This is a genomic window from Flavobacterium eburneipallidum, from assembly GCF_027111355.2.
GTDB lineage: Bacteria > Bacteroidota > Bacteroidia > Flavobacteriales > Flavobacteriaceae > Flavobacterium > Flavobacterium eburneipallidum.
Genome location: NZ_CP114291.2, coordinates 3,747,750 through 3,805,420 on the forward strand (window position 1 = coordinate 3,747,750; position 57,671 = coordinate 3,805,420).

The 57,671-nt window shown below is 35.2% G+C and carries 50 protein-coding genes, 2 tRNA genes, 2 rRNA genes and 1 pseudogene (2 of these 55 cut by a window edge); 4 read left to right on the forward strand and 51 right to left on the reverse strand.

From position 1 onward, the window contains the following. The 6 genes from OZP15_RS15810 to OZP15_RS15835 all read right to left on the reverse strand — a co-directional run. Positions 1 to 788: ribosomal RNA gene (locus OZP15_RS15810) — 23S ribosomal RNA — on the reverse strand (it extends 2,097 nt beyond the left edge of the window). Positions 789 to 977: 189 nt separating this feature from the next. Next, positions 978 to 1,051, reverse strand: a tRNA-Ala gene (locus OZP15_RS15815). Between the two features lie 91 nt (positions 1,052 to 1,142). Beyond that, positions 1,143 to 1,216: transfer RNA gene (locus OZP15_RS15820), tRNA-Ile, on the reverse strand. 123 nt (positions 1,217 to 1,339) lie between these two features. After that, positions 1,340 to 2,853, reverse strand: a 16S ribosomal RNA gene (locus tag OZP15_RS15825). The 16S and 23S rRNA genes sit together here with 2 tRNA genes alongside, the layout of an rRNA operon. A 1,031-nt stretch (positions 2,854 to 3,884) precedes the next feature. Continuing rightward, positions 3,885 to 5,120, reverse strand: coding sequence for an ABC transporter permease (locus tag OZP15_RS15830; protein ID WP_269226399.1), 1,236 nt, complete (start codon positions 5,118 to 5,120; stop codon positions 3,885 to 3,887). 100 nt (positions 5,121 to 5,220) lie between these two features. Continuing rightward, a complete protein-coding gene (locus OZP15_RS15835; RefSeq protein WP_281336607.1) occupies positions 5,221 to 5,715 on the reverse strand; it encodes a YkgJ family cysteine cluster protein in 495 nt (164 codons plus the stop codon). 83 nt (positions 5,716 to 5,798) lie between these two features. Between OZP15_RS15835 and OZP15_RS15840 the strand changes: the two genes are divergently transcribed. After that, positions 5,799 to 6,503, forward strand: coding sequence for a class I SAM-dependent methyltransferase (locus tag OZP15_RS15840; protein ID WP_269226400.1), 705 nt, complete (start codon positions 5,799 to 5,801; stop codon positions 6,501 to 6,503). Between the two features lie 29 nt (positions 6,504 to 6,532). Here OZP15_RS15840 and OZP15_RS15845 read toward each other — a convergent pair whose 3' ends face one another. From OZP15_RS15845 to OZP15_RS15895, 11 genes and pseudogenes are all read right to left on the reverse strand, one after another. Further along, positions 6,533 to 7,690 (reverse strand): aminotransferase class V-fold PLP-dependent enzyme, encoded by a 1,158-nt coding sequence (locus tag OZP15_RS15845; RefSeq protein ID WP_281336608.1) that lies wholly within the window; start codon positions 7,688 to 7,690, stop codon positions 6,533 to 6,535. Positions 7,691 to 7,742: 52 nt separating this feature from the next. Continuing rightward, positions 7,743 to 8,138 carry an energy transducer TonB gene (locus OZP15_RS15850; protein ID WP_269226403.1) on the reverse strand — a complete coding sequence of 132 codons (396 nt, stop codon included), beginning with the start codon at positions 8,136 to 8,138 and terminating at the stop codon, positions 7,743 to 7,745. 19 nt (positions 8,139 to 8,157) lie between these two features. Continuing rightward, positions 8,158 to 8,556 (reverse strand): energy transducer TonB, encoded by a 399-nt coding sequence (locus OZP15_RS15855; protein ID WP_281336609.1) that lies wholly within the window; start codon positions 8,554 to 8,556, stop codon positions 8,158 to 8,160. Positions 8,557 to 8,558: 2 nt separating this feature from the next. Beyond that, entirely contained in the window at positions 8,559 to 9,191 is a 633-nt protein-coding gene (locus tag OZP15_RS15860; protein WP_269226406.1) for a 7-carboxy-7-deazaguanine synthase QueE, read from the reverse strand. A 109-nt stretch (positions 9,192 to 9,300) separates the two neighbouring features. Next, complete coding sequence (locus tag OZP15_RS15865) at positions 9,301 to 11,004, reverse strand: tetratricopeptide repeat protein (protein ID WP_349293274.1); 1,704 nt, start codon at positions 11,002 to 11,004, stop codon at positions 9,301 to 9,303. Between the two features lie 7 nt (positions 11,005 to 11,011). Next, positions 11,012 to 11,911, reverse strand: a complete 900-nt coding sequence (locus tag OZP15_RS15870) for a PstS family phosphate ABC transporter substrate-binding protein (RefSeq protein WP_281336610.1) — start codon at positions 11,909 to 11,911, stop codon at positions 11,012 to 11,014. A 246-nt stretch (positions 11,912 to 12,157) separates the two neighbouring features. Next, entirely contained in the window at positions 12,158 to 12,784 is a 627-nt protein-coding gene (locus tag OZP15_RS15880; protein WP_349293275.1) for an energy transducer TonB, read from the reverse strand. 15 nt (positions 12,785 to 12,799) lie between these two features. After that, a pseudogene (locus OZP15_RS16320) lies at positions 12,800 to 12,955 on the reverse strand (energy transducer TonB); the annotation flags it as partial. A 47-nt stretch (positions 12,956 to 13,002) separates the two neighbouring features. Continuing rightward, positions 13,003 to 13,548 carry an ExbD/TolR family protein gene (locus OZP15_RS15885; protein ID WP_281336611.1) on the reverse strand — a complete coding sequence of 182 codons (546 nt, stop codon included), beginning with the start codon at positions 13,546 to 13,548 and terminating at the stop codon, positions 13,003 to 13,005. Between the two features lie 19 nt (positions 13,549 to 13,567). Beyond that, the gene (locus OZP15_RS15890; RefSeq protein WP_269226409.1) at positions 13,568 to 14,179 is read right to left on the reverse strand and encodes an ExbD/TolR family protein; all 612 of its coding nucleotides are present in this window, start codon (positions 14,177 to 14,179) and stop codon (positions 13,568 to 13,570) included. Positions 14,180 to 14,257: 78 nt separating this feature from the next. After that, on the reverse strand, positions 14,258 to 15,076 hold the full coding sequence (locus tag OZP15_RS15895) for a MotA/TolQ/ExbB proton channel family protein (RefSeq protein ID WP_269226410.1): 819 nt from the start codon (positions 15,074 to 15,076) through the stop codon (positions 14,258 to 14,260). A 373-nt stretch (positions 15,077 to 15,449) separates the two neighbouring features. Between OZP15_RS15895 and OZP15_RS15900 the strand changes: the two genes are divergently transcribed. After that, positions 15,450 to 16,970, forward strand: a complete 1,521-nt coding sequence (locus tag OZP15_RS15900) for a helicase HerA-like domain-containing protein (protein WP_281336612.1) — start codon at positions 15,450 to 15,452, stop codon at positions 16,968 to 16,970. A 60-nt stretch (positions 16,971 to 17,030) separates the two neighbouring features. On the opposite strand, the gene OZP15_RS15905 is transcribed toward OZP15_RS15900, so the two are convergent. The 14 genes from OZP15_RS15905 to OZP15_RS15970 form a co-directional block, all read right to left on the reverse strand. Next, complete coding sequence (locus tag OZP15_RS15905; RefSeq protein WP_281336613.1) at positions 17,031 to 17,441, reverse strand: YMGG-like glycine zipper-containing protein; 411 nt, start codon at positions 17,439 to 17,441, stop codon at positions 17,031 to 17,033. Positions 17,442 to 17,603: 162 nt separating this feature from the next. After that, entirely contained in the window at positions 17,604 to 18,653 is a 1,050-nt protein-coding gene (gene queA, locus OZP15_RS15910; protein ID WP_281336614.1) for a tRNA preQ1(34) S-adenosylmethionine ribosyltransferase-isomerase QueA, read from the reverse strand. 157 nt (positions 18,654 to 18,810) lie between these two features. Further along, on the reverse strand, positions 18,811 to 20,034 hold the full coding sequence (gene aroA, locus OZP15_RS15915; RefSeq protein ID WP_269226412.1) for a 3-phosphoshikimate 1-carboxyvinyltransferase: 1,224 nt from the start codon (positions 20,032 to 20,034) through the stop codon (positions 18,811 to 18,813). Between the two features lie 95 nt (positions 20,035 to 20,129). Next, on the reverse strand, positions 20,130 to 20,456 hold the full coding sequence (locus OZP15_RS15920) for a nucleotide pyrophosphohydrolase (RefSeq protein WP_035661076.1): 327 nt from the start codon (positions 20,454 to 20,456) through the stop codon (positions 20,130 to 20,132). Between the two features lies 1 nt (position 20,457). Further along, positions 20,458 to 22,449 (reverse strand): DUF3858 domain-containing protein, encoded by a 1,992-nt coding sequence (locus OZP15_RS15925; RefSeq protein WP_281336615.1) that lies wholly within the window; start codon positions 22,447 to 22,449, stop codon positions 20,458 to 20,460. Between the two features lie 4 nt (positions 22,450 to 22,453). Beyond that, positions 22,454 to 24,469, reverse strand: coding sequence for a DUF3858 domain-containing protein (locus OZP15_RS15930; RefSeq protein ID WP_281336616.1), 2,016 nt, complete (start codon positions 24,467 to 24,469; stop codon positions 22,454 to 22,456). 5 nt (positions 24,470 to 24,474) lie between these two features. Continuing rightward, positions 24,475 to 26,385, reverse strand: a complete 1,911-nt coding sequence (locus OZP15_RS15935) for a DUF3858 domain-containing protein (RefSeq protein WP_281336617.1) — start codon at positions 26,383 to 26,385, stop codon at positions 24,475 to 24,477. Positions 26,386 to 26,434: 49 nt separating this feature from the next. Continuing rightward, on the reverse strand, positions 26,435 to 26,887 hold the full coding sequence (dtd, locus tag OZP15_RS15940) for a D-aminoacyl-tRNA deacylase (RefSeq protein WP_269226417.1): 453 nt from the start codon (positions 26,885 to 26,887) through the stop codon (positions 26,435 to 26,437). A gap of 77 nt (positions 26,888 to 26,964) precedes the next feature. After that, positions 26,965 to 27,942: a ribosome small subunit-dependent GTPase A gene (gene rsgA, locus OZP15_RS15945; RefSeq protein ID WP_269226418.1), complete on the reverse strand. Its 978-nt coding sequence runs from the start codon at positions 27,940 to 27,942 to the stop codon at positions 26,965 to 26,967. Positions 27,943 to 28,104: 162 nt separating this feature from the next. After that, entirely contained in the window at positions 28,105 to 28,749 is a 645-nt protein-coding gene (locus OZP15_RS15950; RefSeq protein ID WP_269226419.1) for a hypothetical protein, read from the reverse strand. A gap of 94 nt (positions 28,750 to 28,843) precedes the next feature. Continuing rightward, positions 28,844 to 29,923, reverse strand: a complete 1,080-nt coding sequence (locus tag OZP15_RS15955) for a bifunctional 3-deoxy-7-phosphoheptulonate synthase/chorismate mutase type II (RefSeq protein WP_281336618.1) — start codon at positions 29,921 to 29,923, stop codon at positions 28,844 to 28,846. Positions 29,924 to 29,996: 73 nt separating this feature from the next. Beyond that, on the reverse strand, positions 29,997 to 30,854 hold the full coding sequence (locus OZP15_RS15960; protein ID WP_281336619.1) for a prephenate dehydrogenase: 858 nt from the start codon (positions 30,852 to 30,854) through the stop codon (positions 29,997 to 29,999). Positions 30,855 to 30,857: 3 nt separating this feature from the next. After that, on the reverse strand, positions 30,858 to 32,003 hold the full coding sequence (locus tag OZP15_RS15965) for a pyridoxal phosphate-dependent aminotransferase (protein WP_269226421.1): 1,146 nt from the start codon (positions 32,001 to 32,003) through the stop codon (positions 30,858 to 30,860). After that, positions 32,000 to 32,827: a prephenate dehydratase gene (locus OZP15_RS15970; RefSeq protein WP_269226422.1), complete on the reverse strand. Its 828-nt coding sequence runs from the start codon at positions 32,825 to 32,827 to the stop codon at positions 32,000 to 32,002. Before OZP15_RS15970 ends, OZP15_RS15965 begins: the two co-directional genes overlap by 4 nt. Before the next feature lie 301 nt (positions 32,828 to 33,128). Between OZP15_RS15970 and gldA the strand changes: the two genes are divergently transcribed. After that, positions 33,129 to 34,028, forward strand: a complete 900-nt coding sequence (gene gldA, locus OZP15_RS15975; protein ID WP_269226423.1) for a gliding motility-associated ABC transporter ATP-binding subunit GldA — start codon at positions 33,129 to 33,131, stop codon at positions 34,026 to 34,028. A 97-nt stretch (positions 34,029 to 34,125) separates the two neighbouring features. On the opposite strand, the gene metF is transcribed toward gldA, so the two are convergent. From metF to OZP15_RS16050, 15 genes are all read right to left on the reverse strand, one after another. After that, entirely contained in the window at positions 34,126 to 35,079 is a 954-nt protein-coding gene (metF, locus tag OZP15_RS15980; RefSeq protein ID WP_269226424.1) for a methylenetetrahydrofolate reductase [NAD(P)H], read from the reverse strand. 85 nt (positions 35,080 to 35,164) lie between these two features. Beyond that, entirely contained in the window at positions 35,165 to 37,846 is a 2,682-nt protein-coding gene (metH, locus tag OZP15_RS15985) for a methionine synthase (protein ID WP_281336620.1), read from the reverse strand. A 77-nt stretch (positions 37,847 to 37,923) separates the two neighbouring features. Continuing rightward, on the reverse strand, positions 37,924 to 38,148 hold the full coding sequence (locus OZP15_RS15990) for a PDDEXK nuclease domain-containing protein (RefSeq protein ID WP_269226425.1): 225 nt from the start codon (positions 38,146 to 38,148) through the stop codon (positions 37,924 to 37,926). Beyond that, positions 38,120 to 39,151, reverse strand: a complete 1,032-nt coding sequence (locus tag OZP15_RS15995) for a PDDEXK nuclease domain-containing protein (RefSeq protein ID WP_269226426.1) — start codon at positions 39,149 to 39,151, stop codon at positions 38,120 to 38,122. Before OZP15_RS15995 ends, OZP15_RS15990 begins: the two co-directional genes overlap by 29 nt. Before the next feature lie 185 nt (positions 39,152 to 39,336). Next, positions 39,337 to 40,149, reverse strand: a complete 813-nt coding sequence (locus OZP15_RS16000; protein WP_269226427.1) for a BRO family protein — start codon at positions 40,147 to 40,149, stop codon at positions 39,337 to 39,339. A 245-nt stretch (positions 40,150 to 40,394) separates the two neighbouring features. Beyond that, entirely contained in the window at positions 40,395 to 40,835 is a 441-nt protein-coding gene (locus tag OZP15_RS16005) for a hypothetical protein (RefSeq protein WP_281336621.1), read from the reverse strand. A gap of 61 nt (positions 40,836 to 40,896) precedes the next feature. Beyond that, positions 40,897 to 41,898, reverse strand: coding sequence for a homocysteine S-methyltransferase family protein (locus tag OZP15_RS16010; protein ID WP_269226429.1), 1,002 nt, complete (start codon positions 41,896 to 41,898; stop codon positions 40,897 to 40,899). 404 nt (positions 41,899 to 42,302) lie between these two features. Continuing rightward, positions 42,303 to 43,355: an NAD(P)/FAD-dependent oxidoreductase gene (locus OZP15_RS16015; RefSeq protein WP_281336622.1), complete on the reverse strand. Its 1,053-nt coding sequence runs from the start codon at positions 43,353 to 43,355 to the stop codon at positions 42,303 to 42,305. Between the two features lie 156 nt (positions 43,356 to 43,511). Continuing rightward, positions 43,512 to 44,093, reverse strand: a complete 582-nt coding sequence (locus OZP15_RS16020; RefSeq protein ID WP_281336623.1) for a precorrin-2 dehydrogenase/sirohydrochlorin ferrochelatase family protein — start codon at positions 44,091 to 44,093, stop codon at positions 43,512 to 43,514. Next, a complete protein-coding gene (cobA, locus tag OZP15_RS16025; RefSeq protein WP_281336624.1) occupies positions 44,093 to 44,869 on the reverse strand; it encodes a uroporphyrinogen-III C-methyltransferase in 777 nt (258 codons plus the stop codon). Before cobA ends, OZP15_RS16020 begins: the two co-directional genes overlap by 1 nt. Next, positions 44,862 to 46,952, reverse strand: a complete 2,091-nt coding sequence (locus OZP15_RS16030; RefSeq protein ID WP_281336625.1) for a HEPN domain-containing protein — start codon at positions 46,950 to 46,952, stop codon at positions 44,862 to 44,864. Before OZP15_RS16030 ends, cobA begins: the two co-directional genes overlap by 8 nt. Positions 46,953 to 47,083: 131 nt before the next feature. Beyond that, the gene (locus OZP15_RS16035; RefSeq protein WP_281336626.1) at positions 47,084 to 48,328 is read right to left on the reverse strand and encodes a sulfate adenylyltransferase subunit 1; all 1,245 of its coding nucleotides are present in this window, start codon (positions 48,326 to 48,328) and stop codon (positions 47,084 to 47,086) included. A gap of 103 nt (positions 48,329 to 48,431) precedes the next feature. After that, entirely contained in the window at positions 48,432 to 49,331 is a 900-nt protein-coding gene (gene cysD / locus OZP15_RS16040; RefSeq protein WP_269226430.1) for a sulfate adenylyltransferase subunit CysD, read from the reverse strand. A 128-nt stretch (positions 49,332 to 49,459) separates the two neighbouring features. After that, entirely contained in the window at positions 49,460 to 50,161 is a 702-nt protein-coding gene (locus tag OZP15_RS16045; protein WP_269226431.1) for a phosphoadenylyl-sulfate reductase, read from the reverse strand. A gap of 60 nt (positions 50,162 to 50,221) precedes the next feature. Continuing rightward, entirely contained in the window at positions 50,222 to 51,124 is a 903-nt protein-coding gene (locus OZP15_RS16050) for a sulfite exporter TauE/SafE family protein (RefSeq protein ID WP_281336627.1), read from the reverse strand. A 340-nt stretch (positions 51,125 to 51,464) separates the two neighbouring features. Here OZP15_RS16050 and OZP15_RS16055 point away from each other — a divergent pair, with 340 nt between their 5' ends. Next, on the forward strand, positions 51,465 to 52,253 hold the full coding sequence (locus OZP15_RS16055; RefSeq protein ID WP_281336628.1) for a sulfite exporter TauE/SafE family protein: 789 nt from the start codon (positions 51,465 to 51,467) through the stop codon (positions 52,251 to 52,253). A 2-nt stretch (positions 52,254 to 52,255) separates the two neighbouring features. On the opposite strand, the gene OZP15_RS16060 is transcribed toward OZP15_RS16055, so the two are convergent. The 5 genes from OZP15_RS16060 to OZP15_RS16080 form a co-directional block, all read right to left on the reverse strand. Further along, on the reverse strand, positions 52,256 to 52,666 hold the full coding sequence (locus tag OZP15_RS16060) for an RrF2 family transcriptional regulator (RefSeq protein ID WP_281336629.1): 411 nt from the start codon (positions 52,664 to 52,666) through the stop codon (positions 52,256 to 52,258). Between the two features lie 70 nt (positions 52,667 to 52,736). After that, positions 52,737 to 53,909, reverse strand: coding sequence for a trans-sulfuration enzyme family protein (locus OZP15_RS16065; RefSeq protein WP_281336630.1), 1,173 nt, complete (start codon positions 53,907 to 53,909; stop codon positions 52,737 to 52,739). Between the two features lie 113 nt (positions 53,910 to 54,022). Next, positions 54,023 to 54,457 carry an OsmC family protein gene (locus OZP15_RS16070; protein WP_281336631.1) on the reverse strand — a complete coding sequence of 145 codons (435 nt, stop codon included), beginning with the start codon at positions 54,455 to 54,457 and terminating at the stop codon, positions 54,023 to 54,025. Between the two features lie 56 nt (positions 54,458 to 54,513). Continuing rightward, complete coding sequence (thrA, locus tag OZP15_RS16075; protein ID WP_269226434.1) at positions 54,514 to 56,925, reverse strand: bifunctional aspartate kinase/homoserine dehydrogenase I; 2,412 nt, start codon at positions 56,923 to 56,925, stop codon at positions 54,514 to 54,516. A gap of 20 nt (positions 56,926 to 56,945) precedes the next feature. After that, positions 56,946 to 57,671: the 3' portion of an alpha/beta fold hydrolase gene (locus OZP15_RS16080; RefSeq protein WP_281336632.1), read on the reverse strand. It continues 237 nt past the right edge of the window; 726 of the gene's 963 nt are visible here — the last part of the coding sequence; its start codon lies off the right edge, out of view — the gene reads right to left on this strand; the stop codon is at positions 56,946 to 56,948.

Here is a 57,671-nt window from a genome sequence, read left to right on the forward strand (position 1 = left end):
CGAAGACTTTTCAACGTCAACCGGTTCGGACCTCCACTGTGTGTTACCACAGCTTCATCCTGCCCATGGGTAGATCACACGGTTTCGCGTCTAACACTACTGACTAAAGCGCCCTATTCAGACTCGCTTTCGCTACGGATCCGTGGCTTAACCACTTATCCTTGCCAGCAACGTTAACTCGTAGGCTCATTATGCAAAAGGCACGCCGTCACCCCACGAAAGGGCTCCGACCGCTTGTAAGCGTATGGTTTCAGGATCTATTTCACTCCGTTATTCACGGTTCTTTTCACCTTTCCCTCACGGTACTGGTTCACTATCGGTCTCTCAGGAGTATTTAGCCTTAGCGGATGGTCCCGCCAAATTCAGACAGGGTTTCACGTGCCCCGCCCTACTCAGGATACCACTATCTATTATACTTGTTACCCATACGAGGCTATCACTCTCTTTGGCGCTACTTTCCAGTAGCTTCTGGTTCCTTGTACATAAAATGTCGTGGTCCTACAACCCCAACATTGCCGTAACAACATTGGTTTGGGCTAATCCGCGTTCGCTCGCCACTACTTACGGAATCACTTTTGTTTTCTTCTCCTCCGCCTACTTAGATGTTTCAGTTCAGCGGGTTCGCCCACCTATCGGTGTACTATGTCTTCAACATAGTGGGTTGCCCCATTCAGGTATTTACGGATCATACGATGTGTGCTCGTCCCCGTAACTTTTCGCAGCTTATCACGCCTTTCATCGCCTCTGAGAGCCAAGGCATCCCCCATACGCCCTTATTTTGCTTATTGTACCAATCGTAAAATCAATTACGACCGTTTTTTTTGTCTTTTACTATTTGCATAGCAAAAAACGCTTTCTACTTTTTATTATTTCTTATCTCAATATGTCAATGAACTTTAAAATAAGTGTTCAGTGTTCAATTTTGAGTATCCAGTTAAACTGAATACTAATCACTGCAATCTGATCACTCTTTTTTGTGGAGAATAACGGAGTCGAACCGTTGACCTCCTGCGTGCAAGGCAGGCGCTCTAGCCAGCTGAGCTAATCCCCCATTTTTTAGTTGTCAGTTAACAGTTTTCAGTTAACACTACTTAAAACGGCTTCACTCAACCTCTAAAATTTCCTTTCTTAAGTTAAAATAGTAGTCCCGGGCAGACTCGAACTGCCGACCCCTACATTATCAGTGTAGTACTCTAACCAGCTGAGCTACGAGACTCTGTTTTACTTAAAATTGTATTATTTGAACTAACAGCGAGAGTAATTAAATCTTGCGATTCAACCTTTTTGAATTTTTCGTCTTCTTTCTTTAGCGTGCATATAGCTAACACTAAAGCTCTAGAAAGGAGGTGTTCCAGCCGCACCTTCCGGTACGGCTACCTTGTTACGACTTAGCCCTAGTTACCAGTTTTACCCTAGGCAGCTCCTTGCGGTCACCGACTTCAGGCACCCCCAGCTTCCATGGCTTGACGGGCGGTGTGTACAAGGCCCGGGAACGTATTCACCGGATCATGGCTGATATCCGATTACTAGCGATTCCAGCTTCACGGAGTCGAGTTGCAGACTCCGATCCGAACTGTGACCGGTTTTATAGATTCGCTCCTGGTCGCCCAGTGGCTGCTCTCTGTACCGGCCATTGTAGCACGTGTGTAGCCCAAGGCGTAAGGGCCGTGATGATTTGACGTCATCCCCACCTTCCTCACAGTTTACACTGGCAGTCTTGTTAGAGTTCCCGACTTGACTCGCTGGCAACTAACAACAGGGGTTGCGCTCGTTATAGGACTTAACCTGACACCTCACGGCACGAGCTGACGACAACCATGCAGCACCTTGTAAATTGTCTTGCGAAAGTTCTGTTTCCAAAACGGTCAATCTACATTTAAGCCTTGGTAAGGTTCCTCGCGTATCATCGAATTAAACCACATGCTCCACCGCTTGTGCGGGCCCCCGTCAATTCCTTTGAGTTTCATTCTTGCGAACGTACTCCCCAGGTGGGATACTTATCACTTTCGCTTAGCCACTGAAATTGCTTCCAACAGCTAGTATCCATCGTTTACGGCGTGGACTACCAGGGTATCTAATCCTGTTCGCTACCCACGCTTTCGTCCATCAGCGTCAATCCATAAGTAGTAACCTGCCTTCGCAATTGGTATTCCATGTAATCTCTAAGCATTTCACCGCTACACTACATATTCTAGTTACTTCCTTATAATTCAAGTCTAGCAGTATCAATGGCCGTTCCACCGTTGAGCGATGGGCTTTCACCACTGACTTACTAAACCGCCTACGGACCCTTTAAACCCAATGATTCCGGATAACGCTTGGATCCTCCGTATTACCGCGGCTGCTGGCACGGAGTTAGCCGATCCTTATTCTCACAGTACCGTCAAGACGCTACACGTAGCGTTGTTTCTTCCTGTGCAAAAGCAGTTTACAATCCATAGGACCGTCATCCTGCACGCGGCATGGCTGGTTCAGACTTGCGTCCATTGACCAATATTCCTCACTGCTGCCTCCCGTAGGAGTCTGGTCCGTGTCTCAGTACCAGTGTGGGGGATCTCCCTCTCAGGACCCCTACCCATCGTAGCCTTGGTAAGCCGTTACCTTACCAACTAGCTAATGGGACGCATGCTCATCTTTCACCGTTGTGACTTTAATAACATCTCGATGCCGAGTCGTTATACTATGAGGTATTAATCCAAATTTCTCTGGGCTATCCCTCTGTGAAAGGTAGATTGCATACGCGTTACGCACCCGTGCGCCGGTCTCTAGCTCCGAAGAACTATACCCCTCGACTTGCATGTGTTAAGCCTGCCGCTAGCGTTCATCCTGAGCCAGGATCAAACTCTTCATCGTATATTGTTTAGTCTTGCGACTTATTTATTATTCGACTCAAATTCTAGTGGTTTTTTAAATCTTCCGATTCTCTTACTCTCTTTATATTTGTTCCGATTTGCATCGGAACGGCTGTCAATTCAATATGTCTAGGAACGTGTCTTTTTATATCTCGCTATTCTTTCGTTTAGCGGGTGCAAAAGTAGTAACTCTTTTTCAATCTGGCAAACTTTTTTGAAGTTTTTTTTAAGAAAATTTCTTCTCCCTTTCTTCTCCCTTTCTTCTCAATTCTTTACCAGTATATCAATGATCGTTGCTATTTTAGCGGGGTGCAAATGTAACACCTCTTTTTAAATCTCACAAACTTTTTTCGAATTTTTTGAAAATAAATTTTCTTATCCTTTTAATCCGTTTGCCAGTATTTTAAATGAACTTCTGCGTCTTTGCGGGTGCAAAAGTAGGCACTCTTTTCAATTAAACAATGCCTTTCTCAATCTTTTTTTTATTCTTTTTTTTAAAGCACTGACTTTACGAGTTTTACAGTAGGAGATTTTTTGTAAATTATGATTTTAAGATAGACCTTTTTGAGAATTGTGGCGGTTTTGGTGGGATTCAAACACAATGAAACCTAGATCAACACAGATTAGCTAACACAAAAAAAACGCATTTAAAAGGATTCTCTTCTTGAATTGCCTAAAAAAACCTCACCCCGACCCTCTCCAAAGAAGAGGAAGACGTGACACTTATGAGTATTTACAGATCAATATTCTCGTTTATTGCTCAAAACGGGATATCCCTTTTAATAAACTTACCTATATATAAAGAGAAACTTTCTCATTAACAACCAACCCTAGCCCTGATAGTAGTAGAAATCCTTGTGAAAAGACAGACTAATTTTTATTGTCCTAAAAGAGCAACCAAAGGAAGCTCCTTTTTGAGCGTAGAAAAATAGACTGGATTGAGCAAGATTACTTCACTTCACTTTTATTTTCATCGGAGTTCAGTGAACTCCGTTTGTAACAGAGAGAAGGATTTAGCTCCTAAAGAAAAATCTAATCGAAACGAATGGCCTTTACCGGAGATATTTTGGTTATTATATAGGAAGGAATCAACAATACCAGGGAACAAACTGTAACAGTGAGCATATTTAACAATAGAACATATCCCCAGTTCAGGTAAACTGGCGCTTGGTTGACGTAATAATTCTCGGGGTTGAGCTTGATGATTCCGAAATATTGCTGGATCAGCAATAATGAAATACCTATTAAGTTGCCCCAAAACAGTCCTCTTACTATAAGGTAGAAGGCATTGTACAGGAATATTTTTCGTACTGACCAATTGTTTGCACCCAAGGCTTTTAGTATTCCAATCATTTGGGTGCGTTCAAGAATAAGCACCAATAGCGCCACGACCATATTGATGGTGGCCACAAGAATCATTACCCCCAATATGATTACGATGTTGAAATCGAAGAGTTTTAACCACTCGAAGATGTAACTGTATTTTTCCACGATAGTCTGGGTATCTTGCGTGGAGGTAGTTTGTTCATAGACTTTTTGTCCAATTGGCTCTATATTATTGAAATCATTGACAAAAACTTCGAATGCGCCGACTTGATCTGACTTCCATTTGTTCATTCGTTGAATGTGTCGAATGTCTCCTATAATATAAGTAGCGTCGAATTCCTGGAATCCCGAGTCGAAAAGACCAGTAATTTTGAATCTTCGACTATTGGGTAATTGATTTTGATCTTCCTTGATAAAAAAGGTATTGAAGGAGTCACCTACTTTTAAGTTTAATCGATTTGCCAAAAACTGGGAAATCACGACTTCGTTATTAAGTCCTTTTGAAAAATCGGGTAATCTGCCGGAAACAACGTACTCCTTTATATCATTCCATTGGTAATCCGTTCCCACTCCTTTGAGAATTATCCCTTCGAAAGCGGTTTCCGTCCTGATGATTCCGGCTTTACTGGCAATGGCCTGGATGTGGGTAACCTCGGGAACGGAATTAAACTTTGGATAAAAATTCTGTTTCTTGGAAATGGGAACCAAGGTCACTTCGGATTGATTGTTGTCGTAGTTGGAAATAATGACCTGTCCGTTGAAGGCAGAAACTTTGTCCCTGATTTTTTGTTGCAAACCAATTCCGGTCGCCACCGACACAATCATCATAATCATTCCGATGGCAATGGCAGAAATTGCAATTTTTATTATGGGTGCAGATATGCTGCTCTTGAAATGTTTGGCAGTGATGAGTCGTTTGGCTATGAAATATTCTAAATTCAATTTGATGTGTATTTGCTTCGCTTATGTAAAAGTACTGTTTAAAGACTAATTGGTAATTCTTAAACTGTAGAATTTTATAAAATCAGGACAGTTTTTAATTTTACAATGGCATTTTCTTTTTCATTTCTTCCACAATATTGAAGGCCGCTGGACAAATTGCCACGTTTTTTAAGGTCAAATCAGATATTTGTTGAAACTTCTTTCTGTCGGTATGTGGAAATTCACGGCAGGCTTTTGGACGAACTTCGTAAATAAAACAGGTATTGTCACTGTCCAAAAAAGTACAAGGCACACTTTGCAGTACATAATCTTTATCTTCGTCTATGCGCAAATATTGGTCTATAAATTGCTGTGGTTTTTGACGCAGGTGTTTCGAAATTCGTTCAATATCGGCTGAAGTAAACAAAGGTCCCGTGGTTTTGCAACAATTGGCACATTGCAAACAATTGGTTTTCTTGAATTCGGCATCGTGCAACTCCTGCATTATGTAATCCAAATTCTTGGGCTGCTTTTTTTTCAGCTTGTCGAAATACTTTTTGTTTTCGATATGCTTATCTTTGGCAAGTTTGTTTAATTGTTTGAGTTGGTTTAACATTGTTTAATTCGTTTAATCCTCTTGTAAAGAACAAAATTAAACTTTTAAACGCTTAAACTATTTCAAACATTTATTTTATTTTTATGAAAGACCTTTTCGGAAAAGCCATACTCGATTTTCAAACCAATAATTCTCCCGAGGATTTAATTACCGAAACTTCCATTTCCGAAGCCGATGAAATGAGAGTTGCTTATCTTTTTCGAACTTATGCCGAAATGCCGAAATTGGAACAAAAAGCGCTTCAACTGGCCAAAGGAAAGATTTTGGATGTAGGTTGTGGAGCCGGAAGTCATAGCCTGACTTTACAAAACGACCGCAATCTTGAAGTAACTTCGATAGACATTTCGACAAATGCCATTCAAGCTTGTGGACTTCGTGGTTTGAAAAACGCCAAAGTGCAAGATATAATGATATTGGAAAATGAAAAATTCGACACCATTTTATTGTTGATGAACGGCACGGGTATTTTTGGAACATTGAAAGAAACTCCAAACTTTTTACAAAAACTAAAAAGTTTATTAAACCCAAACGGACAGATTCTTATTGATTCCTCGGACATCATTTATATGTTTGACCAAGATGAAGACGGCGCATACGAAATTCCTGCCAATGGTTATTACGGCGAATTAACCTTTACAGTTTCTTATAAAAACGAAATCGAAGACAGTTTCCCTTGGCTTTATCTTGATTACAACACTTTGCAAAATGCGGCTTTCGCCAATGGATTGCAATGCGAATTGATTTTGGAAGGGGAACATTTTGATTATTTGGCGAGACTTTTTATTTAGAAAATAGAATAGAGAGAATAGAATATAGACTAAACTTCTATTAAATTAGTTGTTGCAATTATATCTTGCAAGGCTTTGTACAAAATATCTAAATCTTCCTGCGAATTATAGGCATTTATTGAATAACGTATAAAATAATTCCCGTTCAAGGGCATCACAGGAATTTCGATTTTGTATTTATTAAAAAGCAATTCTTTTAATGCCACAGGATTTGAAGTCTTTACAGGAATACTCGCCATTTGCACCAAAAATTCTTCCGTGATTGGGCAAATAGGTTTCGTGTTCAACAAATCGCAAAAACGTTGGTAATTGTTTCGAACGATAGTTCTACATTCCTTTGCTTTGGTTTTCCAATCGTTTTCTTCGAGAAAGTCAATCACTTTTGGCGTGCACAAGAATGCCGAAATTTCTCTTGTACCCTGAAATTCCTGATAATCTAAAAACTGACTTTCTCCTGGTGTAGCACTTTCGTAACCCCAACCCACTACAAGCGGATCTAGCATTTCCTGAAAATCTTTCTTTACATACAAAAAAGAACTTCCTTTTGGAGCCAGCATCCATTTATGAAGTGTTCCGGTATAAAAATCTGGATTCAAATCGGTAATATTCAAATCCATTTGACCAATAACGTGAGCACCGTCAATAATAATAATCAATCCCAATTCACGGGCTTTGTCGCAAATTTCCTTTACGGGAAAAATCAATGCCGTGGCACTTGAAATTTGGTTCAGGAAAATAATTTTGGTTTTTGAAGTGTAGCCACTCCAGAATTCTTCCAAAATTTGTGCTTTGGAAACTACAGGAAGTGAAATGTTTTGACGAATGTATTTGGCTCCCGATTTTTTGCAATAGAAATTCCAGGTCCTGTCCATTGCACCATATTCGTGATTGGTCGAGAGAATTTCATCACCTTCTTTCAAATCCAAACTTCGCATAATTGTGTTGACTGCAAAAGTGGGATTGGGTGTAAAAAAGAAATCATTGGCATTACAGCCTATGTATTTAGCCAATCTTTCTTTGGCAATTTTCAAATATTCGGCCTGTTTTTTTAGAATGAAATAAACGGGTTCGTTTTCGAGTTCCAATTGTAATCGTTGGTATTCTTCAAAAATGGGTTTCGGACAAGCGCCAAAAGAACCGTGATTCAGGAATGTGATATTGGGATCGAGAAGGAATTGGGATTTCATCTTTGGTTTTTTTGTAAATATAAAAAATCCCAAACAATGTTTAGAAATACATTCAGGATTTTATTTCAATTGGCAATGTATAAGAACATCTTACTTTTTTACCGTTTAGTTCCGCAGGTATCCACTTTGGAGATAGTAATAACACACGAACGGCTTCTTTTCCTGTATCAAATCCCAGATCTCGTAATACTTTAATATTAGTGAGTTTTCCATCCTTTTCAATTACAAAATTCACGAAAATTTTACGCGCTAGAAGCTCTTTTGAATTCGATATTTTATAATTTTCCCGAATAAATTGGTAAAACTTTTCAATTCCTCCAGGAAATTTGGGTTTAACATCAACACTGGAAGGGCTATAAGAATTATCATTGACAAATCTTTCGCTAGTTTGAGCCGAAACGATTTGAATTACAAAAAACAAAACCAATAAAAAAAACACGTTCTTCATAAAGCTATTCTATTTGGGATTAATGATTTATTAATTTCATTTGGAAATTCACCGGCAATTTAATTTCTACACTAAAAGGTCTTCCCGCTCGTTTTGCTGGTTCCCATTTTGGAGATTTATTTAAGACTCTTATGATTTCAGTAGCTGCTTCGATGTTGGGAAACTTCAAAACTTTAATTTTTTTTACTTCACCCAATTCATTGACAGTAAAGGCAACAACAATATCTCCTTCTTTCGTTACAGTAGAATAATTAAAGTTTTGATTTATAAACTCGTAAAATTTATTAAATTCTCCTCCATTGAATTTTGGATTGGTAACGTCTGGACTTGAAACGAGTTCAGTTTCCATCAATAATTCTTGCGCATCAACAAATTGGAAAGAAAAAAAAGCAATTACCAGAAAAAAGAAGTGCTTCATATTTAAGGAATATTCAAGTATTTATGTGTTTGTAAAGATACTCGCCATTTTGGATTATTCATTACGTAATCGACAATAAGCGGTGTCATTTCTTCTTTTTTACTCCATTCGGGCTGAAGGAACAAGATAGCACCTTTGTTTACTTTTTCGGCTTGTTCTTCGGCAAAAATAAAATCGTGTTTGTTGTGAATAATCACTTTTAGTTCGTGGGCTTTGTCATAAACGGTTTGTGTCGGCAATTTGTTTTTCTTTGGCGAAAGACAAATCCAGTCCCAAGTTCCCGAAAGCGGATAGGCTCCGGAAGTTTCGATATGCACTTTAAGATTTTTATCTTTTAACATCTGGGTCAACAAGGTCATATCCCAAGTCAGGGGTTCCCCACCAGTGATTACAACGGTGTCTGCATATTTGCTGGCATTGGCCACAATCAAGTCGATACTGGTTGGCGGATGCAATTCGGCATTCCAACTTTCCTTGACATCGCACCAATGGCAACCCACGTCGCAACCGCCAATTCGTATAAAATAAGCCGCCGTTCCGGTATGAAATCCTTCGCCTTGGATGGTGTAAAATTCTTCCATCAAGGGAAGCATTGTGCCTTTGTTAACTTCTAATTGAATTTCTTTTGATAGCATTTCTAATGATTAAGAGTGCAAAGATAGTGAATTTAAAACGTTGACTTGATTCCACAAAAAAACCGACAGCTTTTTTGAAACTGTCGGTTTTTAATTTATTCTTATTTTATTATTTCAACAACTTTAATGATTCTGTTGCATAACTATTAGTTGCGTCTAATGCTAGTGTTTTATTAAAATATTCAATAGCTTTAGCTTTATCTGTATTAGCATAACTGGCTGCTATAGAATTATAAGATTCAACTACTTTTTTTACAACAGCTGGTTTTGCTAGTTCTTCAGGTCCTTTTTCAGTTACTTTTGCTACGTATTCTTCATAGTATTTGATAGTCATTGGATCGTTCCCCATCAAACTATTTGTTCTTCCTCTGTAAATATAGGCATCCAAATAAGTTGGAGAAGCTACAGATACTCTCTCAAAAGCAAGATCCGCTTTTTGCAAAGAAGCAATATCTAAAGGAGCTCCATCTGGTTTTTTTCCACTTCCGTAATAGATTGATAAACCGTAGTAAATGTTGTCCTCTAAATAATTTTTAAAATCAGGACTTGTCGTTCCAATTTCGAAAATTGAAGCTGCTTCTTTATACAATTTTTTACCGAACATAGTTCTTCCAAGATCATTTAAGTCCTCTACTATCATTGGCTCACCTTCAACTGCTTTTTTAATATCTGCTAAACCTGATTCAAATACAACAGGATCGATAGATAATCCGTCAGCAGCTAATCCTTTTTTGAATTTTGCCATTCCCAAATACAAATAATCTTTTGCAATCACCTTGTTTGTTGGGCTACTCATAAAGCTTTCTAAAGATTTAATAGCTACATCTACATTCCCATTTTCATAAGCTGAATAACCTAAATAACGGAAAATTCTAGGATTTACTTTATCCATTTCGATCATTTTGTTAGCTTCAATTTCAAGTGCTTTATAATCTTTTACTAATATAAGAAAGTCAGCGTGACGCATTCTTGAGTGGATAGACTTATCTGTTAAACTCAAGTATTTTTCATAATGTCCAATAGCTGTTTGATAATATTCAGCTGATTTAGACGGTTTGTTTTTTCCCCATTTGTAATAAGTTTCAGCTAACTCTCTATAAACTGGTCCGTAATTTGGATTGATAACAATAACTTCATTATAGGCTTTAATTGCTTCGTCAAAAGATTTAGCTCCTTTTAACAAAACACCAAGTTGCATTTTTGCTCTAATCAAAGTTGGATCAAATTGGAACGCATTTCTGTAGGCAAGATAAGCATCGTTTTGATTTTTGTCCCCATTATAAGCGTCTCCTAATGCCAATTGTACTTCGGCATCATTTGGATTAATTTCTCTAGCTTTTACCAAAACATCTATTGCTTTCTTATAATTTGGTTTTTCAGAATTGGTGTAAGCTCTTCCTAAAGCGATTAATGGCTCAAGATCTTTCTTTTTAGCATCTTTTGTTCCCAATAAAAAATTAGCTTCAGCTGCTGTTTCATTACCATTATCCAAATCAATTGAACCTAAACCAATGTAATTTAATTTAGCACCATCCGAACCTGTTAATCCTTTTTCAAAAGAAATTTTAGCGGAATCATTAACAGATTGAATTAAATAAACATTACCTAAAATAAAATTAGCTCTTCCATTGGAAGGATTAGCTTTGATAATAGATTTCAACATTGATTTTGCACTCTCAAATTGTTCTGCATCAATTGCTTTTTTGGCTTGTGCTATATCTTGTGCATTACTAAACGAAACGGTTGCTAAAAAAGCAACACTAAATAGTTTAAACTTGTTCATCGATTCTGTATTAATTTTATTATTTTTCATTACAATATTATTTTACTACATTAATTTTTCGACCAGGAACTCTAATAGGTAATAATCCTGACTTTAGAATGATTCTCTGCCCTATATCTCCAGCAACGAAGGAGGCAAAACCCATCCCTAAACCCGAATATCCTTGACCATTGATTATGTACAAATCACGTGCCAAAGGATATTTACCTTCGGCAATATTATTTTGAGTTGGCGCAAAAAACTCTTTTCCTTTAAGACTTTTTACACTTACCACATTTACTTTCTCGATATACTTTTTCATTGCAGGCATTGGCTCTGTCAACCAATTGAGTCCTACTATACCGATCATACCTTTGTTTTCTGATACAAATTTGATAACTTCATCATTAGTCTTAAATGAATAAACGCCTTTTTCTGGAATTGATTGTACTCCAGCCAACGAATTCATATAACGAACTGTACTCGAGTTGGGATTATCAAACACTAATCCTTTTATTTTAGAATTTTGCTTTCCTTGTATAAAGTCAGTAACTTCTTTTAAATCTACTAAAGTGTCATTATCACTTTTGTTAGAAATAAAAGCAATAGCATCTGTTGCAAATTTGGTTATTTTAGGAGTTATTTTCTTTTGTTCAAAAATTTTATACTCTTTAGGAGTTAAATCCCTACTCAAAATTGCGATACCTGATTGATCCTTAAATAAGGATACAACTACTTCTTTCTCTGATTTAGGAATCAATTTAATTTTAGCATCATAAGTACTTTCAAAAACCAAGACTTGCTCTTCAATTATTGGCATCAAGGTTTCGTCAACTAAAATTGATACTGTTCCCTTCAAAATAGACTCTTTGGTCGTTTCTTTATCCCCTTTGAGATTGCACATCAAAAACAAAGAACATATCAAAAACAAAACTATACATTTATATATTTTACGCATCTTAATCGTTATCTGAATTAAAAAATCTAAAAAACCTAAAAAAGGAATAGACAATCAAAAGTACCCCTAATGCAATTCGGTAATGAAATGCCATTATCAAAGGAAATGCAGAAGTAAAAACTGATTCCCAAAAGATAATAATAAGACCTAAAAACAAATATATAGAAAAAAACAAAATTCCTATAACGAGAAGAAATCGCTCTTTAGGCGATTTCTCCTGAAATTTATCTAATAAATTCTTTATCATTATTCTTGTGATATGAGACTAAAAGGTATGCTGTAAGTACATCTTACTTTTTTACCATTTTGCTCACCAGGACTCCACTTTTTTGCAGATTTCAAAACTCTAATAGCTTCTTTTCCTGTACCGTAACCAATATCTCTTAACACTTTGATATCTGTCAATGAACCGTCTTTCTCAACTACAAAAGTAACATATACTTTACCACTAGGAGCATCATCAGGCATTCTATAATTTTCTGATACAAATTTATAAAACTTATCAATACCACCTGGGTATTCTGGTTTTACTTCAATACCAGCTGAATTATAAACCGTATTATCTACTTCTTCAGTAACAGCGTCCATACTTGTACCTGGAGCTTCAATAGTTAATTCAGCATCTGGATTACCTTTTAAATCTACTCTACTGATAACTTTATCTTTCAAGTCTTTTACTTCAGCAATTTCCTCTACAACCTCTTCTGCTTTAGCTACAACAGGCTTGATAAACTTTACCTGATCTACTTTAGGAGCTGGTGGTGGAGGTGGTGGAAGATTTTCTTTAATTTCCTCTTGTTTTTTTGGAGGTAATTTTACAGTCTTGATCACTTCATCAAGAACTTCTTCATCATTACTAATATCTGGAAGCATACTCAATAACTTTGGAACACTTACCAAAAAAGCAAATAATATAGCTCCAAGGATGAAAGCTCTTGTCGTGTTTTTTGTTATGGACTTTCTTAAGTCATAAGCACCGTACTTTTTATTACGCCCATCGAAAACAATGTCAAGCCATTGATATTTTAATAAATCTAATTTCATAATTTCTTATAGTATTAAGTTATAATGATTAATAAAAACAAAAGTTTTTACTTTTCATTAATCAACTTTTTTTCTTCGGGTGAAAAATCATTTACAATAGCATAAGTTGGAACATCAACTATAGCCATTTCATCAAGTACATCAATCAAATTGCGATAAGTTGATTTTTTTCCAGGTTTGATAATTACAATCATTCCTTTTTTAGGATCTCCAGTATATTGCAAGATAGATTTTTTTCTTGAAATCAATTCTTTACGAATTCCTTCTTTACCGTAAACAAAATCTTTAGGTGCTGCTTTAGGCGTTGCCAACAAACCTACATATCTTACTAATTTACCGTTTTCGCCCATAATAATGGTAACGGTACGGTTTTCATCTACTTTAATATTTTCATCTGGTTTGTCCTTATCTTCTTTATCTGGCAAACCCAAATTCATGGATTGCGGTTTAGACAAACTAGTTGTAAGCATGAAGAAAGTAATCAATAGGAAAGCCAAATCCACCATAGCAGTTAAATCTACCTTTGAATTGGATTTTTTACTCCTTACCTTTTTATCTTTTCCGCCACCGTCGCCTGTATTTAATTCAGCCATTTTAGTGTGTGTATTTTAATTAAAATTCTTTTCCTCTCAAACCAGTAACTAAACTGAAAGTATTGAGTTTTTTGTCTTGCAAAATATCCATTACTCTACGAATAGAAGGATATTCTTCATTAGCATCTCCTTTGATAGCTATTTCTAAATCCTTTTCGTTCAGCTCCATATTTGCTGCACGAGAATTTTGTATCCATTCTGACAATTGATTATCAAGTGAATCTTTAGGAATGCCTGGTTGATTCGCTTTAGTTCTTTCAGAAGCTTTCATTGCAAGAATTTGTTTTAGATTTTGAACTGGAACTCCAAAACCTTCCATCAACGCAAATTTTTCTTTATCATCTTCAGTGAATGCTACACCATATTTTTGACCCATCAACTCTAAAGTTCTTTTACGAACTTCTCTCCCTTTTAGATCAAAAAACACCTTTCCTTTACCACCAATAGTTAGTGTCATCAAGTCAGTTTCAGGCAATTTAGTCTGAACAGTCGATGCTGGTGTATCTACAGGCAATGCTTCTGGTATTTTAGCCGTAGCGGTCAAAATAAAAAAAGTAAGCAAAAGAAAAGCCACATCACACATAGCCGTCATATCAATAGACGCTGCTTTTTTGGACATTTTTACAGCCATTACTTTATATTTTAAATTGATAAAAAAGCGTTATTAGAATTATACTTATAACGCTATTTTTTATCGAATTAGTATTAATTATTTTTGAGTCCCTCTAAATTTTCTGTAAGTGTTTACAATAGTATTACCTGCCTCATCAATAGAATAAGTCAAAGTATCAATTTTAGAAGTAAAGAAATTGTAAGCTATAATTGCCAAAGCAGATGTAGCAATACCTGTAGCAGTATTAATAAGTGCTTCAGAGATACCATTTGCAAGAGCAGCTTGATCTGGAGTTCCAGAAGATGCTAATGCACCAAACGCTTTAATCATCCCTGTTACTGTTCCTAACAAACCTGCAAGAGTTCCTAAAGATACTAATGTAGAAAGAATAGTCATGTGTTTTTCTAACATTGGCATTTCAAGAGAAGTAGCCTCTTCAATTTCTTTGTGAATTGTTTCTGCAGCAGCTTCGCTATCTAATCCTTCTTTTTTAACATCTTGGTATTTCACTAACGCTGATCTAATTGCGTTTGCAACAGAACCTTGTTGTTTATCACAAGCAGCAATTGCAGTGTCAATATCTCCTTTAGTGATGCTTGATTGAACATTTTTCATAAAAGCATCAAGATTACCTTTACCGGCTGCTTTAGAAATCACAGCAAAACGCTCGAAAGAGAAAACAATTACCATTAAAAAACAACCTAACAATACAGGTACAATTTGCCCTCCTTTATAAACCATTGCTAAATAATTACCTGGTAGTGGATGACCCGTATTCACTCCTCCTTCAAAATTTGCTCCATCACCCATTATAAATTGCCAAATCAATACTCCAACTAAAATACATCCAACAATAATAATTCCTGAGATTACTCCGCCTAATCCTGAACCACTTTCTTTTTTAACGTTTGCCATTTTTTTAATTTTTAATAATTTTAATAATTTATTTTTTTGTTATAATAAACTTTTGTTGAGGAGCAAATTTATATTTTTAGTTCAAATAAAAAAATTTTTTTCGCTAATATTCCAATTAATTTAACTTTGATTTAATTTTGAATTTTTTACGTTTTTGAATAAAAATCAAAAACTTTATCTAAATCACAGGTTTTACAGAAAAAACCGCATCAATACCACATAAATAAGGGTTCTTTTAACTATTTTTTTAAAGTAACCACAATTAAATGTTTTATTTTTTTCATTATGAAAAATTATTTTTTTAACACTTGAACTTCTTTAAAAAGTGAGAAAAAATTCAATATCTTGCCATTAATTTTAATCCAATTTAAAGATGAACACTAAAGAAAACTTTGCAAAACACATAAACGACGGCTATATTTCAAAAGGAGAAAGCATAGTTCTGGGCAGTGCGTTGCTCGACGGAGATGTTATAGGTGATGCTCATATAAAAATTCCTCTAAAAACTTTAAACCGTCACGGACTAATTGCTGGAGCTACTGGAGCAGGTAAAACTAAAACTATTCAAGTACTTTCTGAACAATTGTCCTCATTTGGAATTCCCGTTCTAATGATGGACATCAAAGGAGATTTTAGTGGTATTGCCAAAGAAGGAGAAGAGAAGTCTTTTATCACAGAAAGACATACCAAAATTAATATACCTTATAATGTATCGGCTTTTCCAGTAGAACTAATGAGTTTGTCCGAACAAAATGGCGTTCGATTGCGATCTACTATTTCGGAATTTGGTCCTGTATTATTTTCGAGAATTCTTGACTTGAATGATACGCAAGCAGGAGTTATCTCGATAATTTTTAAATACTGTGACGATAACAAGATGGCTCTTTTGGATTTAAAAGACATCAAAAAAGTAATCAACTATATTACCGAAGAAGGGAAGGCTGAAATTGAAGAAAGCTATGGCAAGATTTCAACATCTACAACTGGAACAATTTTGCGTAAAATAATTGAACTCGAGCAACAAGGAGCCGATTTGTTTTTTGGCGAAATGTCATTCGATATTGATGACTTAATGCGTATTGACGAAAACGGAAAAGGATACATTAATATCATTCGTTTGAACGATATTCAAGACAAGCCCAAACTATTTTCAACTTTCATGTTGAGTTTACTAGCTGAAATATACCAACAAATGCCTGAAAAAGGAGATGCTGACCAACCCGAATTAGTGATTTTTATTGATGAAGCGCATTTAATTTTTAAAGAAGCTAGTAAAACTTTGCTAGAACAAATTGAAACCATCGTAAAATTGATTCGTTCCAAAGGTGTTGGTATTTATTTTATTACCCAAAATCCAATGGATGTTCCGAGTGGAGTTTTGGCACAATTAGGCTTAAAAATCCAACACGCTTTAAGAGCATTTACTGCCAACGATCGTCAAGCCATCAAGCAAACGGCAGATAATTATCCGTCTTCTGATTATTATAAAACAGACGAATTATTGACTAGTCTAGGAATTGGCGAAGCATTAGTTACAGCCTTGAGTGAAAAAGGAACTCCTACTCCACTAGCCGCAACCATGTTACGAGCACCAATGAGTAGAATGGATATTTTGACAGAAAGCGAAATTCAGGAAATCAATAACAAATCGAAATTGGTCAAAAAATACAGCGAACTTATTGACCGTGAAAGTGCTTATGAAATGTTGAATAAAAAAATTGCAGCTGTAGAAGAAGAAGTTGCTCAACAGGAAGACGAAAAAGCGACCGAAAAAGAGGAAAAACAAACTAGCAAAACTACTGAAACAGTAACAAAATCAGTACTGAAAGTATTGACGAGTGCTACTTTTATTCGTGGAGCCTTTAGCGTTTTGAACAAACTGCTACGTAAATAATTTTTAAAGATACAACGCATCTTGTCTTGATTTATAAATCAAGACAAGATGCGTTGTTTTTTATTTTTTACTATCATCGATAATTGCTCCTGTCCCTGCGCCAACTCCAGCACCAACAAGACCACCAATTATGGCTCCCTGTCCTTTTTTCTTACTAACAATTGCTCCAGTTGCCGCACCCACACCTGCTCCGATTACAGCTCCTTTTGCCGTGCCGCTCCAACCTTTCTTTTTAGCAGGAGTTGCCGCAGTTGTTGCTGGCTGATTGACTACCGTTACATTTTGCGGAAGTTCTTTTTCTTCTTGGATTTTTGTTATTTCCAATTGCATTGAATCAATAGTTTTCTGTTTTGCAATTTCTATTTTCATAGAATCTATGGTGGCTTTTTTTACTTTCTCTACATCAACCTTTTGTTGGTTTTGACAAGAAATAAATAGCAATATCATAAATGTAAGGGATAGCGTTTTCATGATTTAGAAAATTTAAGTTAATAATTCAAAGTAAAACCATGTTTCCTTGATTCTTATTATACAATTCTGGATATAAGTTACAAAATTAACAGAAGACGTATTATACAAAAAAATCTCGCCATTGCTGACGAGATTTAGTGAATTAATTCCTTTTATAGTTAATTAGATGATTAACATCGCATCGCCATAAGAGTAAAATTTATATTCTTCTTTGATTGCTTCTTCATACGCTTTCTTCATCAAATCGTGTCCACAAAAAGCAGAAATCATCATTAATAAAGTTGATTTTGGTGTGTGAAAGTTAGTAATCATACAAGTCGCTACACTAAAATCGTGTGGAGGAAAAATAAATTTATTAGTCCAACCATCAAACGGATTTAAGGTTCTTTGTGAAGAAACCGAACTTTCAATCGCACGCATAGAAGTTGTTCCTACAGCACAAATGCGTTTTCTTTTCCCTTTAGCTTCGTTCACAACATCACAGGCTTCTTGAGTAATTTTCAACTCTTCTGAATCCATTTTGTGTTTAGATAAATCTTCCACCTCAACTGGATTAAAAGTTCCTAAACCTACGTGAAGTGTTACTTCTGCAAATTTCACCCCTTTAATTTCCAGTCTTTTCAACAAATGTTTAGAAAAGTGCAAACCAGCAGTTGGTGCTGCAACAGCTCCTTCTTCTTTGGCATAAATGGTTTGGTAACGATCCGCATCTTCTGGAGTTACGTCTCTATTGATATATTTTGGAATTGGAGTTTCTCCTAATTCTGTCAATTTATTTCTGAATTCTTCATACGAACCGTCATACAAGAAACGTAATGTTCTTCCACGAGAGGTAGTATTGTCAATTACTTCGGCCACTAATGAATCGTCATCACCAAAGTATAATTTGTTTCCAATTCTGATTTTACGTGCTGGATCTACCAATACATCCCAAAGTCTTTGTTCTGCATTTAATTCTCTCAACAAGAAAACTTCGATTCTAGCACCCGTTTTTTCTTTATTTCCGTATAAACGTGCTGGAAAAACTTTGGTGTTATTAAGAATCATAACATCGCCTTCATCAAAATATTCGATAACGTCTTTGAACATTTTGTGTTCTATAGTTCCTTTTTTGCGATCAATTACCATCAAACGAGATTCGTCTCTGTTTTCGGCTGGGTATTCTGCAAGAAGTTCTTTTGGTAAATTGAATTGAAAATGTGATAATTTCATTTAAAGAGGTTTAAAAGTTTAAAAGTTTAAAAGTTCAAGGTTGTTTTCCTCAAACATTTAAAATTCAGTTTGCAAATATACGATTGTGAGATAGGCGTTGTCAAGTGTTTTGGAGTTTATTTTCCATTTCGCCCTAATGACGCCAAGTCACAAAGTTTTATATTTCAGAAATTTTGAAACCTAATTTTTTCAAATCCGTCCAAAAATCAGGATAGGATTTTGAAACTACCTCGGCGTTTTCGATAATAATTGGCACTTTTAAAGCTAATGGTGCGAATGCCATTGCCATTCTATGGTCGTTATAAGTAGCAATTTTCACATTATGATTTATATCTTTTGAAGCTACAAGCGTTAAACTCTCATTTGTTACTGAAATGTTAGCTCCTAATTTTGTCAATTCAATTCGAAGTGCTTCTAATCTGTCGGTTTCTTTTATTTTCAAGGTATGAAGTCCTGTCAAATGACAACCAATTCCTAATCCAAGACAAGTTACTACAATAGTTTGGGCTATATCTGGCGTATTATTCAAATCGAAAGTCACATCTTTCAGCGTGAAATTTGATTGTTTAGTTAATGTCAATTGATTGTTTTCGAACTTCGATTCTATTCCCATTTCCGAATACAATTGTACCAAAGCTGAATCTCCTTGCAAACTCGTTTCTTTATAACTGCTGATACTTATAGATGCTTCATCTGACAAAGACGCCAAACTAAAAAAGTAAGATGCTGAACTCCAGTCGGATTCTACTGTCATTACTTTTGTTTCAACTTCTTGTTTTGGATATACATTGATGACATTGCCTTCAAAACTGGTTTCAATGTTCAAGTCATTCAACAAAGCCAAAGTCATTTTGATATATGGAATAGAAGTGATTTCGCCCACCAAAGTCAATTCAATTCCATTTTCTAACTTTGGAGCTACTAGCAACAAGGCCGAAATGTATTGACTACTTACATTAGCTGGAATACTTACTTTATTTGCCGTGATTTTTTGTCCTTTGATTCGAATTGGCGGATAACCTTCTTCTTTCTCATAAGAAATTTGCGCTCCTAATTGTTGCAAAGCTTCTACCAAAACTTTTATTGGTCTTTCAGTCATTCTTTGTGAACCTGTCAAAACTACTTCACGACTTTCATTTACAGCAAAATAAGCGGTAAGAAAACGCATTGCCGTTCCTGCATGATGAATATCTACAATTTCTTGATTCCCTTTTAATGCTTTTTGCATTACTTCGCTGTCATCAGAATTGGAAGTATTGGCTAAACTAATATTCGGAAACAAAGCCTGTAATAATAATAGTCTGTTGGTTTCACTTTTAGAACCCGTTATTGAGATTGCAGATTGCAGATTGCAGATTGCAGATTGTAGTTGTAAATTCATTTTCTAATTATAGTTTTACCGCCAAGACGCAATGGCGCAAAGTTTTGTTGCTTTTTTGGAGGCGCAATTTACAACTCACAATTTACAATTCATAATTATTTGAGTTTTTCGTTGTTCTTGTGACGGTCTTTGTCTCTAACGGATTTCAAATCCATTTTTTTGTCAAAAGCGGCTTGCAAATCGATTCCAGTTTGGTTTGCCAAGCATAAAACCACGAAAACCACGTCGGCTAGTTCTTCGCCAAGGTCTTTGTTTTTATCGCTTTCTTTTTCGGATTGTTCGCCATAACGACGGGCGATGATTCGAGCTACTTCGCCTACTTCTTCCGTAAGTTGAGCCATATTGGTCAGTTCGTTGAAGTAGCGAACACCGTGTTCTTTTATCCAAGTATCTACGTCTAGTTGGGCGTTTTTTAAATTCATATTATATTTTCTTTAAAACTATTTTTTCGGTTTGCTTATCAATCATTTGCTTGTAAAATGACTTCAAGACATCATAAAAATCAGAAGACACTAGTTGTTGGTTAATCTCTTTTACAATCACAATTTGAATTTTATTATCTGAAGCGGCGCAATTAAAGACAAATGATCCTATATTATCTCCTGTTTGAATTTTTATTGGTTTGGGTAAAGACTCAACTGTGTAGCCCGTGGGAATATCTATATTGATATTAAATCTATCTTGATCAGGATAACCAAAATAAATGGGGAATTCTCTTTTTTCCTGAACTAAAGGATTCTTGGATTGTGAGAAAAAAAGCCTTGGATTAATATACATCTTATCGCCAATAATCTCACATTGATTATCGGTGGTAAAGATAAAATTTTCTACAATTGGCTCTGATAAATTATTAAGATTATTGATTGTGTAGTCTGTGATTTCAAGTCCTGATATATTTTCTTCTACTTTTTCGAGATAATTTTCTTTGTTTATTCCCGAATATTCTTGTCTAAAAGAAAAAGCATCATAATCTGTTCTTATTATTTTATAATTCCCAGATAATTTTCCCTTTGCATCAATATTTACCATCATGTTTATGGCTTTTTTGGACACTGAATTAGGTTCTAGTTTAATTTCCGTAGAGCTACCATCTTCTCTTATTAATCGTCCTCTCCAATTTAAGGCATATAGGGGCAAAATATTTTGAGTCGTATATTTATTTGTTGCATCGAGTAAAATTGTTTTCCCATCTATTTCCACAGCAGCTATAACATAATTAAAAACGGTTCTGTTTGGATAAACAGGAATTCCGTGCTCTAGTGTACTGGTTAATACTGGTTCGGCTTTAATCCCTGATCGATTGAGCATTGCCATTAAAATAAAATTGATTTCGGCCGCATTTCCAATTCCATCCAGATATGCTTGCTTTACACCCTTGTCTGTATAATAGCCTTTTTGACCGTTCCAATTCATTTTATTTTGTACAAATTTAAAAACGACTTCCATCTTCTCTATTTCTGTCTCCTCATTTTTTAGAATCTTCGCTAAATCTAGATCAATATATTTTCTCTCTTTTAGTTCCGTTCCAAAATCTTTATCTTCATAAATCCTTTTGGCAACACCTTCCCAAGTGACGGAATAATCTTTTAACGGTTCGTCATTAAACTTTTCTTTCTCTAATTCATGAAAAATAGACAACCGATAATTTTCGATATTATCTACAAAAGGTTCTTCTTTTAGAGCAGGAATATCCTTTGCGACATACTTATTGTTAGCTTGTTCAAAATTGACTGATTCGGATCTTGATTGATCGTATTTATTATTAAAAATTAGATTGCCTCTAACAATTTTTGAATCTAAAGCCAACTCTAAAAAACCCTTTTTAATGGCTTTGTAAGTGAAGAATCCTGGTATTTCAGTTTGATATTCTGCATAATTAACCGGTATGTCTTGCTGAAAATTAAAATCAGGAAACTTCAGTATGTTCTCTGACTTTAAAACGTATTTGAATTCTATAACTGAACCTACTTTTACATTTGGCATTGTTATAGAAGCTTCTTTCCAATATTGATTTACGTTGGTTTTGAAACTTCCTTCGCTATTCAATTTCGTTTTAATAATTTTTCCATTTTCAAGATTGTAAGTCACACAATCGTCAAATTCTACCATATCGTTATTCCCTTTTTCATAACCGATACGATAAGCCACTTTGCGATTGGCCCAATTAAGCCCTTCTTTTTTATAAATTTTTATTCTAAAAGTGTTTTCTGTATGAATACTAAAACCATTTTTAGCATCATAACTAAAATAGGTTCTGGCTTTGTTGAACAATATTGCAGCGGCAGCAGTTGTATCTTTTGGATGTTTTTTTTCTTCTAACTCTACAACAGAAACCTTTCCTAACTCTAATTTTTGAGCATTCGCATTCGAAAAAAAGATGACAAACAATAGAATCGATATTAATCTTACTTTCATGTTATTATATTTTCTTTAAAACTATTTTTTCGTTTTGTTTATCAATTATTTGCTTATAAAAATCTTTGAGAACGGGATAAAAATCAGCTTGAACAATTGCGGTATTAATGTCTTTATTAATTACAATTTGAATACTATTTGCTGAATTTGCAATCATATATTTAAAACTTCCAACATTTTCACCTGTTCCGATATTAATCCCAACAGGCATTGACTCTACAACATATCCTTCGGGAATATTAATGTTGATATTATACTTTTCTTGTTTTGGATAGCCAAAATCAACAGGATATTCTCTGACTTCTTGCTTGAACGGATTCTCTTTAGTAACTAAAAACAAGAGTGGTGAAACATAAATTTTACCATCAATAATTTCGATATCTTTCGTGTCTTTGAATGCAAAGGTTTCTACCATAGGTTGAGACAAATCCAAGTCATTTTCTCGAGCATAATCACTAACTTCAATATCGTTATTGTTGGTCTCTAGTTTTTCTAAATAACTTTCGGTTGTTAAGCCTAAATTTGCTTTTCTAAATTTCAAAGCTTCGTGATTGGTAAACTGGTTTCTTATTTTTCCTGTTGCAGTTCCATCAGTTTTTAATTCTAAACTCATATTGGTCACTTCTCTAGAGAGTGCTTTAGGCATTAAATCTACTTCGGTCGATGTACCATCTTTACGAATCAAACGTCCTACCCAGTTTAAATCTCTAAAAGGCAAAACATTAGGCTCTGAATATTTTTCGGTAGCATCTAGCAATATCATTCCTTCTGGCGTTTCTACAGCGGCAATCACACCATTAAAAGCGGTTCGACTTGGAAAAAATGTAATTCCGTTATCGCGTGTACTTACTAGAACTGGATTGGCATTGAACCCCGCAAAACGCAACATAGCAGTTAACATCAAATTGATTTCGGCGGTGTTACCTGTTTTATTTTTATAGGCCGTTTTTACACCTTCATCACAAGAATATCCTCTTAAATTATTCCATTTAACATTGTTTTTTACATAATTAAAAACAGTAGAAACTCTTTCGTTTTGGGTATTAAGTCCATTTAATAATTTAGTAATATCTTCTTCGAAATAACCTGTTTTATTGAGTTCATTACCAAAGTCGCTATACTCATAAATGGTTTTCACAACCGAAGCCCAATCTGTAGAATAATACTTTATTGGTGTGCCTGGAAAATTACTCAAAGACAATTCGTGAGAAATACTCGAAGTATAATTATCAATATTATTCACAAAAGCTTCATCTTTCATCGCTGGCAAATCTTTGACTAGATAATTTGTTTTAGTTTCTGAAAATTCAATCTTGTCTTGTGAAAATTCTGTTTTGACTGGTCCCCCAAATCCTCCTGTTCTTTCTTTACTATTGATAATAATAGAACCTCTACTTTTTTCTACAGTTCTAGCAATGGTAACAAACCCTTTTTGATTGCTTTTGTATTCATAGTACTCTGGAATATAAGTTGTAAACTCTGAATAATTTACAGGAATGCTAGTTTGAAAATCCCAATCTCTCAAGAAACTAACAATACCTGTTTTTATGGTATAAGCAAATTCAATAACCGCTCCCTCTTTGATATTAGGCAAGGTAATTTTCTTGAGTCCCCAAAATTTATTTATTTTTTCGATAAATTCACCATCGCTTTTTAGTTTTGTCTTTTCAATTTTTCCGTTAACTAAATTGTAGGTTGCTGCATCCGAAAAAAAGACATTCTCATTGATATTGTTGTCTAAATAATAACGAACCTCTTGATTTGCCCAATCATAACCTTCTTTTTTGTATATCTTGATTCGAGTTTTTACTTCGGTAACAACCTGAAAACCGTCACTTTCTGTATAAACAAACTTAACTTCCCCTTTTTTGAATAGTATTGCAGCAGTAGCGGTTGGGTCTTTTGGATGTTCTTTTTCTTCTAATTCTGCCATAGAAACTTTTCCGATTCTGAAATCTTGAGCATTAGAATTAGAAAAAAAAGAAAACAATAAAACAATAGTGAGTAGATTAATTTTCATTGGGTTTATTGGTTTTTGGTTAGGATTATTTTAGCATTATCGTTTCTAGCAATTTGTTCCATAAAAAGGCGGTATTCGTCGTATTCTAGATTTTTGTAGAGTCCTTTTTTGATAAGAATAGAACGCTTGTAAACTAAATTGTTATTGTCTTTTTTTACAATCTCTGTTTTATATTCGCCGAATTTGCTATCCAATTCAACATTTTGTGGCAAAGATTCCATCGCAAAACCTGAAGGCAAATTAATTTCGATTTCATCCGTATCGTAATAACCTCTTTGAATTTCAAATGGTGTTTTTCGGTTTCGAATTCGTTTTATATTTTCTGTAAATTGATTGTAAGCATTCACTACAAAAATCATTTTACCATTGGATAGTTTACCATAATTTTCGGCAGCAATTTCCATATTTTCAGTAAAACTTACTTTTTCTTTATCAATAGAAAACACGCTTTTATCAATCCTTAAATTACTGATATTCCCCCAAAACTCTTTGTAATACGCCTCTTTTTCGGTAGGTTGCATTTTCTCAACACGAACTTTCATACCATATTGTGAACCTTCGGAAACCATTGTGATTTTCCCAGATAAATTACCATTTTCGTCTAACGAATAGCTGCCTTTATCCATTTGAGAATTGTCTTTGTTCTCATAATTTTTGGTTCTAATGATTTCTCCACCCTCTGGTTTTATAACCAAAACATCTCTATCATCGGTAAAATTAGCTTGGTATCCAAATGGATCATCTTGACTGGTACATTCTAAAAAGACATAATTTTCGCCGTTAGGAATCGTCAAAATAATATGGTTTCCTTGTTGTGATACAAAATCAGCTTCAATGTTCTGTTTATCTCTACTCCCATATAATTTGGTGTAATAAGATGGTACACCAACTGCATTTAGTAGGGCTTTTGTGTAATTAGTCAAAGCCTTGCAATCGCCATAACCCAATCGATCAACATCTTTCACAAGCATTGGTCTCCAACCACCAATTCCCTCTGAAATAGCCACATATCGTGATTTTTCTTGAACATATTTATAAATTATTTTAGCCTTCTTGATTGGATCATTTTCATTGCCAACTAAAGCTTTCATTTTTATTTTAGTTTCTTCTGGCAATTCTTCTGTACCAACTAAAACTTTGTCAGACCACCATTTTCCAAATTCTTTCCAAGTCTTTGCACTTCCATCAACACCCTCAAGATTAAAAAACTCCAATCCCATTAATACTTTTGGGAAAATATTGGTAAAATCAGGACTGTAATCCTCATATTTCTGGGCTAGAATATTGTTGGCTTCATAAGATAATTGAGTCGATGTATCTACCGTTTTCTTTATTTTGAAATTAGAAAAATTGCATTCCTTTTTCTTGAAACCCAAATTTTCTGGATAAGTTACATTTATGATGCTTCTTTCAATACTTAAAAGATAACCATCAAGCGGAAACCATGGTGGAACGAAAGCCGTTGTAGAAGTTTCGATTTCACTTTCATAAACAATCGTAAAAGGATATTGGGTTGGGGTATAATCTAAAAAAACAACTCTTCCATCAGAAAAAAGTATTCCCCCATCAACGGCACTTTGATCTCTAAAATCTTTTCTTTTTATTTTTTTGATTTCATTCCCAAAAGCATCCAAAATGATCGCTTGGATGTTTTTAATGCTTCTTCTTTTGTCATAATGTTCGTAAGCATCAATCGAATTTTGTCCCTTTTCATTAAGAACAGTAACCACTCTTTTTTCTTTGACATTCATACTGCGTTGCGAAGAAATAAGAACATCTATTTGGTTCAAACGCACCACTGCATTGGCGTTTTGCTTTAAACTATCGGGAAGGAGTAATGTAGAATATGCTGCTTTTTGAGCAGAAAGTACTGTGGTAAAAAATAGAAAAACAAGAAGATTTTTTTTAAATGGCATAGATTTTTTTTTAGTTCAGAAATATAGGAATTATTCTGAATAAAAAAAGTTAATTTTTAATTTTACTATCCATAATTATAGTAACAGGTCCATCGTTTAAAAGTTGTACTTTCATGTCGGCTCCAAAAATTCCAGTTTGCACTTTTTTACCTAATTCAGTTTCTAATTTTTTAACGAAATTCTCGTAAAGAGGAATAGCAATTTCAGGTTTTGAAGCTTTGATATAAGAAGGACGATTTCCTTTTTTGGTCGAGGCCTGAAGGGTAAATTGAGAAACCACAATCACATCGCCAGCTATATCTTTTACCGAAAGGTTCATTACATCATTTTCATCCCCAAAAATGCGGAGATTTATAATTTTTTGGCAAAGCCAATCAATATCTTCTTGGCTATCGGCGTCTTCAATTCCAACTAAAACCAATAATCCTTTTTGGATATCGGCAACCATTTTAGCATCGATAGTTACGGAGGCAGAGGAAACTCTTTGGATTACGGTTTTCATAATTCTCTAAATTTTATGAGATTCCTACGGAATGACAAACGTAAAAAAAATGAGCACTAAATACTGAATACTGATCGCTACTTCCTCGTTTCATCACTGGCTTTTCGGTCTTCCTCAAATGAATCCACACGATAATTTTCATCGTCGCCTTCGAGAATTTTAAGGTAACTATTGTAGCGTGACCATGCGATTTCGTCTTTTTCTAAAGCTTTTTTTATAGCGCAATGTGGTTCTTCTTTGTGCAGGCAGTTATTGAATTTGCATTGATCCTTCAACTTGAAAAATTCTGGAAAATAACCACTAATTTCGTCTTTTTCCATATCCACAATTCCGAAACCTTTGATTCCTGGTGTGTCTATTATTCGAGCATCAAAACTCAAATCATACATTTCGGCAAAAGTCGTCGTGTGTTGTCCTTGCTTGCTAGCTTCGGAAATGGTTTTGGTTTTAAGATGCAAAGAAGGTTCTAAAGCATTGACCAAAGTTGATTTCCCAACCCCAGAATGTCCTGAAAACATCGTGACTTTTCCAATCATCAATTGTTTTAATTCTTCTACGCCTTTACCAGTTGTTGCTGAAACTCGCAAACATTGGTATCCAATTTCCTGATACACGTGCTGCATATACAATTGCTCGTCTAATGTAGCATCATCAAAAGTGTCTATTTTATTGAAAACTAATATTGTTTCGATTCCGTAGGCTTCAGCAGTTACTAGAAATCGATCTATGAAGTTGAAAGTCGTTGGTGGATTATTGATGGTTACCAAGAGAAAAACACGATCAATATTTGAAGCAATAATATGCATTTGATGAGACAAATTCACCGATTTTCGAACGATATAATTCTTCCTGTCGTGAATATTATGAATGGTTCCTGTAACTGTATCCGAAGTTTCTTCGAGTTCATAATCTACTACATCGCCCACCGCAATTGGATTGGTGCTTTTAATTCCTTTGATTCGGAATTTTCCTTTCATACGGCATTCGATAAAATCGCCTTGATTGGATTTTACGGTGTACCAACTTCCTGTAGATTTATAAACGGTTCCTGTCATTTTCAGAATTTAGATATCAGATTGCAGATTATAGATTTGTTTGCAAAGATAAATGATTGTTTTTCGTTTAATGTTTAAAAGTGAGAGGTTTTTGTTATTCTAAAAAAATAAAAATCCCTTTGACTTTTGATCAAAGGGATTGGTATTATAAAAGCTGTCTATCTATTTCTGATAAGGGAAATTTCTTCCTACTTTTCGCATCATTCTTTCCATCATCGCACTTGGAGAACTCATTACGTCTTCTGCCATTTGTTTGTAAAAACGCCAAACCAAATCACCGCTTTTACCATCATTAATTTGCATAGTCAATGCACCAGTTGCCACGCTACCTGTGCCAAAACCAACTAGCAAAGTTAAAGCTATTGCTCCACCTTCGCTTTTTGTTTTTTGATAAGCATAGGAACATTTTATTACAGCATCGACACCTAAAATTTTAGCCAATTCTTCTGGTGAAGTTTCCGCCAACTTATCTAACAAGTCATTCTTTTTTAACAAAGCATTTGTTTTTTCAACATCCTGAACTGTTGTTGAATAATCAGATGTTTTACGCAGGAGATATGTGTACATTCCTGACTGCATTTCATATCCCATTTTTAATTCTGCTTCCTTATTTGCTGCCGCATCGAAGTCTTTGGGCAATTTTCGATAACCAATTGTTGCATTAAAAGGTAAGATGGCAACTGTTTTATGAGTACCAATAATTTCTTTCATATTAGATATTTCATAAATCTGCTTTTCTTGTGCAAAACTTAATACACTAACGAGTAACAGACAAGTACTAAAGATAATTTGTAATCTACTTTTCATTTTTTATTTGTTGGTTAATTTTCTGCAATGATACAAAAAAACCTACACTCCTTGTGAGAAATGTAGGTTTTTTTAAAACAATTATTTTATCAAATTACGAGTTCAATACTTTTTCTTGGTGACCAATGCTTTCTTGGTGAATTTCTTTGAATAATTTAACGATAAATTCTTCTGTCAATCCTTTTTTACCACCTTCAGCAATCATTTTTGCTTGGATTTCGTTCCAACGGTTGTTTTGAAGAACAGCTACATTATTGTCTTTTTTTACTTGACCAATTTCGTCAGCTACTTTCATTCTTTTTCCTAACAAATCCAATAAGTTAGCATCCAAAACATCGATGTTTGCTCTTAATTTTGTCATTTTGCTTTCAAAATCACTATCACCGTTTACATTTCTGATTTTCAAATCTTTTAAGATTTGTTTCAAAGCGTCTGGAGTAACTTGTTGAGCAGCATCAGACCAAGCGTTGTCTGGATCAATATGCGTTTCGATAATCATACCATCATAATTCAAATCCAAAGCTTCTTGCGTTACTTCAAGAATCATATTACGGTTTCCTGTAATGTGTGATGGATCGATGATTAATGGTAAGTCTGGGAATTTATTTTGCAATTCGATAGCAATTTGCCATTCTGGAATGTTTCTGTATTTAGTTTTTTCGTAAGTAGAAAAACCTCTGTGAATTACTCCTAATTTTTCGATTCCAGCAGCATACAAACGCTCAACACCACCCAACCATAAAGCCATATCTGGATTTACTGGATTTTTGATCAAAACGATTTTATCAGTTCCTTTTAAAGTATCAGCAATCTCCTGAACCGCAAATGGATTTGCAGTTGTACGAGCACCAACCCATAGAACATCGATATCATATTCTAAAGCCAATTTACAGTGTGCAGCTGTAGCAACTTCTGTTCCCATTAGCATTCCTGTTTCTGCTTTAGCTTTTTTCAACCATTTCAATCCAATTTCTCCAACACCTTCAAATCCTCCTGGACGCGTTCTTGGTTTCCAAATTCCTGCTCTGAAAACACTTACATCAGAATCTTTCAATTCGTGAGCAATTTTTAATACTTGCTCTTCTGTTTCAGCACTACAAGGTCCTGCTATCACTAATGGATGAGACAAATTGAATTCGTTCAACCAATTTCTCATTTCTTTCTTGTTTTCCATCTTTTCTAAAATTTACTTTTTTATTATTTTTTTGTGTTGTTCTTATTTACTGTAAACTGCGACTGACCACTGCTTACTTTTTTATTTGCATTCCGTTTAATATTTCCTTTATTTTATTGACGCTTTGCATTTCGTTGTAAATCGCATCGTAATTATCACTTTCTAATAATTCTTTAAAATGAGACAAATTAGAGATATATTCTTCCAATCCTTTTACGACTTGCTTTTTATTCTGTTTGAAAATAGGTGTCCACATAGCTGGAGAACTTTTGGCCAAACGAACGGTGCTTTCAAATCCAGAACCTGCCATATCAAAAATATCCTGCTCGTGTTTTTCTTTATCAATAACTGTTTTCCCAAGCATAAACGAACTGATATGTGACAAATGCGATACATAAGCAATGTGTTTGTCGTGTGATTTTGGATCCATGTAACGGATTCTCATTCCCATTTCTTTAAACAGTTCCAAAGCTTTTTCCTGTAACTTGAAAGTTGTTTTTTCAACTTCGCAAATGATATTCGTCTTTCCTTGAAACAAGTTCTTTATCGCCGCTGATGGACCTGAAAATTCTGTTCCTGCGATAGGATGTGCTGCAATAAAATGTCGCCTTCTTGGATGATTCACTACTGCTTCGCAAATAAGCGTTTTAGTAGAACCTACATCCATCACGATGGTATTTTCTCCAATAGCGTCCAACACTTTTGGCAAAACTACTAATGCTACATCCACAGGAACAGAAACAATTACGAAATCAGCATTTACTAAATCATCGAATGTAGCCGCTTTATCAACAACACCTAAAGCAATGGCTTCTGCCAAATGACTTTCGTTGTTGTCAATTCCATAAATAGTCGCATCAGGATGTAGTGATTTGATGTCCAATACCATCGAACCGCCAATTAATCCTATTCCTATTACATGTACTTTCATTTGCTAAAATCTATCTATTGCTTCTTGTATTTTTTCCTCTTTTACACAAAGTGCAAATCGGATATAACCTTCTCCATTGGAACCAAAAATTGTTCCCGGTGTTATGAAAATTGATTTTTCGTATAATATTTTATCGATGAAGTTCTCTGCGGATGTGATTCCGTTTGGTAATTTTGCCCAAACAAATAATCCAACACCTGCTGCATATACTTCACAACCTAACTTTTCAGCTAATTGTTCCGTTAAAACTCTTCTTCTTTTGTAAATAGCATTCATCGAATCAAACCAAGATTTATCGCTTTTCAAAGCTGCGATTGCTCCTTTTTGAATTCCGAAGAACATTCCGCTGTCCATATTACTTTTCACTTTCAAAACGGCATCGATGCAAGCCGCATTTCCTAAAACCATTCCTACTCGCCAACCTGCCATATTGAAGGTTTTGGACAAAGAATTTAATTCTAAAGCCACGTCTTTTGCACCTTCTACTTGCAGCAAGCTCATCGGATTGTCATTCAAAACAAAACTATACGGATTATCGTTAATCAATAATATGTTGTGTTTTTTGGCAAAAGCGACCAATTTTTCGAACAAAGCAATACTTCCTCTCGCTCCTGTCGGCATGTGCGGATAACCCAGCCACATTAATTTTACTTTCGATAAATCTAATTTTTCTAAAGCTTCAAAATCAGGTTCCCAATTATTCACTTCTTTCAAATCATAATAAACCGGCACCGCTCCTACCAAATTCGTAACCGAAGTATAAGTTGGATATCCTGGATTTGGAATTAAAACCTGATCTCCTTCATTCAAAAATGCCATTGAAATGTGCATAATTCCTTCTTTGGAACCCATCAAAGGCAAAATTTCATTAGTTGGATTCAAGTCAACACCAAAATTGTTCTTGTAGAAATCAGCCATACTGCTTCTCAATTCTGGCAATCCTTGGTAACTTTGATATTGATGCGCATTTTCATCTTGCATCGCCAAAACTACTGCATCAATAACTGCTTGTGAAGGCTTTAAATCTGGGCTACCAATTCCCATATTGATAATCGGTTTCCCTTCGGAAGCCAATTGTCTTACTTCTCTCAATTTGGATGAGAAATAATATTCTTCCACTATATCCAGACGTTTTGCTGTTGTAATCATGGTTTTGTATTTTTATATTCGCCCAATACTTTGAAGTATTCAGCCATAATTTCTAATAAAGATTTTGCTTTGGCATAGTCTTCATATTTATCGAAAGTAACGTCTACAAAAAACGAATATTTCCAAGGCGTTTCTATTTTTGGCAAGGATTGAATTTTAGTCAAATTCAATTTACAATCACTCATTACATTCAGAATTGCCGCCAAACTTCCTCTTTTATGATCCAATTCAAACTTGATGGAAGCTCTGTTAATTTCGTTTTCAGCAACAAAATGATCTTCTTTATTCAGAATAACAAAACGAGTCATGTTGTTATTAATCGTTTGAATTTCCGCAGCCAAAATCTCCAAATCATACATTTCAGAAGCCGTTTTACTCGCAATAGCCGCAATTCCTGTCAATTGTTTTTCGTGAATTCTTCTAGCTGTTTCTGCTGTATCTTTATCTTCAACTATTTTTATGTGTGGGTATTTTTTCAAAAACTGCATACATTGCAACAACGCCATTGGATGGGAATAAACCTCCTGAATATCCTCTATTTTTTGACCTTTGAGAGCCATTAAATTTTGATGAATACTTAAATAATGTTCCCCAACAATGTGCAAGTTATTCTTGTCAATCAAAGCATAATTTGGAATAATTGACCCTGCAATAGAGTTCTCGATTGCCATAACTGCCTGATTGGATTTTCCAGACAAAACGCTGTCCACCAATTCTTCAAACGACATGCACTCATCTACCTCAACTTCTTGAGAATAGTATTCCTGCGCCACCTGATGATGAAAAGAACCTTTTATGCCTTGTATTGCAATTTTTGTACTCATAAATACTCAAAAAAAAATCCTGATTTTCATCAGGATTGTATATTAGTTTTATTTGTTTCTTAATTTTTCAAATAACCATAGACAATCCTTACTTCCTAAAGAAGAAATAAAAAGAATTGCTAAAATAAAAACGGTTATTAGACATTTTGATTGTGTTTTTTTAAATGCTTGGCAAATGTATAAATAATTTTCTGCCAACCAAAAAAAATATTGATTTAATTTCGCAAAAGTAGAATTATTGAACAAACAAATCATAATTCAATGTTTTTTCTATTTACTTTTGTTGCAAACAAAGTATGTTATGTCAATAGAAGTAAACCATATATCAAAAAGTTACGGAACTCAAAAAGCATTGAATAATGTTTCATTTTCTATCAAAAAAGGAGAAATCGTTGGTTTTCTTGGGCCAAATGGTGCAGGAAAATCGACTTTGATGAAAATATTGACGACCTATATTGCATCCGATGAAGGAACTGCTGCCGTGAATGGATTTGAAGTAAATTCACAAACCAAAGAAGTCCAACAATCTATTGGCTATTTACCCGAACACAATCCGTTGTATTTGGATTTGTACGTGAGAGAATATTTAGCTTTCAATGCCGATGTATATAAAGTAGCCAAATCCCGAATCGAAGAAGTAATTCAATTGACGGGTTTATCGAATGAAAGCCACAAGAAAATAAGCCAATTGTCTAAAGGATATCGCCAGCGTGTAGGACTTGCGAATGCCTTATTACATAATCCTGACGTTTTAATTTTGGACGAACCAACAACAGGTTTAGATCCAAATCAATTAGTAGAAATCAGAAACGTAATTAAAAACGTAGGGAAAGATAAAACCGTTTTCCTTTCGACACATATTATGCAAGAAGTAGAAGCGATTTGCGACAGAGTAATTATCATCAATAACGGAGAAATTGTTGCCGACAAAAAACTGGATAATTTAATTTCAACAGAAGCAACACAACAAATTATTGAAGTAGAATTTGACCTTTCAGTTGAAGAAGAATTGATTGCCAAAATCGAAAACCTGACTTCTTATAAAAACACACAGGACAACATTTGGGAATTGACTTTCAATGCCGATAAAGATATGCGTCCAGCAGTTTTTGATTTTGCGAATGCCAATGGATTGAAAACTTTACAACTCAACCAAAAAAATAAAAATCTGGAAACGGTTTTTAGGGAAATGACTAAATAGTTGGCAGTGGTCAGATTTTAGTAATCAGTTTATCAAATAAAAAAAAGCATCGTTTACAATATAAACGATGCTTTTTTTATAAATGAAGGATATCAAACTAAAAAACCCGACTTGCTATTTGATGAATATTATCTGATTTTCCCATTGAATAATAATGTACACAAGGCACACCAAATTCAATTAATTCTTTGGATTGCTGAATAGCAAATTCTACTCCTATTTGACGAACTGTCGCATTGTCTTTGGCTTGCTCGATTGAATGAATCAAATCTTGTGGCATATCCAACCAAAAAACTTGTGGCAACAATTGCAAATGACGTTTTACCGCAACTGGTTTAATTCCCGGGATAATTGGTACATTAATTCCAATAGCACGAGCCGCTTCAACAAACTTGAAATAACGTTGATTATCAAAAAACATTTGAGTTACGATGTAATCAGCTCCTGCATCTACTTTTTCTTTTAGTCTTTTCAAATCGGCTTCCAAGCTTGGTGCTTCGATATGTTTTTCAGGATAACCCGCCACACCAACGCAAAAATCCGGTGCGTTTTGCATTGGTAAAGTGTCGTGCAAAAATTGTCCTGCATTCATCGCCTTGATTTGTCTTACCAAATCTACTGCATAATGATTTCCTCCTTTGGTAGGTTCAAAATATTTTTCGCCTTTCATTGGATCGCCACGAAGAGCTACCAAATTATCGATTCCTAAATACTGACAATCTACCAATAAATATTCAGTTTCTTCTTTAGTGAATCCACCACATAAAACGTGAGGAATAGCATCTACACCATATTTGTGTTGGATAGAAGCACAAATCCCAACAGTTCCCGGACGCATACGTGTAATACGACGATCAAAAAGCCCGTCTTTTTCGATGTACACATATTCTTCTCTCGAAGTTGTTACATCTATAAATGGCGGTTTAAACTCCATCAACGGATCTATATTTTCATATAAATCTTTGATGTTAGTTCCTTTTTGTGGTGGTACAATTTCAAAAGAGAACAACGGTTTTCCTTTTGCGTCTTCTATATGCTGTGTTACTTTCATTTGTTTTATTTGTTTAAAAGTTTAAAAGTTTAAAAGTTTAAGGTCCTCTTGAACAACTTTAAACTTTTAAACCTTAAACCTTTTTTTAATCTGCTATATTAGGATTCAACCATTTCATTGCCATATCGTTTGAAATACTTCTTCTTTTGGCGTAATCAATTACCTGGTCTTCTTTTATTTTTCCGAGTCCGAAATACTTGCTTTCCGGATTTCCAAAGTAATAACCCGAAACCGAAGAAGCTGGCCACATTGCCATACTTTCGGTCAAAGTTACTCCGATTTCTTTTTCTACATTCAGTAATTTCCAAATGGTTGGTTTTTCTAAATGGTCGGGACAAGCCGGATAACCAGGTGCCGGACGAATTCCTTTGTATTCTTCGGCAATCATTTCCTCGGTACTGATGTTTTCATCTGATGAATAGCCCCAAATTTCTTTACGAATTTTTTCGTGTAAATATTCCGCGAAGGCTTCTGCAAAACGATCTGCCAAAGCTTTGACCATAATCGAATTGTAATCGTCCAAATCCTTTTCGAATTCGGCTGCCCATTCGTCAACACCAAAACCGGTGGTTACACAAAAAGCACCCATATAATCGACCACTCCATTATCTTTTGGCGCAATAAAATCGGCTAAAGCGATATTTGGAGCTCCTTTTGTTTTTTGAGATTGCTGACGTAAAGTCAAGAATGTCTGTAATGGTTTTCCGTTTTCGTCTGTCAACTCAATATCATCATCGTTGATTTGATTCGCAGGAAAAATTCCATAAATTCCTTTAGCTTGCAGTTTCTTTTCTTTCAAAATCACTTTCAACATTTCCTGCGCATCAGCAAAAACAGAAGTTGCTTGTTCACCAACCACTTCATCCGTTAGGATCGCTGGATACTTTCCAAATAATTCCCAAGTTCTAAAAAACGGAGTCCAGTCGATATAAGGAACCAAAATTTCCAAATCTACTTCGATAACTTGTTCGCCAATTACATTTGGTTTTACTGGAGTAAAATTCGCCCAATCCAATTGTAATTTATTTTTACGAGCATCTTCAATGCTCAAGAAATTCTTGTCTCGTGAGCGATTCAAAAAAGTTTCTCTAAACGCATCGTATTCTGCTCGAATATCGGCTGTGTATTTTTCTCTATTATCGTCCAATAAATTTCCTGCTACCGTAACTGCTCTCGAAGCATCATTTACGTGAATTACAGTTTCTCTGTATTGTGGGGCAATTTTCACGGCAGTATGCGCACGAGAAGTCGTTGCTCCACCAATCATTACCGGAATTTTCATTCCACGTTTGTCTAATTCTTTAGCGAGATACACCATTTCATCCAAAGACGGCGTGATTAATCCGCTTAGACCAATAATATCTACATCGTGTTCAATAGCTGCTGCAATAATTTTTTCAGGAGGAACCATTACCCCAAGGTCAATAATCTCGTAATTGTTACAAGCCAAAACCACCGAAACAATATTTTTTCCAATATCGTGAACGTCACCTTTTACGGTTGCCATCAATATTTTTCCGTTTCCTTCTTTGTCGCCCACTTGCTTTGCCGCTTCGATAAATGGCAACAAATAAGCCACGGCTTTTTTCATTACCCTTGCCGATTTTACCACTTGCGGCAAAAACATTTTTCCTGAACCAAACAAATCTCCAACGACATTCATTCCCGTCATCAGGTTGATTTCGATTACTTCGATTGGTTTTGTAGCTGCTAATCTCGCTTCTTCCACATCAATTTCTATAAAAGCGTCGACTCCTTTTACCAAAGAGTGCGTGATTCTTTCCTGAACCGTTCCCAAACGCCATTCCTGAATTTCTTTTTCCGTGCTTTTTGGACCACCTTTTACATTCTCGGCAAAATCCAACAAACGTTCCGTGGCATCATCACGTCTATCCAAAATTACATCTTCAACGTGTTCTAATAAATCTTTTGGAATTTCATCATAAATAGAAAGCATCTCCGGGTTTACAATTCCCATCGTCATTCCGTTTTTAATGGCGTGATACAAGAAAACCGAGTGCATTGCTTCACGAACGGTATCATTTCCTCTAAACGAAAACGAAACGTTACTCACCCCACCGCTTATGTGTGCGTGAGGTAAATTTTCGCGAACCCATTTGGTTCCTCTAAAGAAATCCAAAGCATTCAGGCGGTGTTCTTCCATTCCTGTTGCTACCGGAAATATATTCAAATCAAAAATAATATCCTGCGGTGGAAAGCCCACTTTATTTACTAAAATATCATACGAACGCTGACAAATTTCTACTCTACGATCAAAATTATCCGCTTGTCCTACTTCGTCAAAAGCCATAATAATAGCTGCTGCTCCGTAGCGTTTAATCAATTGGGCGTGGTGAATAAATTGCTCTTCACCTTCTTTCAAAGAAATTGAGTTTACCACACTTTTCCCCTGAACGACTTTCAAACCAGCTTCAATAATATGCCATTTCGAACTGTCAATCATAATGGGCACACGAGCAATATCCGGTTCGGCAGCAATCAGATTCAGGAATTTTACCATTGCATATTCGCCATCCAACATTCCTTCATCCATATTAATATCGATGATTTGCGCGCCTCCTTCTACCTGCTCTTTGGCAATACTTAATGCTTCATCGTATTTTTCTTCCTTGATTAATCGAAGAAATTTTCTCGAACCTGTAACATTGGTTCTTTCCCCAACGTTCACAAATACGCTGTCCGGTGTAATGATTAAAGGTTCTAATCCCGATAAAACCAAATTTCTTCTTGCTTCTACTTCTGCCATTTTTTTATTTTTTATTTAACAACGAAATAAATTCCATTGCTACAATATGTATCGTCCCAAGGAACTCTTGTATTTATTTATAACAATCCTTTCAACGCTTCCGTATCTGGCAGAATATTTTTATAAGCTTCTGGCAAATCATTGTACGTTTTATAAGTTACCACTCCCATTGGTTTTGAGGTATCTCTAAAGGCAAATTCAACTATTTTATTATTTTTTTCTTTGCAAAGAATAATTCCAATAGACGGATTTTCGTGTGGTTGTTTAACCATTTCATCCAATGCTGAAAGATACAAATTCATTTTTCCCCACATATTCTGCTTTGAATTTACCTTTTTTCAATTCGATAGCTACCAAACTTTGAATTTTTCTGTTAAAAAACAGCAAATCTATAAAATACTCTTCGTCTTCAATAAGCAATCGGTGTTGATTTCCGATGAAACTAAATTCAGAACCCAAAGCCATTATAAATTTTTTGATATTCTGCACAATTGCATTTTCCAAAACACGTTCATTTGGCTCTTCATCGGCATCTTCAATATTTATAAAATCCAAAAGCATTTCGTCTTTAAAAGCCATTAACGCTTTTTGTCGAAAACTATTTTCAGACAAAGTGGTTTGAAAATTATGCGCTAATTTACCTTGTCGTTGGTACAAATCCGATTTTAAATGGTGTTTTAGAGTTGTGTTATTCCAAAATTCAGTTGCTGTTCTTTGGATATAAAAAATACGTTCTTCTATGCTTTCGGTGTTATTTAATATTGCAATATGATGCCTAAAACCATTCTTTAGAAAAAGACCTAAAAACTCATTTTGTAATTCGTCAGTTGCCAACTGACGAATTAGAGAGTCACCATTCAATTCATCAGTTGGCAACTGATGAATTAGAGAACCATCATTAAAATCGCCAATTGGCGACTGGCGATTTGCGTTTTTCAATTCGGCAGACGGTATCTGCCGATTTAACTCTTCTTCCGAAAAATAAAAAAGAGGTGCTTTTTCATCAATCAAAAAAGGTTGCATAAACTCCCATTCTTCATAGAAAATACGCATATTTCTAATATTCGTAGCCGAAAAACCTCTCAATCCGTGAAGCTCTTGTTGCAACAAACTCGAAATACTATCAATAGCTCCTTTACCCCAATTTTTGTTTCGACTATGAAACGATACATATTGACCTATTCCAAAATACAACTTGAGTAATTCCTTATTGGCAAGCGCAGCAGCTTCGTAACGACTTCGTAAAATCGCCGTTTTTATTTGCTGAACCGCCTGTAAATAATTATTAACTCCTTGTATTTGCATATTTTTTAATTTTCAACGGATTAAATTCCGTTGCTATATAGCTTTTATTTTGCTAATTCCAATATTAATTGTTGCGACACTGTCGCAATAATTTGCTCGTCGAAGGTTTCGACAACTTTTACCATCCTCGTTAAAGCAAAAAAAGTTGTTTTCTGCACTAAATTTAAAATATCCACTTATTGAATTTATTCCAAAAGTTTTTTGGCACTTATTGGACTAACTATTTTTTTTCCAGTTTTCTCTTCAATTTCTTTGCGTGTATTTCCTGCAATCGTACCACCTTGTTTGGCAATAGTTTTGTTTTGCTGAAAAGTTACTGGCTTTTTCTCTTTACTTATTTCGGTTGTTGTAGCTTCGGCTAGCATATTTAGAACCAATTCTAAATTGGTCATATTATCCCGAAGATTTTCCTTTTTCAACTCTTTTAAATTCTTGTATTCTTTAACCGAAAGTCCACTCCAAGCCTTTATAATTTCATCCGTCAATATCGCAAACTCCTGTCCTTTTTTTACTCCTCGTATTTCCCATTCGTCCGTAAGGTCTTTACGGACTTCTATACTTTTTAATCTTTGATTCACCCATTCTTTCGAATATCCTTTTTTGAGATAGGTTTCCATCAATCGGTCGATTCCTATTTCGGGATCGGCTATTTCGTCTAATCTTTCGCTTCCTACTTTGGCTAACCAAAGCTTGAAAGGCTCTGCGTTTGGCGATGGCACGGATTGGATTAATCTGAAAACAGCTGTTGTTTTTCCTGCCAACGTTTTCCGACTTTTGCCATTAGACAACATACTTACCTGGGGACAATTTGTCCCTAGGTAGCTTCCTAATTCAGGATCTCGCTTTCTAATTTTTTTTAAATAATCTGTTGGATTTACAGAATCTGTCAAAACAGCAACCACATCTACAATAGAAAAATACCATTGTTCTTCCTCCTCATTCCATACAGAACGAACTTGCTTTTGCTCGAATAGTTTTACTGCGGTTTCTTTGGTCATTGTTTTTGCTTTATTATTTTCAAACGGCTACAAATCGTAGCCGTTTTATTTTCTTATAAATTTCAGTTGGTTACGAATTGTAACTAACTGTTTAAAAAAAAGTAACAAACTCATTTTGTAATTCGTCAGTTGGCAACTGGCGAATTACATTTTCATTTTTTATATAATTTTCAACGGATTAAATTCCGTTGCTATAAAATGTATCTTTCCTACGGAACTTGCTTATTCTTAAACAAAAATAAAAATCATTTCCACTTTGACTTTTCTATATATTTACACGTTACACCACCATCATAAATATAATATTTGACTTTGGCAAAACCTGCTTTGACAAGTGTTATCGAATCTGGTTTTAATTCTTTATCTAGAATAATATAATTTGCACTAGGATTATTCAAATCATATTTTACTTTGTAAAACTTATTTACCAATTCTTTATTTGAACTTGAAGTTTTTCCTAAAAATCTTTTACCTGAATAGAAGTAATATTTCAAATAACTGTTCTTATTTGATCTTTTAATTTTTGTAGCGAATCCAATAGCTTCTCCTTTAAAAGTTTTTCTGTATTCAGAATATTCATTAGCATCTTTATTTATAAAATAAACAAACATAATTACTACTGTAAAAAAAATAATTCTTCCTAGCCAATTAGTTTTATTTGCTACTACTTTGTTTTCTTCTATCATTTTTACTTTCTAATGCCAAAATCAATAATATTGATAACTTTCAATTCCAAATTATTTCGTTTTACATCACCGCTGTCGAAACCCTAGGTTTATAATCTTTTGCAATATCAGCAATTAACTTTATGTGTCCAGGAGTTGTTCCGCAACAACCTCCAATGATGTTGATTAAATTATCTTCTAAATATTCCTTAATCAAAGCTTGTGTTTGTTCCGGTGTTTCGTCGTACTCTCCAAAAGCATTTGGCAATCCTGCATTCGGATGCGCCGAAATATTGAACGAAGTGTTATGCGATAAAGTCTGTAAATACGGTTTTAACAAATCGGCACCCAAAGCACAATTGAAACCTACGCTCAATAACGGAATATGTGAAACCGAAATCAGGAAAGCTTCTACGGTTTGTCCTGAAAGTGTTCTTCCTGAAGCATCGGTAATGGTTCCTGAAACCATAATTGGAATATCAATATTACGTTCTTCTTTTACTTGTTCGATAGCGAAAAGTGCTGCTTTGGCATTCAGCGTATCAAAAATAGTTTCTACCAAAAGTAAATCGCAACCTCCGTCCATTAAAGCTTCCACTTGTTGTTTGTAAGCAATGCGCAAATCATCAAAAGTTACGGCTCTGTAACCCGGATCATTCACATCAGGCGACATACTTGCGGTACGGTTTGTTGGACCAATTGAACCGGCTACAAAACGAGGTTTTTCAGGATTTTTGGCTGTAAACTCATCAGCTACTTCACGGGCAATTTTTGCCGATTCGTAGTTCAATTCATATACATAATCTTCCAAATGGTAATCCGCCATTCCGATTGTTGTTCCTGAAAACGTATTGGTTTCCACAATATCGGCTCCTGCTTCGAAATACAAAGCGTGGACTTCTTTGATGGCTTTGGGTTGTGTCAACGACAATAAGTCATTGTTCCCTTTGAGCGGATGCGGAAAGTCCTTGAATTGTTCTCCTCGGAAATCTTCTTCAGAAAAATTATAGCGTTGCAACATCGTTCCCATGGCTCCATCGAGTACGAGAATTCGTTTTTTTATTTCTTCTTGAATGTTTGGCATAACTTATTTTTGTTTTTTCAACCGCAAAGTCACAAGGACGCAAAGGTTTTTTATTTTGCTTCCTACAAGGTCTTTTTCAGACCTTGTAGGTATTGTTTTTATTTTACACCTACAAGGTCCTAAAAAGACCTTGCAGGAGGAATTGACTTTCATAATAATTTCCAAAAATCACCATTGTCGGCTGTTTAGCCCCGATTGCAGCGGCATCTTTTTGTGGCGGTGTTCGCCACAAAAAATATAGCGGAAAGCGGGAACCCAACTTGGCTGATAAATCCTAATCTTTCGCTCCTTCTTTCGACTACGCTCAAGATTGATTTTGCAATTATTTTGGAACTGCAAAGTAAAGCAATAGCCTTACCACTTGCAAGTGATAAGGCTATTTTGATATGATTGTAAATTGTATTTTAGTTTATCGCTTTCACGACTGCTTTTGGCGCTTCTTTACGAGTTCCGTCGAATCCGTCAACTCCTGAAACGGTAGTGTATTTCAACACATATTTCTTTCCTGGATTAACGATTTGGTAAGCCGCCTGACACATTAATGTCGCTTCGTGGAATCCACAAAGAATCAACTTCAATTTTCCTGGATAGGTATTGATATCTCCGATGGCGAAAATACCTGGAATGTTCGTTTGGTAATCCAAAGCGTTATTTACTTTGATGGCGTTTTTCTCGATTTCTAATCCCCAGTCTCCGATTGGTCCTAATTTTGGAGTCAATCCGAAAAGTGGAATAAAGAAATCGGTTTCGATTTTACGGTGCGCTCCATTTTCATCAATATCAATTGATTCTACGTGCTCTGCTCCGTTGATTCCTACTACTTCAGCTGGTGTAATCATGTGGATTTTACCCGCATCTTTTAATTCCTGTACTTTTTCTACAGAATCCAAAGCGCCACGGAATTCGTTTCTTCTGTGAATCAAAGTTACTTCAGAAGCTACATCTGCCAAGAAAATACTCCAGTCCAATGCAGAATCTCCACCTCCAGCGATTACCACACGTTTGTTTCTGAAATCTTCTGGGTTTTTGATAAAGTATTTCACTCCTTTATCTTCGTAGAATTCAATATCTTCAATCAATGGTTTACGAGGTTCAAAACTTCCTAAACCACCTGCAATAGCAATTACTTTTGCGTGAAATTCAGTTCCTTCGTTGGAAGTTACAATAAAGGTTCCGTCTTCTTGTTTTACGATAGTTTCAGCACGCTCTCCCAAGGTAAATCCTGGTTCGAATTGTTTAATTTGTTCCATCAAATTATTTACCAAATCTCCTGCTAACACTTCTGGAAATCCTGGAATATCATAGATTGGTTTCTTTGGATATAACTCGGATAATTGCCCTCCTGGTTGTGGCAACGCATCAAGAATATGGCATTTTAATTTTAATAATCCTGCTTCAAAAACGGTAAATAAACCAGTTGGTCCGGCTCCTATTATAAGGATATCTGTTTCTATCATTTTATTTTATTTATAATCATTCTTAATAATTGCAAAGAAACGAATAATTTAATTTGTTTTCAATGCTTTTCTTTTTAATTTTCCTCACCCCCAGCCCCTCTCCAAAGGAGAGGGGAGCCGAGATGAATAAATTTATATATTCTGAAACTGCAGTCTTTATTCTTTGTTCTTAAGTGCTTCGGTGATTTCGTTCATACGTTGCACTTTTTCTTCGAAATTTCCTTTGAGTGTTTTTCTGTATTCATTCAGATTTTCGACCATTTTATTGACGTCTTCCGGAATTACTTCTTCGAAAAATTCTCTTAACCTTTTGGCTGTTGTTGGTGATTTTCCATTGGTTGAAATGGCAATTTTCACATTTCCTTTGGTTACAATTCCTCCCAAATAATAATCACACAAATCGGGTGTATCGGCAATGTTGCAAATCAAATAACGCTTACGGGATAAATCGTAAACTCTTTTATTGACTTTTAAATCATCGGTGCAAGCGATAACCATATGTCGTTTTTTCAACATTTTTTTCTTGAACTTCGATTTGGTCAGCTTAACCGAAGGATGATTCTCGGCTAATGTTACCAATTCGGGCAAGAACTTTGTCGCCACTACCTCAACATTGGCATTGGGACTGGATTTCAACATAAATGACAATTTTTCCAAACCTACATTTCCACCGCCTACAATAAGTACTTTGAGGTTGTGTAGTTTTAAAAAAACCGGATATAATTCGTTTCTTTCCATTATAATTTAATTTCAGCAGTTACAAATTCTTCGTAAAAGCCTTTTAACTGACTGCTTTCTTTGACTACATCTCCAATTACAATAATGGCTGGCGAACTTAATTTGTTTTCAGCTACTATTTCCTGAATCGTATCAATGGTTCCTACACCTATTTTTTCTTTGGGTGTAGTTCCGTTTTGAATAATCGCAACGGGAAGTTCTCCTTTGGAGGCTTTTTTAAACAAACTTACTATTTGTGCTAGTTTACTCATTCCCATCAAAATCACCACTGTCGCTGATGATTGGGCTGCCAAAGCCACATCTGCAGATAATTCTCTGTCAGAAGTTGTTCCTGTGATTACCCAAAAACTTTCTGAAATCCCTCTTTTTGTAATTGAAATTCCCTGATTCGCAGGAACTGCTACTACAGATGAAATTCCGGGCACAACAAAAGTCGGAATTCCGAAACTATGTGCGTATTCTATTTCTTCACTCCCTCGTCCAAAAATGAAAGGATCTCCTCCTTTTAGCCGAACCACATTTCCATACGTCAGCGCATTGTCAACAATCAACTGATTGATTTGGTCTTGTGTGTAAGCGTGATTCCCAATCTGTTTTCCAACAAAAATGCGGATGGCATTTTGGGGAGCAAAATTCAATATTTCTTCATTAGCCAAAGCATCATACAAAACCACGTTCGCTTCGGCTAGTGCTTTTGCGCCTTTCAGCGTAAGCAAATCCGGATCTCCGGGACCTGCACCAACTAAAGTTACTTTGGGTTTTATAGTATTAAGCATCAGCTAAATCTTTTGCTCTATACGTTTCAATTTTATCAAAAAAGTTAATTCCTTCTTGAATATATGTTTTAGCGAAAGCTTCAGAAGGCTCATTTTTATTGATTTGGTAAACCAATTCAGCAAAAGTAGAATCCAATTGAATTTTATTCGTTGCAACAAAAACTTTATCAAATAAATCTACAATTCCAGCGTGCGTATTTGTTTTTTCGTTCTCCGATAATAATAAAGCTTTCGCTCCATTTACAAATCCTGCATACGCCTGATAAATAGCATCTGACCATTTTCCTTCTGCGAAAGATTCTTGTGCAACAGTCAATTTATCTTTTGCTTCAAATAATAAAGTAGCCACTAAATCAATTACTACACCGGCACATTCTCCAACTCCAACTGCTTTCACATAGTTATCGGCATTACCCCAATCTACAAAATCAGCATCGGTTAAATTCGTTACATCTGCTAATGGTTTCAAAAATTCGTAGAAATATTTCTCACCTTTAGCATCATAATAATTCAGGAATGATTGTCCGTTTCCGTTCGCATCAAAATCATTTAAGATAAAACGCAAAGCATCAGGTCCTCTTCTACTTGGAATTTTGATTACTTTATCAGAAAAACGTCCTTCACCATTTCCTAATCTTCCTCCTCCTAATAAAACCTGTAACGCCGGAGCTACTAATTTCCCTGCATTGATTGACATTCCCTGGAAACCAATCGCTGACATATTGTGTTGTCCGCAAGCATTCATACAACCACTGATTTTGATTTCAATTTCAGTGTTGTTGCTGTATTGTGGGTATTCTGTTTTGATTACTCTTTCTAATTCTTCGGCAATTCCTGTACTGCTTGCAATTCCTAAATTACAAGTATCAGTTCCCGGACAAGCCGTGATATCTCCAACAGTATCATATCCTAAACTAACCATTTCTAATTTGGCTAATTCCTGGTAAAAGAAAGGTAAATTTTCTTCTTTGATGTTACGGATAACGATGTTTTGTCTTAATGAAAAACGCAATTCGTTAGCACCATAATTTTTAATCAAATCCGCTAATAATCTTGCTTTGTCAGTGTAGAAATCTCCTAAAAGTACTTTTACACCAATTGCTACATATCCTGCTTGTTTTTGTGCAATTACATTTGATTTTTTCCATGCTTCAAAAGCTTCAACGTCATCAATTGTTACTGATGGCACCGCTAATAAAGGTTCTGTAATTGGTCCTTCAAATGCAGTTGTATCTATTTCGTAAGAGTGAAAAGGCAATGCTTTTTTCTCTTCATCTACTAAACGTAAAAATTCCTCACGACCCAAGTCTTTGATTAAGAATTTCATACGTGCTTTCAAACGTTTTGCTCTTTCTCCGTGACGGTCAAAAACTCTGATTATACCTTCCGCAGTTGGGATAATTTGGTTTACCGGTACAAATTCTGAAAGCAATTCAGCGTGACTTGGCTGTGAACCCAAACCTCCTGCAAACATTATTTTGAATCCTTTTTCGCCATTAACAATTTTTGGAATAAATCCTAAATCGTGTAAATAACTCAAAGCAGTATCTTTATCTGATGATGAGAATGATATTTTGAACTTACGTCCCATTTCCTGACAAATTGGGTTACGCAATAAATATTGGAACAAACCGTGAGCATAAGGTGTCACATCAAAAGGTTCGTCAACATCTACACCGGCTAATTCACTTCCTGTAATATTACGAACTGTGTTTCCACAAGCTTCACGCAATGTAATATCATCTTTGGCTAAATCTGCCCAAAGTTCAGGTGTTCTGTCCAAACTCACATAATGAATTTGAATATCCTGACGAGTTGTAATGTGCAAACGTCCTGTAGAATATTTATCCGATACTTCCGTAATTCTTCTCAATTGCTCGCTGGTTACTTTTCCGTAAGGCAATTTAATACGAATCATTTGTACTCCTTCCTGACGTTGACCGTAAATTCCACGCGCTAAACGAAGACTACGAAAACGCTCATCATCAATTTGTCCGTTACGGAAAGAAAAAATCTTTTTCTCTAAATCGATAATCTCTTTTTGTACAATCGGGTTTTCTATTTCTGTTCTAAAACTTTCCATACTCTCTTGGTTTTCCTTCCCCATAGTCTCTTCTAAAATAAGAGAAACCAAAACCGGGGATGTTATATTTTATTTACTCAATTCTAATTTTCTAGTTTATTCCTTCCATTCAGAGAAGGCATAGTTCGAAATTATTTTATAAATCCAACTCCTGCTGTAGTGTTGGTTGTAGCATCAATTAAGATGAAAGCTCCATTCGATTTGTTATCGTTGTAAGCATCAAAATAAATGGCTTTGCTCAATTTGATAGTTACTTCTCCAATTTCATTAATTGATAATTGAGAAGCTTCTTTTGTTCCTGTATAATCTGTAGCGATTACATTTTTCACACCGTCAATTTTTGCCAAAACTCTATTCGAATTGTGCTGTACAAAATATTTTGCACCGGCTACTAATTTTTTGCTGTCCATCCAACAAACAGTTGTTGTGATGTCTTTCTCCACTTTAGGAAGTTCACTTGATTTTACAATCATATCCCCTCTTGTTACATTGATATCATTTTCTAATTCCAATGTGATAGAAGAACCTGCTGTAGCTTCGTCAAATTGCTGATCGAAAAAGTGAATGTTAGTCACTTTTGATTCTGTTAAAGAAGGAAGAACCGTTACAGCATCTCCAACTTTGATATTGTTCCCGTATAATTTTCCGGCATATCCTCTAAAATCGTGGTATTCTTCCGTTTTTGGACGAATTACTGTTTGAACTGGAAAACGAGCCTGTCCATTATCATAAACATCTTTTGACTCTAAACCTTCTAAATGTTGTAGAATAGTTTGACCAGTATACCAAGGCATTTTTCCTAATGTTTCTACCACATTATCACCTGTCAAAGCACTCAACGGAATGTAACTTACGTTTTGTTCTTTGTAAGCACTTTTTTCATTTAATGCCTGAAAATCAGCTTTGATTTTATTGAAAACTTCTTCTGAATAATCAACTAAATCCATTTTATTAATTGCAACAATCACATCTTTTACTCTCAATAAATTATTGATAAAAAAGTGACGGTAGGTTTGCTCAATAACTCCTTTACGGGCATCAATCAAAATGATAGATACTTGTGAAGTCGAAGCTCCTGTAACCATATTACGAGTGTATTCTACGTGACCTGGGGTATCGGCAATAATGTAACTTTTTTTCGCAGTCGAAAAGTAAATATGCGCTACGTCAATTGTAATTCCTTGTTCTCTTTCAGCAACCAAACCATCTGTAGCCAAAGAAAAATCAAGATAATCGTATCCTTTTTGCTTACTGCTTTTTTCTATTGCTTCTAATTTGTCTGTAGTCAATGACTGTGTATCGTATAATAATCTTCCGATTAATGTACTTTTTCCATCATCTACACTTCCTGCTGTTGCTATTTTTAAAACTTCCATTCTACTATTTTTGTTTCAGGTTTAAAGTTTCAGGTTTTCTCTCGAAACTTATAATCTGTATGTTTTTTGACTTTTAATTTTTAATTCCTAATTTTTAATTGGCTTAAAAATACCCTTGTTGTTTTCTTTTTTCCATTGCAGCTTCCGAACGTTTGTCATCAATTCTGGCTCCTCTTTCTGAAATAGTAGAAGAACGAATTTCGCCAACTACTTCGGTAATTGTTCCTGCATAAGAATCTACTGCAGCAGTACAACTCATATCCCCAACGGTTCTAAAACGAACCACTCTTTCTTCTGTTGGCTCATCTTCCTCTTGAAAAACAAAAGGAGAATGTGACCAAATCATACCATCTCTTAAGAATACTTTACGTTTGTGTGAGAAATAAATCGATGGAATTTCGATTTGCTCTTGTTCGATATAACTCCAAACATCTAATTCTGTCCAGTTTGAAATTGGGAAAACACGAACGTTTTGGCCATTTTCGATTTTTCCGTTCAATAAATCAAATAATTCCGGGCGTTGATTTTTCTCATCCCATTGACCGAAATCATCACGAACAGAGAAAATACGTTCTTTAGCTCTTGCTTTTTCTTCATCACGACGTGCTCCACCGATACAAGCATCAAATTTGAACTCATCAATTGCATCCAAAAGTGTGGTTGTTTGCAAACTATTTCTACTTGAATATTTTCCAGATTCTTCTACTACTTTTCCAGAATCGATAGCATCCTGTACATTACGAACAATTAATTCCAAACCTAATTCAGCTACTAATTTGTCTCTGAATTCGATAGTTTCAGGAAAGTTGTGTCCTGTATCAACGTGCAATAATGGAAAAGGAATTTTTGCTGGAAAAAATGCTTTTTGTGCCAAACGCACCAATGTTATTGAATCTTTTCCTCCAGAGAAAAGCAACACAGGCTTGTCAAATTGAGAAATCACTTCTCTAAAAATGTAAATCGCTTCGCTTTCTAAAGCATTTGTTTTTAATACTGAACTCATTTTTATTTGTTTAAAAAAGTTTAAAAGTTTAAAAGTTTAAGGTTTGTTACCTCAACTAAAATCTCATAAACTATGTATATTTATTCTATTATCTTTATTCTGTTTTCTGAAATCTGCGTTCTGAAATCTTATTTTTGGTGTAAACCGCATTCTTTATGGCTGGATTCCCAAGACCATCTTCCTGCTCTAATATCTTCGCCAGGAGCAATTGCTCTGGTACAAGGCGCACAACCTATACTAACAAATCCTTGTTTGTGTAAAGCATTTTGTGGCACATTATTTTCATCAATGTATTTTTGAACATCTTCTAAAGTCCATTTCAACAGAGGATTGAATTTGATGATGTCAAAATTAGCATCGTATTCAAAGAAAGGCAAGTCGTTTCTATTCTCTGATTGTTCGGCTCTTAAACCTGTAATCCAAATAGCATTTCCTTTCAAAGCTTTGGTCAAAGGTGCTACTTTACGAATAAAACAACATTCTTTTCTATTCTCAACCGATTCGTAAAAGCTGTTTGGTCCTTTTTGTTTTAGTAAATTTTCAACAGAAGCAGCTTCTGGAAAATAAACTTCAATTGGTTTTTTGTACTTCTTTAATGTTTTATGAAAAACATCATAGGTCTCCTGAAACAATCTACCTGTATCCAAAGTAAAAATGGTAATTGGCAAATCGTTTTTTGCAATCAAAGCAGTAATTACCTGATCTTCCTGTCCGAAAGATGTCGAAAAAACTACTTTATCTTTGTATTCATTAGCCAAAAACGCCAAAGTTTCTTCAATCGAAAAACCAGCTGTTTTTTCTAATAAAGTATTTACTATTGTTGCACTCATTTTTTTGTTCCTTTTTAACTAACCCTTATATAATTAAGACGAAAGTGTTTCTTTATTATTTTATAAAAACTTCCACAAAGTTTTTAAACTCAATAAAATTATTAATACCCCAACAACAACCATCATTGGTTTTCTTTGAATTTTATTCACCAAATAAGCACCAAGAGGAGCAGCAATAACACCTCCTAATATTAATCCAATAATCACTTGCCAGCCATTTATACCTCCAAAAAGCATAAAAGTGATTCCACTAGCAAACGAAACTACAAATTCAGCTGCATTTACAGAGCCAATAGTATAACGCGGATTCCTTCCACGCCCCAATAATGTTGACGTTACGATAGGTCCCCATCCACCTCCACCGATAGAATCCATAAAGCCGCCAAAGGTAGCAAGAAATCCTAGTTTTTTTGTCTTCTTTTTTGTGATATTTTTTCGTAATGCTTTTATGATAATAACAACCGCTAAAATCATCAAATAAATGGCAATAAATGGCTTTATGGTATCGCCATCAATCACATCAGCCAACAAATAAGCGCCCGTTATAGAACCAATTGCACCTGGAATCAAAAGATTTTTTAATAATTTTTTATTGATATTACCAAATTTGTGGTGTGAAATCGCCGAAGCTCCAGTAGTAAACATTTCAGCAACGTGTACTCCTGTACTGCTTATTGCTGGAGAAATTCCGTAGGCTAATAAGAAAGAACTAGAGGTTGCTCCATACCCCATTCCTAATGTTCCATCTACTAATTGTGCAAAAACACCAATAGCAAAAAAGACTAGTAATTCCTGATTAAAACCTCCAACAAATCCATCCCAAGTAAATTCACTGTAATGATTATAAACCAATGTAGATAATAAGCCTACCAACAAAACAACTGGAATAATTATCCACAATCGTTCTTTAAAACTCACTTCTACTTTTGAAGTATTATTATCATTATTCAAAGTTGTATCCATATTTATTAGTTTTATTTACAAATCTATTACCCTATCGGTTTACTAGATTACTTTGCAAAAGTACTACTTATTTCTAAATAGAAAAATATTTTTTGATTTTTTTATGATTGAAAACATTCTAAAAGCACCCCAAATTCAGCTCTTTAGCCCCGACAGGAGGGAAAACGTTGTGAGCCGGTGTTCGGCTCGCAACGGTTGGAAGGATGGCGGGAACGATATTTGCCGAAAATGCCTGATGTTTCGCTCCAAAATAATCTTTTTAAAAATATATTTCTTAAAGTCTATCGGATTTATAGTATTTTAAAAAAATAATTTTATTTTTGCCAAAAAAAATTTAGAAATGGACTTTCAAATAGGTTTAGTTATTGCGGGTATTGTTGTGGGTTTTATCGTTGGAATGACTGGTGTTGGTGGTGGATCTTTGATGACACCTATTTTATTGTATTTTGGAATTCCACCTACAAAGGCTGTTGGAACTGATTTGCTATATGCAGCCTTTACTAAAATGGGCGGTGTTTATGTGCATAATAAGAAAAAAAATATCAACTGGACAATTACAGGTTGGCTTTCTTTAGGTAGTGTTCCTGCTGCTTTGCTGACTTTGTGGATTCTGGATATCTATAAAACAGATGTCACAGCAATAAATAAGGTTATAAAATACAGTTTAGGCTGGGCGTTATTGTTTACTTCGGTGGCGATTGTTTTTAAGACAAAATTGTTGGTTCTTTCGCAAAAACACGCTGGCGATAAGTTTCATAAAGAGAGTGTGACTCAAAACGTATTAACTGTTGGTATTGGGGTTCTATTGGGAGCTACAGTTACTCTAACTTCAATTGGTGCGGGTGCTTTGGGTACGGTTACTTTATTTTTCTTGTATCCGCTTTTGCCTACTCCAAGATTGGTTGGTACCGAGATTGCTCATGCTGTTCCTTTGACACTTGTAGCGGGAATTGGTCACGCTTCGATGGGAAATTTAGATTTAGCATTATTAGCCCAATTGCTTATGGGATCACTTCCTGGTATTTATCTTGGGAGTATATTGAGCGGTAAAGTTCCCGATTTATTACTTCGAAATGCTATTGCAATTATGCTATTTTTCGTGGGATACAAATTAGTTTTTGCTTCTTAAAATTAAAAAACGATATCAGCGAGGGTATTGTTTTCCAATATCATTAAAGTATTGTCACGAACTTCCATCATTAGCTTACGAACAGCACAAATAGTTTCGTCAGTACAATCATCGCAAGGTTCGTAGAAATTATGACTGGCGCAAGGCAACAAGGCAATTGGTCCTTCGAGAATCCGATAGACTTTTGCCATATTAATGTCTTTGGGCTCTTTGATAAGATAGTAGCCACCGCCTTTTCCTTTTTTGGCTCCTAAAAAACCGGAATGGCGCAAGAGCAATAAAATACTTTCTAAAAACTTAATCGAAATTTTCTCGCTTTTTGCAATTTCAGCAATCTGCACAGGAGTTTGATCTTCTCGGCGAGCCAAAAAGGTCAAAGCTTTAATTCCGTATTTAGTTTTTTTTGAGAGCATTTTGATTTTTGATGGTGTTTAAAAAACTTTGTCAAAGTTTAAAACTTTGACAAAGCTAATAATCTAATAATTAAGATAATGCCTGCTCTAAATCAGCAATAACATCTTTTACGGTTTCCAATCCTACTGAAACACGTACTAAACCTTCTGTAATTCCAACCGCTAATTTTTCTTCAACAGACAATTTGCTGTGTGTGGTAGAAGCTGGATGCGTCACAATAGTTTTTGCATCCCCAATATTTGCCGAAAGGGAACATAATTTTATTTTGTCCAAAAATTTTCTTCCGCCTTCTAATCCGCCTTTAATTTCAAAAGCAATAATATTACCTCCTAAAAGCATTTGTTTTTTGGCTACTTCATATTTAGGATGCGATTTCAAGAAAGGATATTTCACACTATTTACATTCGGATGGCTTTCTAAAAATTCAGCAACTTTTAAGGCGTTTTCACAATGTCTGTCCACACGAATGGCTAAAGTCTCTAAACTTTTCGACAAAACCCACGCATTAAACGGTGATAAAGCTGGCCCTGTATTTCTTGAGAATAAATAAATTTGACGTATTAAATCTGCTTGCCCCACAGCAACTCCGCCTAAAACACGTCCTTGTCCGTCCATCAATTTAGTCGCCGAATGTACTACTATATGAGCACCATACTTTATAGGCTGTTGAATATATGGTGTTACAAAACAGTTATCAATTATCAGAATTAAGTTGTGTTTTTTGGCAATCTGACCCAATAATTCCAAATCAACCACATCTACTCCAGGGTTAGTCGGCGTTTCTGCATATAAGATTTTGGTATTCGGTTTGATAAAACTCTCAATTGTTTCCGGCTTATTAATATCGAAATACGTAGTCTCAATATTCCACTTTGGAAAATAAGTCATAAACAACGCGTGAGTCGAACCAAACACGCTTCCAGCAGACACAATATGATCACCTGAACTTAACAAAGCGGCAAACGTAGAATAAATCGCCGCCATTCCTGTAGCAAAAGCATAACCTGCCTCCGCACCTTCCATAGCGCAAACTTTATCTACAAACTCGGTTGTGTTTGGGTTGCTAAAACGGCTATAAATATTACGTATTTTTTCTTCTGTAAAAGAAGCTCTCATATCCTCTGCATCATCAAATACAAAACTGGATGACAAATACAAAGGTGTTGAATGCTCCTGAAATTGTGATTTCTCTAAATGGTTGCGTATCGCTTCGGTTTCAAAACCAAATTCTTGTTCGTTCATTTTTTTATTTTTTTAAACACGAATTCCACAAATTTGCACGAATTCATATTGTTTTAAATTTCACTAACTAAACAATTTATTTAATCAGTATCTATATTTATTTGAAGTTTAAATTAGATTTTCGCTAATTCTACTCCGTTCAAAACTACTTTATAATGTATTGTTGCTGTTGGCTCTACAGTTTTAGAAACCGAGCAATATTTATCGAAAGATAATTGTGCCGCTTTTGCCGCTTTGTCTTCTTTAATGTTTCCTTCCAATAAAAAAACCACGTAAATATCTTTGAAAGGTTTTGCTTCGCCCACTTGCACACGCTCGCCTTCTACTTCTGCTTTGAAAGAAGTGATTTCCTGACGCTGTTTTTTTAGAATCGAAATCATATCAATTCCACTGCATCCTGCAACACCCATCAATACTAATTCCATTGGACTTGGCCCCATATCATTACCTCCAAAATCAGGACGTGCATCTACATTTACTATATGTCCACGTTCGTTTTTTAATTCGAAGTGGAAGTTTTCGTTTACTCTGTTTAGTGTTATTTTCATTCTTTTTCTTTTTTAAATCTGAAATCAAAAATCGTTAATCTGCAATCTTAAATCAATTATCCTTTCTCCGACAATCTCAAAATATCTCCAAAAACACCTCTCGCTGTAACTGCCGATCCTGCTCCAGCTCCTTGAATCACAATTGGTCGGTCTCCGTAGGATTCGGTGTAAATTTCAAAGAAAGAATCAGAACCTTTTAATCCGCCCAAGGCTGTATCCGAAGGTACAGAAACTAATTTCACTTCCAAATTTCCTTTGTCATTTTGCAAATCGCCTGACAATTCGCCAATGTATCTCAACACGTGATTTGGTTCTTGCTCTTCTTTTATTTTAGTATAAATTGGATCGAATTCTTTTAATTTATTCAAGAAATCAGTAACATTTCCTTCACGCAAATGTTCTGGAATCAGGTTTTGAATATGGATTTCTTCGAATTCATTTTGCAAATCCAATTCTCTAGCCAAAATTAACAATTTTCTACCAACATCGTTTCCGCATAAATCTTCTCTCGGATCCGGTTCTGTATAACCGTTATCGATAGCTTCTTTCAGAATTTCGCTGAATGGAACATCTTTAGCAGAGAAATTATTGAATAAATAACTCAAAGTTCCGGAGAAAACTCCTTTTATTTTAGTAATGTTTTCACCTGAAAGATGCAATAATTTTATGGTATCAATCAATGGTAATCCTGCTCCAACATTGGTTTCGTACAAATAATTCTTTTGGTTTTCCGCCAATACTTTTCGCAAGTCTTTGTAAAACTTATAACTCAAAGTATTCGCTACTTTATTAGAAGAAATCAAATCGAAACCATTTTCTGCCAATTTGGTATAATTCTCTACAAATACAGCACTTGCTGAATTATCCACAGCAATCAAATTCTCCAAATGATTTTCATTGGCGAAAGCAATAACATCATCAATTGTATAAGAGAAACCATTGGTCTGGATTTCGTTTTTCCAATTGGGAGATACGCCATTTTTATTCAAAAGCAAATTCTTGGAATTCGCAATCGCAAAAACATTCAGTTTGATGTCTTTCCTTTTTTCGATAGCTGGAGCCGATTCTAAAATTTGATTGATCAAAGTTCCGCCTACCAATCCGTGACCGAAAATAGCAATATTGATTTTCTTGGAAACTCCAAAAATCTCACCGTGAATTACGTTCAAGGCTTTGTGTAATTCTGATTTTTTTACTACCAAACTCACATTTTTACCCGTAACCGTATTATTGAAAAGAATGGGAACAATTTTATTTTTAATCAAGGCCGTGTAGGGTTTGTGGAAAGTACTCAAATCCTGACCAATAATCGAAATCACCGAAACATTATCGGTTACCGAAATTTTGTTCACGTCTTTGGAATAAAAATCATTTTCGAATTCTTTCTCCAATTCTACCATCGCTTTTGTGGCGTCATTGGCATTTACAACCAAGCCAATTCCACGTTCAGACGAACCCTGAGAAATGATGCTTACGCTAATATCATTGTCACCCATTACTCTAAAAATACGAGCATCAACACCCGTTTTTCCTAGTAATCCTCTTCCTTCCAGGTTTACCAATGACACATTTTCTAAAACCGAAAGCGTTTTAATTCCTTCTTTGTTTGATTTTGAAGTAATTAATGTTCCTTGATTATCATCATTGAAAGTGTTTAGAATTCGTAACGGAATATTTTTTTCCAACAAAGGAATAATCGTTTTGGCGTGCAAAATAGTCGCTCCAAAATTCGCTATTTCGTTGGCTTCATTAAACGACAAACGATCAATTTTCTTCGCATCTGGAACTAATTCAGGGTTTGCAGTATAAATTCCGTCAACGTGTGTATAATTTTGAAGTTCTTCTGCTTCAAGATAATTCGCAAACAACGAAGCCGTGTAATTGCTACCGTTTCTTCCTAAAGTTGTGGTGTCGTTATTATTATTCGACCCAATAAAACCGGTAATAATATTTACAGTATCGTTATTTTCTTTGAAATAATTGATCACGTTTTTCTTGGAAGCTTGTTCCAATGGCTGTGCATCTCCAAATTTAGAATCCGTTTTTATCAACGCTCTTGAATCAGTCAGATTAGCACTTATTCCTTTTTGGTTCAAAATAGCAGTCAGCAATTTTGCCGAAAGCAATTCGCCCTGCGATAAAATCTGGTCTTTAATTTTGTTGCTGTAATCGCCAATTAGGCTTACACCTTCAAAAAGTTTGTCTAAAACTTCAAATTCAACTGATAAATCGATGTCCTTGTATTCACCATTTTGTTCTTTCTTGAAATTTTCTAATGGCGTTTTATAATCTTTATTTTTAGCTGCGATTGCCAAAATATCTTCTAATTCATCAGTCGCATTTCCACGTGCAGAAACGACAACAGCTATTTGTTCGCCTTGATTGACTTTGCTTTCGATTATCGAAATTACTTTGTTTAATCCTTTGCCATTGGATAAAGATTTACCCCCAAATTTTAATATTTTCATCTGTTCTGTATCTATAATGCTTAAAAAATATCCTTAAGCAAATTATCTAATTGTTTGTATTCTATCAAAAACGCATCGTGTCCGTGGATTGATTTTATCTCACCGTAAGAAACATTTTTATTTAGTTTTTTTAATTCTTCGAAAGTTTCTCTGTTCTCATTTGCAGTAAAAAACAAATCAGAATCAATTCCAATGATATGAATATTGGCTTCCACTTTAGCAATAATTTCATCGAATGAACTTCTGTTTCTGGTAATATCAATCGACTTTAACAATTGATTCATCATTTTATAAGCCGAAAGCTGAAAACGCTTCTGCAATTTGGCACCGTGATGATTCAGCCAGCTTTCTACATTAAAAATTGCCAGTTCTTCATTGGTTGTACGCTGAAACTTCACTTTGAACGATTCTGGTGTTCTATAGCACAACATCGCGTGAATTCTCGCATCTTCAATTGGTTTACGGGAATTTTTCAATATTTGTTCCTGTAAATAGCAATTCGCTATCAGCCAATCTGTCGATTTCCAATCGGTAGCAATCGGAATTAAATGTTGGGTGATTTTTGGTTCTAATGCCACCATTTCCCAAGCAATTCCTCCGCCTACTGAACCTCCAATAATAGCGTATAATTGTTCAATTTTCAACTCTTTGATTCCTTCCAGAAAAAGTTTGGCAATATCTCTTGAATTGAAATCCAAGTAATTTTCTATCAAAACATCGTCATAACCATTTCCAGGAACGTTGAA

Coding starts and splice junctions, on each gene's coding strand:
- OZP15_RS15835 (WP_281336607.1), bottom strand. CDS start 5,715: ATGTTAAACCAACTCAAACAATTAAACAAACTTGCCAAAGATAAGCAT.
- OZP15_RS15840 (WP_269226400.1), top strand. CDS start 5,799: ATGAAAGACCTTTTCGGAAAAGCCATACTCGATTTTCAAACCAATAAT.
- OZP15_RS15845 (WP_281336608.1), bottom strand. CDS start 7,690: ATGAAATCCCAATTCCTTCTCGATCCCAATATCACATTCCTGAATCAC.
- OZP15_RS15850 (WP_269226403.1), bottom strand. CDS start 8,138: ATGAAGAACGTGTTTTTTTTATTGGTTTTGTTTTTTGTAATTCAAATC.
- OZP15_RS15855 (WP_281336609.1), bottom strand. CDS start 8,556: ATGAAGCACTTCTTTTTTCTGGTAATTGCTTTTTTTTCTTTCCAATTT.
- OZP15_RS15860 (WP_269226406.1), bottom strand. CDS start 9,191: ATGCTATCAAAAGAAATTCAATTAGAAGTTAACAAAGGCACAATGCTT.
- OZP15_RS15865 (WP_349293274.1), bottom strand. CDS start 11,004: ATGAAAAATAATAAAATTAATACAGAATCGATGAACAAGTTTAAACTA.
- OZP15_RS15870 (WP_281336610.1), bottom strand. CDS start 11,911: ATGCGTAAAATATATAAATGTATAGTTTTGTTTTTGATATGTTCTTTG.
- OZP15_RS15880 (WP_349293275.1), bottom strand. CDS start 12,784: ATGCTTCCAGATATTAGTAATGATGAAGAAGTTCTTGATGAAGTGATC.
- OZP15_RS15885 (WP_281336611.1), bottom strand. CDS start 13,548: ATGGCTGAATTAAATACAGGCGACGGTGGCGGAAAAGATAAAAAGGTA.
- OZP15_RS15890 (WP_269226409.1), bottom strand. CDS start 14,179: ATGGCTGTAAAAATGTCCAAAAAAGCAGCGTCTATTGATATGACGGCT.
- OZP15_RS15895 (WP_269226410.1), bottom strand. CDS start 15,076: ATGGCAAACGTTAAAAAAGAAAGTGGTTCAGGATTAGGCGGAGTAATC.
- OZP15_RS15900 (WP_281336612.1), top strand. CDS start 15,450: ATGAACACTAAAGAAAACTTTGCAAAACACATAAACGACGGCTATATT.
- OZP15_RS15905 (WP_281336613.1), bottom strand. CDS start 17,441: ATGAAAACGCTATCCCTTACATTTATGATATTGCTATTTATTTCTTGT.
- queA (WP_281336614.1), bottom strand. CDS start 18,653: ATGAAATTATCACATTTTCAATTCAATTTACCAAAAGAACTTCTTGCA.
- aroA (WP_269226412.1), bottom strand. CDS start 20,034: ATGAATTTACAACTACAATCTGCAATCTGCAATCTGCAATCTGCAATC.
- OZP15_RS15920 (WP_035661076.1), bottom strand. CDS start 20,456: ATGAATTTAAAAAACGCCCAACTAGACGTAGATACTTGGATAAAAGAA.
- OZP15_RS15925 (WP_281336615.1), bottom strand. CDS start 22,449: ATGAAAGTAAGATTAATATCGATTCTATTGTTTGTCATCTTTTTTTCG.
- OZP15_RS15930 (WP_281336616.1), bottom strand. CDS start 24,469: ATGAAAATTAATCTACTCACTATTGTTTTATTGTTTTCTTTTTTTTCT.
- OZP15_RS15935 (WP_281336617.1), bottom strand. CDS start 26,385: ATGCCATTTAAAAAAAATCTTCTTGTTTTTCTATTTTTTACCACAGTA.
- dtd (WP_269226417.1), bottom strand. CDS start 26,887: ATGAAAACCGTAATCCAAAGAGTTTCCTCTGCCTCCGTAACTATCGAT.
- rsgA (WP_269226418.1), bottom strand. CDS start 27,942: ATGACAGGAACCGTTTATAAATCTACAGGAAGTTGGTACACCGTAAAA.
- OZP15_RS15950 (WP_269226419.1), bottom strand. CDS start 28,749: ATGAAAAGTAGATTACAAATTATCTTTAGTACTTGTCTGTTACTCGTT.
- OZP15_RS15955 (WP_281336618.1), bottom strand. CDS start 29,923: ATGGAAAACAAGAAAGAAATGAGAAATTGGTTGAACGAATTCAATTTG.
- OZP15_RS15960 (WP_281336619.1), bottom strand. CDS start 30,854: ATGAAAGTACATGTAATAGGAATAGGATTAATTGGCGGTTCGATGGTA.
- OZP15_RS15965 (WP_269226421.1), bottom strand. CDS start 32,003: ATGATTACAACAGCAAAACGTCTGGATATAGTGGAAGAATATTATTTC.
- OZP15_RS15970 (WP_269226422.1), bottom strand. CDS start 32,827: ATGAGTACAAAAATTGCAATACAAGGCATAAAAGGTTCTTTTCATCAT.
- gldA (WP_269226423.1), top strand. CDS start 33,129: ATGTCAATAGAAGTAAACCATATATCAAAAAGTTACGGAACTCAAAAA.
- metF (WP_269226424.1), bottom strand. CDS start 35,079: ATGAAAGTAACACAGCATATAGAAGACGCAAAAGGAAAACCGTTGTTC.
- metH (WP_281336620.1), bottom strand. CDS start 37,846: ATGGCAGAAGTAGAAGCAAGAAGAAATTTGGTTTTATCGGGATTAGAA.
- OZP15_RS15990 (WP_269226425.1), bottom strand. CDS start 38,148: ATGAATTTGTATCTTTCAGCATTGGATGAAATGGTTAAACAACCACAC.
- OZP15_RS15995 (WP_269226426.1), bottom strand. CDS start 39,151: ATGCAAATACAAGGAGTTAATAATTATTTACAGGCGGTTCAGCAAATA.
- OZP15_RS16000 (WP_269226427.1), bottom strand. CDS start 40,149: ATGACCAAAGAAACCGCAGTAAAACTATTCGAGCAAAAGCAAGTTCGT.
- OZP15_RS16005 (WP_281336621.1), bottom strand. CDS start 40,835: ATGATAGAAGAAAACAAAGTAGTAGCAAATAAAACTAATTGGCTAGGA.
- OZP15_RS16010 (WP_269226429.1), bottom strand. CDS start 41,898: ATGCCAAACATTCAAGAAGAAATAAAAAAACGAATTCTCGTACTCGAT.
- OZP15_RS16015 (WP_281336622.1), bottom strand. CDS start 43,355: ATGATAGAAACAGATATCCTTATAATAGGAGCCGGACCAACTGGTTTA.
- OZP15_RS16020 (WP_281336623.1), bottom strand. CDS start 44,093: ATGGAAAGAAACGAATTATATCCGGTTTTTTTAAAACTACACAACCTC.
- cobA (WP_281336624.1), bottom strand. CDS start 44,869: ATGCTTAATACTATAAAACCCAAAGTAACTTTAGTTGGTGCAGGTCCC.
- OZP15_RS16030 (WP_281336625.1), bottom strand. CDS start 46,952: ATGGAAAGTTTTAGAACAGAAATAGAAAACCCGATTGTACAAAAAGAG.
- OZP15_RS16035 (WP_281336626.1), bottom strand. CDS start 48,328: ATGGAAGTTTTAAAAATAGCAACAGCAGGAAGTGTAGATGATGGAAAA.
- cysD (WP_269226430.1), bottom strand. CDS start 49,331: ATGAGTTCAGTATTAAAAACAAATGCTTTAGAAAGCGAAGCGATTTAC.
- OZP15_RS16045 (WP_269226431.1), bottom strand. CDS start 50,161: ATGAGTGCAACAATAGTAAATACTTTATTAGAAAAAACAGCTGGTTTT.
- OZP15_RS16050 (WP_281336627.1), bottom strand. CDS start 51,124: ATGGATACAACTTTGAATAATGATAATAATACTTCAAAAGTAGAAGTG.
- OZP15_RS16055 (WP_281336628.1), top strand. CDS start 51,465: ATGGACTTTCAAATAGGTTTAGTTATTGCGGGTATTGTTGTGGGTTTT.
- OZP15_RS16060 (WP_281336629.1), bottom strand. CDS start 52,666: ATGCTCTCAAAAAAAACTAAATACGGAATTAAAGCTTTGACCTTTTTG.
- OZP15_RS16065 (WP_281336630.1), bottom strand. CDS start 53,909: ATGAACGAACAAGAATTTGGTTTTGAAACCGAAGCGATACGCAACCAT.
- OZP15_RS16070 (WP_281336631.1), bottom strand. CDS start 54,457: ATGAAAATAACACTAAACAGAGTAAACGAAAACTTCCACTTCGAATTA.
- thrA (WP_269226434.1), bottom strand. CDS start 56,925: ATGAAAATATTAAAATTTGGGGGTAAATCTTTATCCAATGGCAAAGGA.